Source organism: Lentzea sp. NPDC004789 (genome assembly GCF_053601075.1).
Genome location: NZ_JBSGBE010000034.1, coordinates 1 through 57,671, shown reverse-complemented (window position 1 = coordinate 57,671; position 57,671 = coordinate 1). Strand labels below are relative to the sequence as shown.

The window sequence follows — 57,671 nt, the reverse complement described above, 5'->3', positions numbered from 1 at the left end:
ATGTCGACCGTGTACGCGGCCTTGGTGGCATCGGCGTTCTCGTATGCAGGTGCACCGCCGAGGGTGAGGATCTTGCCGATGTCGTACATCACGGCGTTGCCGTTCATCGCGTCCTCACCGCGGACGCCCGCCTCGGTGACCTTGCCCGCGCCCGCGGTGTCGACCCAGTGCATCCGCGCACTCGGGCCCGCGTGGAACACCCGGCCGCCGCTGCCGGCGAAGAGCCACGCGTGGTTGTCCGCGCGGTAGGCCCCCGCCGGGTCGGCGGTCAGGAACGGCTCCGGCCGCACGCCCGGCAGCTGCCGCCAGCGGTTCTCCCCCGGCGAGTAGACCTCACCGGCCTTGCCGCCCCGGCCGCCCGACCACGAACCGCCTACGGTGAACGCCTCGCCGGTGGACAGCGTGGTCTGGCCCTGGTAGCCGCGGCTGACGTTCATGTCCGCGGCGCTGGTCCACGCGTCGGTGCGCGGGTCGTACAGGCTGGCCTTCTTCGCGTTGCTGCCACCGGTCACCAGGATGCGGCCGTCGGCCAGCATCGACGTGCCGGGGCAGAACATGTCGTGGCCGGTGTCGTCGACCCGGCGGCTGCTGACCTCACCGGTGGCGAGGTCCATCGTGGCGGTCTGCGTGTAGCCGTTGGCGCCACCGAAGTTCGTGAGCCCGTAGGCCGACCACGTGAGCAGCTTGTTGTTCGGCAGCACCGCGGAGGCGGCCGGGACGATCGGGAAGCCCACAGACGGTCCCCACGCGCCCACGACGCTCGGATCGCCCACGACCGGCGGCCGCGGGCCGGGGTCGCCCAGCAGGTCGATCTCCGCCGCGCTCGCCCACGACCCGCGCCCGCCCGCCTCGGTCAACGCCACCAGCCGCACGTACCGGGTGCTGCTGACGGCGAACCCGATCGTCTTGACGGCGGCGTCGTCGGCCAGCGTGCCGGTGACGACCGGGTCGCCCCAGGTCACGCCGTCCGTGCTCAGCCGGATCTCGTACCGGCCGACCCGGCCGTTCGCCCGGTCCGCTCTGGGCGTGTAGACCAGTCCGGACACCCGCTGGGCGCTGCCCAGGTCGATCGTCAACCACTGGGGCAGGGGCGTGGCGGCCCGCCACCTGCTGTGCCAGATCGTCGCCCGGTCGCCGTCCAGCACGCTCGCGGCACCGCTGTCGGCCTCCTCGCTGCTCGCCGACGCGACCCACCCGGTCCTCGGCAGCTTCTCCGCCGCGGGAACGAACGCCGCGGCGGAGAGTTCGAGATGGTGGTGGTCAGGTGCCTCACCGGGCTCGGCTCCGGGGAGCCGCGGCACGACCGCGGCCACCGCGATCACGATCAACGCCAGGTGGACGGGTCTTGCCAGTGGTCTTCGCATTCGATTCCGTTTACCAGGAGAGGGACAGGGTGGAGAGGTAGTCGGTGAGCTTGCTCGCGATCAGCCGGTGGTCGCGCGCCGAGAAGTGCCAGTCGCAGCCGAGCAGGTCGAGCGGCAGGTCGCCGAAGTTCCAGTAGCGGACGCGGCTGTCACCGGAGTTGGTGCGGTCCTGCACGACCTGCCTGGCGGCGTCGGCGAAGGTGCCGGACGCCTGCGGGACGTCCACGACGATGGTCGTGCCCGCGCCGTAACGGGCGCGCAGCTTGTCGAGGAAGCCCTGGTAGGCGGACTTGTACGCGGCGACCAGGCTGTCGGTGGTGGGCCACTGCTCACCGGGCCTGAGCGCGGTCGAGAAGTCGTTGGTGCCGAGGCCCACGAGGACCACCTGCGGGTGCCAGGTGCCGGGGTTCTGCCACACGTCGCCGTCGACGTTCAGCAACGCGCGGTCGTAGTAGGTGCGGTAGCTCGTGCCCGGTTCGCCGCCGTTGTAGTTGCGGACCATGCCGCGCCCGGAGAAGGCGTTGACCTGGTAGTCGGCGTTGAGCGAGCGGGCGGCGAGCGCCCCGAAGCTCACGTCGGTGTTGGTGTTGCGGTTGACCCCACCGTTGGACGAGCAGTCACGGGTGGTCGACAGGTTGCCGTAGCCCGCGGTCAGCGAGTCGCCGATGAACTCGATCTGCCGGGCCCGCGCGGCCGGCTTGGCGAGGATCGCGCCACCGTTCGCGGCCACGAACCCGCCGAACTCCCCCGCCGCCCACGGGCTCTCGGTCCGCTTGACCAGCCGGACGCGGTGCTCGGCGTTGCTCAGGCCGTTCACCCAGTAGGTGGTCTTGCCCGGCGTGACCAGGGACGCGGTGGTGGTGCCGTCGATCTGCACGTCGTAGTCGTTGTTGGCGTCGTTCAGCACGATCCCGACGCCGGTGCCGCGGAACCGGCCCTCGAAGTAGACGCCGGGCCAGCTGTACTGGCCGTTCTTCGTGACGCGGCCGGCGGTGTGCGCCTGGGCCAGGACGTCCCGCGGCGGTGGCGTGGTGCCCGTGCAGGCCGTGCCGTTGAGCGCGAAGCCCGTCGGGGCGGGGCTCGTGGCGCCGTTGACGACGAAGCCGATCCCGGCGCTCGTGCCGGTGCCGAGCGAGGCGTTGTAGTTGACGTTGTCGACCGAGACCTGCGCACCGGACTGGTGCACGGTGCCGTTCCACAGCTGCGCGACGGTCTGGCCGCCACCGAACGACCAGGTCAGCTGCCATCCGCTGATCGGGTCACCGAGGTTGGTGACGTCCACCGAGGCGATGTACCCGCCCTGCCACTCGTTCGTGACCTGGTAGGCGATCCGGCACCCGGCGGCGGCCGAGGCCGGCGCAGCGCCGCTGGTGGTGAGTGCCGCGGTCAGCACGGCGGTGAGGACGGCCGCGGCCGCCGACTTGGTCCGGTACACGGGAGTTCCTCCGTACATCCACTGTGGACGGATGGCGAAGCTGGCGGAGCTTCCAGCCGACCGTAGCGAAAATCACCCACAGTTCACAGATGCTGTTGTGCCGCAACGTGTTCACGCGAATCGACGGAGGGACGTCGAACGCCGTCGAACGCGAGGATCTTTCGCTTCGACAGCGGTGAGCGGAACCCGTTCACCCCCGCCGTCGGCACCGCGGCGTCCTGCCCGTTGCACGGCGGTCCCCACAGGCCCAGCCTCTCCCGCGCCGCGGCCGTTTCGGCGTCGGCGAGCGGTCCGGCCGCGCCCTGCGCCCGCAGCACGCCCTGCCGCACCGCGCGGAACGCGTAGTCGGTGCCGTCGGCGAGCTCCAGGTTGACCTCGCCGGGGTTGATGCTCGAGAACCGGACGGGCTTGTTCAGCAGCGTCGTCCTCGCGAACGCCAGAGCGGCCGCCGACCAGCACGCGGCGGGCGCGGCGAGCAGCGAGATCCGCGCCCGCACGCCGTTCGGGAACTCGACCGTGCGGCTGTCGACGACGCTCTTGAGCAGCACACCGGGCGGCCGCTGGTCGGTGGCCCGCGGGGCCGGCCGCTGCGGTGCGGACGCGGGCGGCTCGGAATCCGGCGTGCAGGCGGTGGCACAGGCGGTGGTGAGCAGGATGATGAGCACCATCAAGTGCTTGCGCGCCACCGGACACTCCCACGTAGTTGAAACTTTTACTACCGTATCCTGATCTTGTCCGCCCTCAATCAGCCGTTCGGAGTTGATCTCGTGGGCGAAGCGGTCCAGCGTGGACGCGGCTGCCAGCCGATCGGATGGCGGGAACCCGTCACCTGACGGGTGCCGCCTGCCAGGTCCCGGATGGCCCCGGCACGCGGTCGTTGGTCAGACTGAACGCCTGCGGGATCCACAAAGGAGCGTGACATGATTCGGGTGGTCGTCGTCGACGACGAGGAGCTGGTGCGGACGGGGTTCCGCCTCATCCTCCAGGCGGCAGGGGACATCGAGGTCGTCGCGACCCCGTCGGGCGCGCAGGCGGTGCGCGAGGTGAGCCTGCACAAGCCGGACGTGGTGCTGCTCGACATCAGGATGCCGGACGTGGACGGCCTCACGATCCTGCGTCAGCTGCAGGGCCTGCAGAACCCGCCCGTCGTCGCCATGCTCACGACGTTCGACTCCGACGAGTACATCGCGATGGCGCTGCGGTCGGGCGCGGCCGGGTTCATCCTCAAGGACACCGGACCGGAACAGCTCGCCCAGATGGTCCGCACGCTCGTCAGCGGCGGTGTCGTGCTCTCCCCCAAGGTCACCCGCACCGTCGTCGACGGCTACCTCGGGTCCGGCGCGGGCTCGGCCGCCGCGGAACAGGTCGACCTGCTCACCGAACGCGAACGCGCGGTGCTCGTGCTGATCGCCGAGGGACTGTCCAACAACGACATCGGCGCCCGCATCCACGTCAGCGTCGGCACGGTGAAGGACCACGTGAGCGCCATCCTCACCAAGCTGCGCGTGGGCAGCAGGGTGCAGGCCGCGCTGGTGGCCCAGCGCGCCGGCCTGCTCGGTGAGGACGGGGCATGAAGCCGGGGACGTCCGCCCGGATCGTCGACGTCGTCGTGCTCGCGGTCGCCGTGCTCGAAGGCGTGCTGACCACGATCACCGAGGAGACGCCGCTCGCGATGATCCCGGTCGTGGTCGCCGTGCTCGCACTGGTCGTGCGCGACCGCTGGCCGCTGGTGTCCTTCCTCGCGGCCCTGCCCGCGGTGCTGTGGCCCGGCGCGATCATCCCGGCGATCGTCGCGCTGTACGCGGTGTCGACCAGGTACCGCGACTGGTGGGTGCTCGCCGGGTGCGGGCTGCTCGCCGCGGGCAGCTTCGTCTTCCCGACCTCGGACCTCGCCACACCGGACCTCGCGCCGACCGACCTCGACTCCTACGTGCTGCTCGGCATCATCTACTTCACGATGACGGCACTCGCCCCGATCCTGCTCGGCCAGTTCCTGCGCACCCAGCGCGAACTCGCGCTGCGCCTGGAGGAGGTCAAGGAGGCGCGCGAGCACGAACGCCGCCTGGACGCCGAGGCGATCCTCGCCAAGGAGCGCAACCAGCTCGCCCGCGAGATGCACGACGTCGTCTCCCACCAGGTGAGCCTGATCGCCGTGCAGGCGGGCGCGCTCATGGTCAGCACCCCCGACCCGAACGCCAAGCAGGCGGCGGAGAACGTGCGGCAGCTGTCGGTGAACACGCTCGACGAGCTGCGGCACATGGTGAACCTGCTGCGCGCCTCCGGCACACCGTCGACCGAGCTCACCCCGCAGCCCACGCTGACCGACCTCCAGCGGCTGATCGACAACAGCGCCATCGACGCACGACTCGTCGGCAGCGCCCCGGTGGACCTCGAACCGCCGGTGCAGCGGGCCATCTACCGCACCATCCAGGAGGCGCTGACCAACGTGCGCAAGCACGCCCCCGGCGCCAGCGCCACGATCGAGATCAGCCGCGACGACACCGACCTGACCGTCACCGTCACCAACACCGCGCCCACGCGGCCGCACCTGGGCCTGCCCAGCGCCCGGCACGGGCTCGTCGGGCTGCAGGAGCGGGCCGCGCTGCTCGACGGGAAGCTCCACACGGGACCGACTCCGGACGGCGGGTTCCAGCTCCAGCTGCGGCTTCCCGCCAACGCCGGCACGACCCGGGGCTGACCGCGGCCCGGAGTGGGGTCAGTGGGTGGCAGCTCCACACCGGACCGACACCCGGCGGCGGCTTCCAGCCACAGCTCCGGCTCCCCGCCAACGCCGACACGACGTGCGGCTGACCGCGGCCCGGACCGAGCCGGACACCGGCCGCACCACACCGGACCTACACCCGGCGGTCTCCAGTTACGGCTGCGGCTGCCGCTCACCGCCGCCGGCACTGCGCGCGACCGGCCGCGGCCCGAACCGGGCCAGGTACACCGCGCGTCCGGCCAGGCTCACCTGCAGGTGTTCCAGCACCGGGTCGAAGAACGTCTTGCGCTGGGCCGCGTCGGTGACGATGGTCGCGATGAAGTAGAGCGTCGAGAACGCCGCGATGAACAGGCACACCTGCACCAGGTCGTTCGACAGCGGCACCTGGACACCGAACAGCACGCCCTGCGCCGGGTCGTGGCCCACCCACGACTTGATCGCGGCGTCCGGCACGGTCAGCGTGCCGAGCACGGCGAAGGCCGCGAAGACGATCACCGCGAACACCAGTGCCTGCAGCAGCTGGGTCAGCAGCAGGATCAGGAACAGGTTCGCGCGCTCCAGCCGGGTGAACGGCGGCGCGCTGCCGTCCACCGAGCCGATGTCGCCGAAGGTGTCGGCGGGCAGTGCGGGGAGGCGGTCGCGCCACCCGGTGATCAGCGCGCGCAGCTCGGAGGCGAACACCGAGCGCAGGAACAGTCCACTCAGGACCGCGAAGAACCCGAGCACCAGCCAGATCTGGTTGCGCGGGATCTGGCCCGCGCTCTGCCAGATCTCCGCGGTGTAGAACCCGAACACCGTCACCAGCAACAGCAACGGCATCGAGCGGCTGGTCATCGTGCCGACGCTGCGCAGCTGGCGCACCGCCGCCCGCAGCGCCCATCCGAAGACCGATCCCATGCCGACCGCGGTCAGGGCGAGCAGCAGCCCCACGACGACCAGGCTGGCGAGCACCGAGGCCGCCGGCCCCGGCCACCGGAACGGGCCTTCGATCAGGCTCGCCCCCAACGGCCACACCACCACGTAGGCGCCGATGATCACCGCCGCCGGCCCGAAACCGCGGTCGTCCAGGGCGCGGTCACGGGCCCAGTTCGCGGCGAACCACGCGCCGACGAGCGGCAGCACCACCGAGCAGATCAGCACCGCGGTGTAGAACAGCAGGAAGAACGCGTTCTCCAGGCGGGACCCGAACTCCGAGTCGCCGTCGACGATCGTCAGCACGTCGTAGAGCACGTCGGAGAGCCCGAGCCACGTCACCGCGGGCACGACGCGCACCACGAGGTTGCGCTCCAGCCCGCGCACCACCGCGGGCAGTCCCCTGCGGCGGAACCACTGCTCGGCCCGGCGTGCGTCCAGCTCGGACGGTGTCATGTGTTCGGTCATCCCGTCTGCCGGACCGCTCGTGCCGACGGGTCATGGTAGGCCGCCGGGTCAGCTCACCCGCCGGGGCGGTTCACCGAACCGCGACCGCTGCCCCGCCAGCATCGGCACGACCGGCCCGGTGCGGCTGAAGAGCTTCGGCGGCAAGAGGGTCAGCGGTGGCGGCTGCTGCCCGTTGAGCTTGGCCATCAGCAGCTCGACCGCGCGCCGCCCCAGCACGTCGGCCGGCAGCTGCACGGACGTGAGCCGCAGCTGTTCGGCGAGCTCGTCGGGGCAGATCGCGACCACGGCGACGTCGTCGGGCACCCGCCTGCCCTCGGCGCGCAGGCAGTCCACCACCCAGCTCAGCACGGCCTCGTTGTGCACCACCAGCGCCGACATCCGCGGCAGCTCGCGCAGCAACGTCGTGACGACGGCGTGCACCGAGTCGTACCGCTGCTCGGCGGGCAGGGCGGTCGAGGCGATGCCGCGGCGCATGGCCGCGGCGCTGAACCCGGCGAGGGTGCGTTGCGCGAAGCCCGTCCTGCGGGCGTAGACCACGCTGGGCGCGCCGAGGAACCCGATGCTGCGGTGCCCCAGTTCGGCGAGGTGGTCGACGCAGCGCGCGCCGGCGGCCTCGAAGTCCAGGTCGACGCAGGTGAGCCCCTTCACCGCGGAGGGGTGGCCGAGCAGGACCGCCGGCCGGCCGAGCTCGCGCAGCACCGGCAGCCGCTCGTCGTCCAGCGCCACGTCCATCACGAGGAACCCGTCCACCCGCGCGCCGCCCGCGACCCGGCGCAGCCCGGCGGCGCCCTGGTCGGCGGTCACCAGCAGCACGTCCATGTCGTGCGCGCGGGCCGCCATGACGACGGAGGTCACGAACCGCATGACGACCGGGAGGTGCACGCCCTCGCGCAACGGCAGCACGAGCGCGAGCACGTTCGTTCTGCTGCTCGCCAGTGCACGGGCGCCCGCGTGCGGCTGGTAGCCGAGCAGCTGGATGCTCTCCCGCACCCGCACGCGAGTACCGGCGGAAACAGGGCGTTTGCCCGTCAACACGTAGGAAACCGTGCTGGGAGCCACACCCGCGTGTTTCGCCACGTCCACAATGGTGACCACGTCGACACCTCCGGCCCGAACGAATCGAAGCGCTTCGAACGTGGTTCCAGAATGTGACACAACCGAAACTCGCACGTCAAGCAAATGGCACATGTTCGACGTCATCGACGATTAACTCGTCGATGTTCACCCGATCGTTCGCACTGCAACTGCTGAACCGATCCCTTCTCGTCGTTCGACGAAATTCGAGTCGAATGCGGTCGAACACACAGCTTTCCGATTTACGTGAAAGATCTTCCGCGTTCGACCGCGGAGTCGTAACCTGCGAGTCGAGATGAGCCGTTCGGGGGAACTCCTTGCCGCAGAGGAATGATGAGACGACTGCTGGGCGCACTGAGAACCCGTCCCCTGAGATGGCTGCTGGTCGCCGCCGTGCTCGCGACGAGCGCGGCCGCCGCGTGCGGGGGCGCCGGCGAGCAGGCCGCACCGGCCACGGAGACCACTCCCCCGGACACCCCGTCGGTCATCGAACCGCCGCAGAAATCGGGTCTGACCGTCGAACGCGTCGTCGACGTGCGGACGGTCCAGCTCTCCGACGGTGAGGAGATCACGGTCAGGGGGCTCGCCGCGCCGGACGCGTGCTGGGCGGACGCGGCCACGACGTTCGCGAAGTCCGTGCTGCTGGACAAGCCGGTCGAGCCCGGCCCGGACGGCACGCTGCGGCTGTCGGACGGCACCGACTACGGGGTCCTCGCCGTCGAGCTGGGCATGGTGCGCAACGAGTCCGCTGACGACCGACTGCTCAAGGACGCGGAGGCGGCGGCCTCGGGCAAGAGGATCGGCCGCTGGGGACCTCCCTGCACGCCGCCGGCGACCACCGCGCCGCCACCGGCGCCCGCGCCAGCCACGACCGCCGCCCCGGCCGCGAAACCCGGCTGCGCGGTCACCTACCAGGTCACCACCAGCTGGCCCGGCGGGTTCCGGACCGACGTGACGATCCGCAACACCGGCACCACCGCGGTCAACGGCTGGACGTTGCAGTGGAAGTTCACCGAAGGCCAGACGATCTCGCAGATGTGGAACGCGACGCAGAAGCAGACCGGCGGTGACGTCTCCGCCACCGCCGTGTCCTACAACCAGACCATCGCGCCCGGCGAGTCGCAGCTGATGGGGTTCCTCGGCACCAGCGGCGGCACCAACACCACCCCGCGCGCCTTCACCCTCAACGGACAGCCCTGCGCCACCGGGTGATCCCGGTCAGCCCGCCACGATCCGCCACTGCTGGTTGGTGCTCGTGCTGCCGCTCCACTGGCCGAGGTTCGCCCCGGCCGCCGTGCGGCCCATGCCGTCCAGGTAGAGCCCGGTGGCCCGGTTCCTGATCCGGACGTCGTTGCCCCTGCTGGTGCCCGTCACGACCGTCCACTGCTGGCTCTGCCCGGCCGTGGCGGGGCGCTGGGCCGTGTCGGCACCGTTGGCCGTCCGGCCCGCGCCGTCCAGCAACAGTCCGGTCTCCGCGTTCCTGATCCGCACGTAGGCGCCGTCGTTCTCGACGACCCACCGCTGACCGGAAGCGGTGCCGCCGGCCTGGCCGACCGCGGAGTCGGAGGTCCTGCCGAGGCCGTCGACGTACTGGCCGGTGGCGACGTTGCGGATGCGGACCGTGGTGGTGCCGCCGTCGCCCAGGCCCCAGGCGTAGCGAAGCCGTTGCAGGCCCGTGGGGTTCGTCAACGACAGCGTGGTGCCGCTGCGGGTGGTCATGCTGTACCAGTCACCGTCGCGCAGACCCGGCCAGTACACGCTGCCCATGCCGAGACTGCGCAGCTTCGAGCTGACGCCGCGGACGTAGTCGGCCATGTACGACCCGCTGGGGACGCTGTAGTCGATGGGGTCGAAGTACACGCCGTTCTTGCTGCCGGGCCCCATCGCGCCGCCCCACTCGGTGGCGATGGTGCGGCTCGCGTAGGAGCCGATGTAGCTCGCGATGTGGTCAGCCCACTGGGTTTCGCTCTCGTAGCCCGCGAAGAACGAGTAGTCGTGCACGGCGAGCAGCGTGCCGTCGAGCCTGCGGTCGTTGCCGACCGCGGGCACGTTCTGGGCGAGGCCCGCGCCGTCGAGGATCACCCGGCCGCGCGGCACGCTCGAGTGCCTGGACAGCCAGCCGTTGTACATGTTGTTGAGGTCGGTGGTGCTGTACCCGTGCGGCTCGTTGATCACCTCGAAGTAGGCGTTCGGGTTGCCGCCGTACTTCGCGACCACCTTGTCCCACATCTGGTCGAACGCGCCGGCGTTCTGCGGCCGGCCGCCGGTGTACGCCCAGTACGCGAGGATCACGTTGCCCTTGCCGAGCGCGGCGTCGATCGCGCCGGTGTAGGTGTTCCAGTACGTCGCGACGGTCGGTTCGTTGATCGGGATCCGCACGGTGTTGGCACCCGTGATCGAGTACAGCCCGCCGACCACCTGGTCCGCGACCGCGGCGGCCGAGGAGTAGGTGTCCGACGCGCCCAGCCCGGACGGGTACAGCACGCCGTTGACGAAGTTGTCCCTCTGGTCGGCCCAGTTGACGCCCCGGAACTGACTCGTCGAGGCCTGCGCCGCGCCGGAGATCGCGGTCATCAGGCTCGCGACGAGCAGCAACAGCGTGGAAAGCGCTTTCCATCTGGTCACGTCCTGCTCCACTTCTGGTTCGTTGCGGCGGTGGGTGTGAGATCGTCAGAAGGCCCGGTCGTCGCCCAGCGGGGTCCGGGATTTGTACGACTCATCGCAGCCGTTCGAGCACGGTGGGTGCGCGGCGCGTCCAATGAGAGCAGTGGCGCGAAGTCGCGTCAAGGCTGGTGAACGTGGCTGCACACCTGATCGTCAGCCGTTCGACGGCGTTGTTGACGTTGTCGATTTTTCGTTCGACGGCTTGTCCTGCTCGTTCGACGCGGTTGTATGCTCTGCGCACCGGAAAAGTCATACACATGACGGGAGGCGTCTTCGGTGGACTCCGATGCAGCGGTCGTGCCGGCCGCCTCCTACCGCCCGGGCTACGAGCTGGTCGCCGAACGGATCCTGCAGCTCATCGCCGAGCTGGAGCTGCGGCCGGGCGACCGCATGCCGACCGAGAACGAGCTGGCCGGCCGGATGGGCACCAGCCGGACCGTGGTGCGCGAGGCGGTGAAGATCCTCTCCGCGCTCGGGCGGGTCCGCGCGCACAAGGGCCGCGGGCTCTACGTCGCCGACGACGAGGGCATGCTCGGCTCGTCGCGCTGGGGCGGGTTCTTCCTGCCCACCGACCTCGACCACGTGTACATGCTCTTCGAGTTCCGCCGGGTGCAGGAGACCGCGGCCGCGAGCCAGGCGGCGACCCGCGCGACCCCGGCCGAGCTGCGCGCCATCGAGCTCGCCGCCGAGATGTGCCGCGAGGGGCACGTGAGCGGGCGGGCGGCGTTGTTCGACCAGGGCGACGACGACTTCCACCTGGCCGTCGCGGCCGCGTCGCACAACCAGTTCCTGCTGGCCGCGGTGCGCGAGGCCCGCCGGTTGCAGCGGCAGTCCAACGTCATCGGCCTGCACGGCGCGGTCGGCAGCCACGCCGCCGAGGCGGTGCAGGAGCACGCCGCGATCTACCAGGCCATCCGCGACGGCGACCCGGAGGCGGCGGCCGCCGCGGCGGCCGTGCACGTGGACCGGACGCTGGAGGACTACCGGCGGGAGATCCAGCGCCGCGTCTTCGGCTGACCTGGACCCGTCTTCCGGATGTGTGCTACAAAACTTCCCGGTGTTTGGTGTGATGTATCGCACTGAACCGATGCACTGACGCATCGAGGGAGGGACGCATGTCCGCCACCGAACGCATCGGACGACCGGACCCGCGCAGGCGAAGACACGTTCTCGTCCAGATCCGCCTTCTGCCGCGATAACCCCTGCCTTCTCCCCCGCGACACCGTGGTGAAAACCGACACCGTGCCCTCCGGCGCGGCGCCGAGGTCTGCGTTCGATCCCCTTCGTTCCACTGTGGACGGATGGGCGATCTCCCTGTGAACAAAGGAGTTCCTCGATGTCAACCCGATCATCACGGCTAACCGGACTGCTCGTCGGCGCGGGCGCGTCGATCGCGCTGGTCGTGGGCGCCACCGCCGGCACGTCCCAAGCCGCCACACAAGGCCCGTGCGACATCTACGCCGCCGGCAGCACCCCTTGCGTGGCCGCGCACAGCACGACCAGAGCGTTGTACGGCTCGTACGCCGGCGCGCTGTACCAGGTACGGCGTTCGTCGGACAACACGACCCGCGACATCGGCCTGCTGGCCGCGGGCGGCGTGGCCGACGCGGCGGCGCAGGATTCCTTCTGCGCCAACACGACCTGCCTCATCACGATCATCTACGACCAGTCCGGCCGCGGCAACCACCTCACCCAGGCACCTCCTGGAGGCTTCCCCGGCCCGGCACCGGGCGGTTACGACAACCTGGCGAACGCGGCCGCGGCCCCGATCTCGGTCGGCGGGCACAAGGCGTACGGCGTCTTCGTCAACCCGGGAACCGGTTACCGCAACAACAACGCCACCGGCACGGCGACCGGTGACCAGCCGGAGGGCATGTACGCGGTCTTCAACGGCACGCACTACAACGGCGGTTGCTGCTTCGACTACGGCAACGCCGAGCGCAACAGCCGCGACAACGGCAACGGCACGATGGAGGCCATCTACTTCGGCAACATCAAGGTCTGGGGCTACGGCACGGGCAACGGTCCCTGGGTGATGGCCGACCTGGAGAACGGCCTGTTCTCCGGCGTGAACGCGGGCTACAACGCCAACGACCCGTCGGTGAGCCACCGGTTCCTGACCGCGATCATCAAGGGCGAGCCCAACCACTGGGCCATCCGGGCGGGCAACGCGCAGAGCGGCGGCCTGTCCACCTACTACGACGGCAAGCGCCCGAACGTCAACGGGTACAACCCGATGCGCAAGGAAGGCGCGATCATCCTCGGCACCGGCGGCGACAACAGCATCGGTTCCGCCGGCACGTTCTACGAGGGCGTGATGACGGCGGGTTACCCGACCAACGCCACCGAGGACGCGGTGCAGGCCAACATCGCCGCCGCCGGTTACGCCCTCGGCAGCAACACCGGCGTCGGCCCGCTGCACGCCACGGGCGCCGGCAAGTGCCTCGACGGCGCGGGCTCCGGCACCCAGCTGCAGATCCGCTCCTGCACCGGCCAGGCCAACCAGTCCTGGACGCGCACCGCGGAGAACCAGCTGACCGTCTCCGTCGGCGGCTCGACGCTGTGCCTCGACGCCAACGGCCAGGGCACCAGCGCGGGCACCAAGGTGATCACCTGGAGCTGCAACAGCCAGTCGAACCAGCAGTGGCAGTTCAACGCCAACGGCACGATCACCGGCGTCCAGTCGGGGCTGTGCCTGGACGTGACCGGCGCGTCCACCGCCGACGGCGCCCTGGTCGAGCTCTGGACGTGCAACGGCGGCAGCAACCAGCAATGGGCGCTCGGCTGACCGGCTCTCCAGTTTGAAAGCCACCTGGCCCGCAGGCGCGGCGGGCCAGGTGGCCGACGGCGATTCGATCAAGACCCCCTTCAACGATGAAACGAGGGTTTCGATGTTCACCAGTCCACCTCCGCGCCGACGGGTCAGAACGGCGCTCGCCGCGCTGACCGCAGGACTCACCGCGGCCACTCTCACCATCTCCCCCACGACCGCCACCGCGGCGGCGAGCACGCTCGGGGCGGCGGCGGCCCAGAGCGGCCGCTACTTCGGTGCCGCGATCTCCGCGAGCCACCTCGGCGACTCGGCGTACGTGAACACCTGGGGCACGGAGTTCAACAGCGTCACGCCCGAGAACGAGATGAAGTGGGACACCGTCGAGCCCAACCGCAACCAGTTCAACTTCGGTCCCGCGGACCAGATCGTGAGCCAGGCGCGCAGCCGAGGCATGTCGATCCGCGGCCACACGTTCGTGTGGTACCAGCAGATCCCGGGCTGGGTGAACGGCCTGAACGGCAACGACCTGCGCTCGGCGATCGCCAACCACATCAACCAGGTGGCCGGTCACTGGAAGGGCCAGATCTACGCCTGGGACGTGGTCAACGAGGCGTTCGAGGAGAACGGCACCCGTCGCCAGTGGTTCGTGCAGCAGCGGCTCGGTGACGGCTACATGGAGGACGCGTTCCGCACCGCCCGCGCGGCCGACCCCAACGCGAAGCTCTGCTACAACGACTACAACACCGACGGCATCAACGCCAAGAGCACCGGCATCTACAACATGGTGCGCGACTTCAAGTCCCGCGGCGTGCCGATCGACTGCGTCGGCTTCCAGACCCACCTCGGCCAGGGCGCGAACCTGAGCAGCTACCAGGCGAACCTGCAGCGGTTCGCCGATCTCGGCGTCGACGTGCAGATCACGGAGCTCGACGTCGGCGGCTCCGGTTCCGCGCAGGCCGAGACCTATCGGACGGTGGTGAAGGCATGCATGGCGGTGAGCCGTTGCACGGGGATCACCCCGTGGGGCATCACGGACAAGTACTCGTGGCGTTCGGGCGACACCCCGTTGCTGTTCGACGGCAACTACAACAAGAAGCAGGCGTACACCGCAGTGCTCGACGCGCTGAACGGCGGCGGCGGTGGTGGCGGCAATGGCACGCTGCGCTCCGTGTCCGCGGGCAAGTGCCTGGACGTGCCGAACTCGTCGACCTCCCCTGGTACCCAGTTGCAGATCTGGGACTGCGGCAACGGCACGAACCAGCAGTGGGTGCGCTCGACGGCCGGTGAGATCACGGTCTACACCGGTGACTCGAAGCGGTGTCTCGACACGTCCGGCTCGGGTTCCGGCGCGTCGGCGACCATCGCGAACTGCGGCGGCGGCAACAACCAGAAGTGGAACGTCAACAGCAACGGCACCATCACCAACGTCCAAACCGGACTGTGCCTCGACGTCAACGGACGTGGCACCGCCAACGGCACCAAGGTCATCGCGTGGACCTGCAACGGCGGCACCAACCAGCAGTGGACCGGCCTGAAGGACCCGGGCCCCGGCCCCGGCCCCGGACCGCTGCCGTCGCAGTTCACCTGGAGCTCCAGCCAGCAGCTGATCGCGCCGAAGTCCGACGCCACGCACAACATCGCGGGCATCAAGGACCCGTCGGTCGTCTACCACGACGGCAAGTGGCACGTCTTCGCCAGCGTGGCGAACGCCGCCGGCTACAACATGGTGTACCTGAGCTTCACCGACTGGGCGCAGGCGAGCGCGGCACCCCACTTCTACCTCGACCGGTCGGGCATCGGCACCGGCTACCGGGCGGCGCCCGAGGTGTTCTTCTTCGCGCCGCAGAACCTCTGGTACCTCGTCTACCAGGACGGCAACGCCGCCTACTCCACCAACCCGGACATCAACAACCCGGCCGGGTGGAGCGCGCCGAAGCACTTCTACACCGACATGCCGAAGATCATCAGGGACAACATCGGCAGCGGCTACTGGGTCGACATGTGGGTCATCTGCGACGCGACCGACTGCCACCTGTTCTCCTCCGACGACAACGGTCACCTCTACCGGTCGCAGACCGCGATCGGGAACTTCCCGAACGGCATGAGCGAGCCGGTCATCGCCGCGCAGGACTCGAACAAGTACGCGTTGTTCGAGGCGTCCAACGTGTACAAGGTGGACGGTGCCAACCAGTACGCGCTGATCGTCGAGGCGATCGGCTCGCAGGGCAGGTACTTCCGGTCGTGGACGTCGAGCAGCATCGCCGGGCCGTGGACGGCGCTGGCCGACACCGAGAGCGCGCCGCTGGCGGGCGCGGCCAACGTCACGTTCCCGGCCGGCGCGTGGACGAAGGACATCAGCCACGGCGAGATGATCCGGTCCGGCCGCGACCAGACGCTGACCATCAGCCCCTGCAACATGCGCTACCTGTACCAGGGGCGTGATCCCAACTCGGGCGGCGACTACAACAGCCTGCCGTGGCGGCTCGGCCTGCTCACCCAGACCAACTCCCCGTGCTGACGGGCTAGGAGAACACGTTGTCCAACGCACCGAAGGAACGTCCCTCGGTCCGCCGCCGCACCGTGCTCGGCGGCGGGCTGGCGGCGCTGGCCGCGCCGGCCCTCGCCAGGGCCGCCGCGGCCGAGCCCGCCCTGCCCGCCGTGCCCGCGACGGCGGCGGGCACGGTCGAGGCCGCGGCGTGGACCGACCCGCCCAACGGTTATCCCGAGTGGAACAACAACATCGGGATCTTCCAGGTCAACGCGCAGCCCCCGCACGCCACGCTCATGCCGTACGCCGATCTCCAGCAGGCGCTCGTGGCGGACCGCACGGACTCGCCGTTCCGGCTCGACCTGACCGGCACCTGGAAGTTCAAGCACGTCACCAAACCGGCGGACCGCGACCTGAACTTCTGGCGCACCGACTACAACGACAGCGCCTGGGCGAGCCTGCCGGTGCCGGCGAACTGGCAGCTGCACGGCTACGACAACCCGATCTACGTCAACGTCACCTACCCGTGGTGGGGCGGCAACGGCCAGAACGAGAACGCGCAGCCACCGTTCGCACCGACGCGGGTCAACCCGGTCGGCCAGTACCGCAGGACGTTCACGCTCCCGCCCGCGTGGCAGGGGCGGCGGGTGCACATCCACTTCGAGGGCGTGAAGTCCGGGTTCTACCTGTGGGTCAACGGCACCAAGGTGGGCTACCGCGAAGGCTCGTACACGCCGGCGGAGTTCGACATCACCGATCAGGTGCGCGCGGGCTCGAACCTGCTCGCGGTCGAGGTCTACCGGTACCCGGACGGGGACTGGCTGGAGGACCAGGACATGATCCGGCTGTCCGGGATCTTCCGTCCGGTCTTCCTGTACTCGCTGCCGCCCGTGCACCTGCGCGACTTCACCATCACCACGCCGTTGCGGGACAACTACACCAACGCCGACCTCGGGGTGGCGGTCGTGCTGCGCAACAGCGGCGGCCAGCAGCCGGGCACGTTCACCGTGGAAACCCAGCTGTACGACCAGAACAGGCAGGCGGTGTGGCCGGAACCGCTGCGCACGGCGGTGAACTCTCCCTCGACCGGGCAGGAGGCCACCGCGCGCGGCTCGAAGGCCGTGCAGGGACCGCTGCTCTGGTCCGCCGAGCACCCGAACCTCTACACCGCGGTGCTGACGGTGAAGGACCCGGCGGGCGCGGTGATCCAGACCGTGTCGGCCAGGGTCGGCTTCCGCGAGTTCGCCATCAAGGACGGGCTCATGCGGATCAACGGCAAGCCGGTGTCGTTGCGCGGCACCAACCGGCATGAGATGCACCCGGACCGCGGTGCCGCGCTGACCCGCGAGGACCTGGTCCGCGACATCACGGTGATGAAGCAGATCAACATCAACACGGTCCGCACGTCGCACTACCCCAACAACCCGGTGTGGTACGACCTGGCCGACGAGTACGGCCTGTACGTGCTGGACGAGACGAACCTGGAGACCCACGGCATCCGGGACAACTACCCGGACTCGAAGTCCGACTGGACCGCGGCGGTGCTCGACCGGGCCGCCCAGATGGTGCACCGGGACAAGAACCACCCCTCGGTGATCATGTGGTCGCTCGGCAACGAGGCGGGCGGCGGCAGCAACTTCGTCGCGATGCGGGACTGGATCCGCGCGGCCGACCCCACCCGGATCATCCAGTACGAGGGCGACAACCGGCCCCAGGTCAGCGACATCCGGTCCGCGATGTACGAAAGCCCGGCCGGGGTGGCGAACCGGGCGAGGGACACCAACGACCGGCGCCCGTACGTGATGATCGAGTACAGCCACAGCATGGGCAACTCGACCGGCAACCTCAAGGAGTACTGGGACGTCATCCGGGCCAACCCGATCCTGCAGGGCGGCTGGATCTGGGACTTCGTCGACCAGGCCCTGACCTGGAAGACGTCGACCGGTGTCACGTACCTGGCCTACGGCGGCGACTGGGGCGACAACCCGAACGACGGCGCGTTCAGCGGCGACGGCATCGTCACCCCGGACCGGCGGATCAGCGGCAAGGCCGTCGAGGTCAAGCAGGTCTACCAGGCGATCAACGCCGCCACCGCGGGTGCCGCGGGGGCCGTCCGGATCACCAACGAGCACCTGTTCACCAACGTCGACGAGTTCGTCGCCGACTGGGCACTGGTGGCCGACGGCACGGTGGTCCAAAGTGGACAGCTCACCGCCGAGCAGGCCGACATCGCGCCGCTGTCGGCCAAGACGGTGCAGCTGCCGGTCCAGCGCCCGGCGAACCCGGCACCGGGGGAAGAGCACTTCCTGCAGCTGTCGTTCAAGCTGCGCACGGCGACGCCGTGGGCGCCCGCCGGTTTCGAGGTGGCCAAGCAGCAGCTGCCGGTGAACTTCGACAGCCCGCCGGTCGTGCCGGTACCGGTGACGTCGGTGCCGGTGCTGACCGCCACCGAGACCAGCGACCGCATCACCGTCACCGGTCAGGACTTCACCGTCACCATCGCGAAGTCCAACGGCGTGATCACCTCCTACGAGGCGATGGGCATGCGGTTGCTGAGCTCCGGGCCGGTGCCGAACTTCTGGCGCGGCCCGACCGACAACGACATCGGCAACGGCCACCCGAACCGCAACGGCACGTGGCGCAACGCCGGCGCGAACCGCACGGTCAGCCGCGTGACGCTGGACCGGCTGTCCGACCGCGCGGTGCGGGTCACCGTCGGCGGCACCCTGCCGACCAGCACCGCCTCGACGTTCACCATGACCTGCACCGTCTACGGCAACGGCGAGATCAAGGTCGACAACACCCTGCACCCCGGGTCGTCGAGCCTGCCCTACATCCCCGAGGTCGGCACGATGCTGTTCCTGCCGGGTGAGCTCTCCCGGCTGCGCTACTACGGCCGCGGCCCGCACGAGAACATGTGGGACCGCAAGACCGGTTCCGACATCGGCGTGTACTCGTCGACCGTCGCCGAGCAGTGGACCGGCTACCTCCGGCCGCAGGAGAACGGCAACAAGACCGACGTCCGCTGGGTCGCCCTGGTCAACGGCAGCGGCCGCGGCCTGCTGGCGTACGGCGACCAGCCGCTGGAGGTGAACGCGTCCTACTTCACCCCCGAGGACCTCTCGAAGGGGGCGCGGCACGACTACCAGCTGACCCGGCGTCAGGACGTGGTGCTGCGGCTGAACCTGCGCCAGACCGGCGTCGGCGGCAACGACAGCTGGGGCGCCCAGCCCCTCGACACCTACAAGCTGTTCCCCAACCGGGACTACACCTACAGCTACCGGTTGAAGCCGCTGCCCGACCTCGCCCAGGCACTGGCGCTGTCCCGCGCACCCGTCGGCACCGCGGGCGGCGGTACGGGCCCGGTGCAGCCGGGCGTGGACTACCGGATCGTCGCCCAGCACAGCAACAAGCTGGTCGACATCAACGGCGCCTCCACGGCCGCCGGTGCCGCCGCGATCCAGTGGACGGCCACGGGCGGGCAGAACCAGGTGTTCGACTTCCTCGACTCCGGCGGCGGCTACTACCGGATCCGGGCGCGGCACAGCGGTCTGGTGCTGCAGGTCGCGAGTTCGAGCACCGGCGCGGACATCACCCAGCAGGCCGACACGGGTGCGCCGAGCCAGCAGTGGCAGGTGGTCGACCAGGGCCTCGGGGTGGTCAGCCTGGTGAACCGGCAGAGCGGTCTCGCCATGGACGTGTGGGAGGCCTCGACCGCGGACGGGGCGCGCGTCTCGCAGTGGACCGCGGGGACCGGGCTCAACCAGCGGTTCGCGCTCCAGCGGGTCTGAACGCGGAATGCCGGTCGGCCGGGTGACGCCCGGCCGGCCGGTGGCTCGCACCTTCCTCAGGACCCGGCCGGTGGCTCGCGAGGCGGACGCCGATCCTCGTCCCGCACGCCGTCGCGGAGAGTCCTGAATGTACTGATCCGGTTGACGGGTATCGCGCCATGGGGTGGCATGGCATGGCGCGGTACCCGTCCACAGCACACATGCCGCCGGCCTGTGTCCGCACCCCGCCGAGTGACTGAAACCGCTCGGCTACCCGGCTGGAACCGCCCGGACGCCAGGGCACGACGTCCGAGTGGACGCACTGGGCGAGCTCCGCGACCGAGGTACCCGCGGGCGATCAGGCGGGCTGGTTCTCGCCGCGCAGCCGGCCGTCCACCCACCAGCCTGCCTCGAGAAGCGCGATTCCCGCCGCGGCGCAGGCGATGGCGACCGCGATCGTGGCGCTGTTGCCGAGGTCGAGCAGGAACAGCGACCGGGTGATCGGCAGCAGGAACATCAGCGACGACAGCGTGACCATGAGACCGATCAGCGCGATCTTCCACCACTGGTAGGGCCGGGCGACGATGCCCAGCACCCACAGCGCGATGGCGATGAGGGTGATCAACGCCGCCGTGCTCGCCTGCAGTTTCTCCGCCGCGGTCGACGCCGCTCCCTGGTAGGTCAGCGCGTAGCAGGTGAAGGAGGCCGCCGCGATCACCACACCCGCGGGTACGGCCGTGCGCATCACTCGGGCGACGAACCCGCTGCGGGCGCGTTCGAGGTTGGGGGCGAGCGACAGCGCGAACGCGGGCAGGCCGATGGTGAACCAGCCGACGATCGTGACGTGCCGGGGCAGGAACGGGTAGGGCAGCGCCTCCAGGCCGATCAGCCCTGGAACGCCGACCAGCAGCGCCAGCAGCACGGAGTAGACGGTCTTGGTGAGGAAGAGGTTGGCCACTTGTTCGATGTTGCCGATGACGCGCCTGCCTTCGGCGACCACGTGCGGCAGGGTGGCGAACCTGTTGTCCAGCAACACGATCTGGGCGACCGACCGGGTGGCCGGGCTGCCGGCGCCCATGGCCACGCCGATGTCGGCGTCCTTGAGCGCCAGCACGTCGTTGACGCCGTCGCCGGTCATCGCGACGGTGTGCCCGGACGACTGCAGAGCGCCGACCATCTCCCGTTTCTGCGCCGGCGTGACCCTGCCGAACACGGTGCCCCGCTCCACCGCGCCGGCGAGGGCACCGGGGTCGTCGGCGAACGTGCGGGCGTCGACGGGGCGGTCCCCGTCCGGCAGTCCCAGTGTGCTCGCCACCGCGCCCACCGACACCGCGTTGTCGCCGGAGATCACCTTCACGGCCACGCCCTGCTCGCCGAAGTACGCCAAGGTCTCCCCCGCGTCCGGACGGACCCGCTGCTCCAGCACGACCAGCGCTACCGGCTTGAGGGCCTGCGGGCGCTCCAGCTGCCGGAGCGGGTGGTCGGTGCGGCCCAGCAGCAGCACGCGCAGTCCTTGCGCGCCCAGCCGTTCGGCCTCGGCACGCACCGGTGTGGCGTCGAGCAGCACGTCGGGTGCTCCGAGAACCCAGTTCCCGTCGGCGCCGAACTCGGCTCCGCTCCACTTGCGCGCAGAGGAGAACGGCACGACGCCCTCGACGCGCCACCGCGGTGCGTGCGGGTAGGCCTCGGCGATGGCCTGCAGGCTGGCGTTGGGACGCGGGTCGGCGGCGGCCAGCGCCGCGAGTGCCGGTACGGCGGTCTCCTCGTCGCCGTCGACGACTCGCAGTTCCGCGACGCGCATGGCGTTCTCGGTCAGAGTGCCGGTCTTGTCGGCGCACACGACGTCGACCCTGGCCAGACCTTCGATCGCGGGCAGCTCGTTGACCAGGCACTGCCGTTTGCCCAGCCGCACCACGCCGACCGCGAACGCGATCGACGTCATCAGGATCAGTCCTTCCGGGACCATCGGCACCAGCGCGGCGACCATGCCGCGCAAAGCGTCCGGCAGCGGCTGGTTGCCGGAGATCTGGTTGTAGATCGACAGTGCGCCCGCGGGGATCAGCAGGTAGGTGATGAACTTGAGGATCTTGTCGATGCCGTTGCGCAGCTCGGAGTCGACCAGGGTGAACTTGCCGGCCTGTTCGGCCAGCTCGGCCGCGTAGGCCTCGCGGCCGACCTTCGTGGCCCGGTAGGCGCCGCTGCCGGAGGCGACGAAGCTGCCCGAGAGCACCGGGTCGCCCGTCTGCTTGACCACCGGGTCGGACTCGCCGGTCAGCAACGACTCGTCCACCTCCAGCGAGGTGTCCGCTACGACGACACCGTCCACGACGATCTGGTCGCCCGGACCGATCTCGATCACGTCGTCGAGCACGACCTGGTGCGGGGCGAGTTCGGCGGTCACACCGTCCCGCCGGACCCGCGGCTTCACCTGCCCGACGATCGCCAGCCGGTCCAGGGTTCGCTTGGCGCGCAGCTCCTGCACGATCCCGACCACGCTGTTGGCGACGATCAGGCCCGCGAACAGGCCGTCGAGCAGGTGTCCGGTCGAGAACACGATCGCCGCGAGCACCGCGAACACCGCGTTGATCCTGGTGAAGACGTTGGACCGCACGATCTCCCAGGTGCTGCGCCCGGCCTTGGCGGGAACGTCGTTGGTCTGGCCGAGCTCGATCCGGTGCGCCACTTCGGCCGCGGTCAGCCCCTGCTGGTCCTGTCTCACAGACCGGACTCCATTCGCTCGTTGGTCCAGGATGTCGTGGCCACCGGTGCCAGCACCGGTAGCCGCAGCCGCAGCCGGAACCCACCGTCGGGTGTGACGCCGGTGTGGAGCTTTCCGCCCAGCAGTGCGGCTCGTTCCCGCAGACCGATGAGTCCGTGGTGGGCGCTGGGCAGGGCGAGGTTCGGTCTGGTCGGCCGCGTGTTGGTGACGGTGACGGTGAGGTCCGTGTCGTCGCGGCTGATCTCGATGGTGGCGCCGGCGCCGGGGGCGTGCTTGCGCACGTTGGTCAGCGCCTCCTGGATCGTGCGGTAGATCGCCCGCTGCACCGGCGGTTCCAGCCCTTCCGGCGCGACGCCGACCAGCCGTGCGTCGATCGCGCTGTTGCCGATGAGGCGTTCGAGATCGGTCAGCGTGGGCTGCGGGGTGAGCTCGGTCGACGGTGTGCCCGAGTCGCGCAGCAGGTTCACCATGTGCCGCAGCTCGTCGAGCGTGTTCACCGACAGCTGCCGCACGTTCTCCGCCGCCTGCTTGGCGTTCGGGTCCGAGGTGCTGACCATGAGCGCACTCGCCTGCACCGCGATCAGGCTCACCTGGTGGGAGACGACGTCGTGCATCTCGCGAGCGAGCTGGTTGCGTTCTCGCGCGAGGATCGCCTCGGCGTCGAACCGCCGTTCGTGCTCCCGTGCCTCCTTGACCTCTTCCAGCCGCAGCGCCAGCTCGTGCCGGGAGCGCAGGAACTGGCCGAGCAGGATCGGGGCGAGCGCCGTCATCGTGGCGTAGATGACGCCGAGCAGCGTGTGGGAATTCCAGATCGACGGAGCGAGCCCCGCCATCGGGAAGACGAAACCGGCCGTGGCGAGGAGCCCGCACCCCGCGAGCAGCCGCCAGTCACGGCAGCGGCTGGACACCACGTGCAGGGCGACGATCGCCGGCACGATCGCGCCGGGGAACAGCACCGCCGGCAGGGTCGCCAGGAAGGCCGGCAGCGGCAGGCGTTCGCGCACGAGGAGGGCGAGTACGGCGATCGCGATCGTGACGACCCCGTACGGGGTGCCCTCGGCGATCGTGGTCAGCACTCCCTCGGCCACCGCGGCCACGAGCACCGCGGCGTCGACCAGCCTGCTGGACGGGCGGTGGCTCACACCGGCTCCCCGCACCCGCTCGGCAGCGCCACGACCGGTGCCGGCCTGAGGCGCTGCGGCCGATGCGGGATGGTGAGGCCGTCCACATCCGGCATCCCGTTGTCCAGCAGCACGAGGCGGAACCCCGTTCGCACGAGTCCCTCGTCGCCGAAGGCAACCGCCCGGGTCATGTCACTCTCCTCTGTGGACGCTTCACACGTGCAGTCTCGTCAGGGCCGACGAGGGCCGCCATCCGAGAACTGGCAGGCCCTGGTCGCCGACCGGCAGGTTTCGGCCAGCCGGTCGGCGGGGGCGTCAGCGGAGGTACTTCGCCGGCTTGGTGGCGAGGTTGAGCAGGTACTCCAGTGGTCCCCTGTTGAAGAAGCGGGACCAGATGAAGGCGAACGCCATGGCGCCGAAGATGAACATGAGCACCGGCGTCCAGGACGCCTGGGACTCCTGTCCGGCGGTCACGCCGGTCACGCCGTCCCCGGATCCACCGGACATCTGGGACGAGAGCACGAAGTGGCCGACGTAGCAGGTCAGGGACATGGTGCCCACCGCGATGACCGGTGCGGCCACGCGGCGCAGCAGCGGCAGCCGGTCGACCGCCATCATCGCGAGCACGATGACGGTGATCGCGACTCCGATGCAGCCGAGGACGTCGAAGGTCATTCCGCTGTGCGGTCCTGACGTCAGCAACGACCACGCCGATCCGTTCCCGCTGGGCGGCATCATGTCGCCCGCGGAGCCGAGTTCCTTCAGCCCCGCACCCTTGTCCCCGCCGCCGGGTTCCCTGGCGGACTGCATGTCCGCGGCTTCCCGGACGCCGTCGATCAGCTGGGCCAGCAGCCAGGAGGTGCCGTAGGCGAACACGGCGAGAGCGGGTCCGAACACGGCCAGCCGCTTCCGCACGGCGCCGGAGGACACGTCCAGCCTGCCCAGTGCCATGCCGGCGACGATGAACGCCATCCAGGGGATCGCGGGGTAGAAGCCGGTGAGCGTGAGGTCCAGCAGGCCGGCGCCGCCTGCCTGGGCGAGTGGGTCGTAGGCCTTCACGGCGGCCTTGACCGGTTCGGTGATCACGGACCTGAGGCCGAAGGCCACCAGCGGCCCGACGACGGCGATCCCTGCCGCGATGATCGCGAGCGTCCTGGCGCTCAGTCGCACCAGTGGCAGAGCCAGCAGGAAGAAGAGCCCGTAGGAGGCGAGAATCACCACGTCGCCGTAGAACGTGATCATCACAGTGCCCAGGACGAGCAGGACCGCGGCCCGGATCGCGATCCGGGCCTTCGCCTGCCGGCCGGCCACACCGGTCTTCGGTTCCAGACGGCCGGCGATCAGCATCAGCGAGAACCCGGCGAGCGTGGCGAACAGGGCCGACGAACGGCCCTCCGTCAGTTGACGCACCCAGGCGCCGACGCCGCTCGCGTTGGTCACCGAAGGGCCGAGGTGCACGACGTACATGCCGAACACGGCCAGGGCGCGGGCCAGGTCGACCCCGACCAAACGCCCCATCGACGGGGCTGGTTCGGTCGAGGCCGGCGTCGGGGGCGGCGATGTCTCCGGCGCAGCTGAGGTGTCCTGCGGTGGTGGCATCTTTGTCATGCGAACACTGTCGCGCTGTGGCCGGGTCGCGGGCCATCCGTCAGGTCGGGGTGCGGACCCCGCCGATCGGCCGGACTTCCCGAGCGGACCAGCACAGTCCACTGTGGATGCTCACGAACGGGCGATCAGCCTGGTGGCGAGGCGAAGGCCCTGGCGCGGCGTGACGTGCGGCAGGTAGGCGCGGCTGACCGCGTTGGCGATGCGGGGCAGGGCGGCGGAGTCCGGATAGGACATGTACATCGGCCGGTAGGCCGGCTGGAACTTGGCCTTGAACGCGAACAGGGAGCGGAACCCGTAGACCGGTTCCATCACCTGGCCGGTGACGTCCAGCACCCGTTGCAGCACACCGGGGCGCTCACCTCGGTCCAGCCGGGCCAGCGGAGCGCCGGACAGGCTCAGGAACCGCACGCCCTCTTCCTTGAGCTGCAAGGCCGCCGAGGCGATCAGGAACTCCATCGTGCCGCGGAAGCCGTTGGCACGGCGGCGCATGAAGTCGAGCGTGTAGCCGACGATCTCGCCGTCGGCGTAGACCGGCAGCCAGCTCGTGATGCCGTGCACGGTGCGGTCGGCGTCGATCGCGAGCAGGCACCGCACACCGTCGCCGGTCAGCTCCTCCAGGCCACCGAGGGTGAAGCCCATCTCGGGCAGGCCCTTGTCCGCCACCCACTCCGCGGAGATCGACCGGATCTGGTCGGTGATCGCCGGCGGGGCGTCGGCGTAGGTGCACCACTCGGCGGTGATGCCTTCCTTGGCGGCCTTGTTCAGCGCGGTGCGCACGTCCTGCCACTTCTTGCCGGTGAACGCCAGGGTGTCCAGCTCGATCACGGTGTCCTCGGCGACCTGCACCGCCGGCCAGCCGAGCGGGGCGATCTCGTCCCTGGTCTCGGCGCTGATGCTGTACAGGCACGGCGTCCAGCCGTTCTCCTGGCAGAACTCGGCGAACCCGCGCACGGCGTCCACTCGGTTCGGCCCGATCGGGTCGCCGACGGTCAGCGCGATGGTGGCCACCACGCGGTACGCGATCATCGTCTCGCCGTCCGGGGTGAACCAGTACTCGTTGCCGCGCCACGTCGTCATGTACGCCAATGACGAACCTCCGTGCCGCCGCATCAGTTCACGGGCGCGGGCGGCTTCTTCCTCCGACGACGACGGCCACGCGCGCCACGACGCCATCAGCAGACCGGCCAGCACGATCAGCCAGAACACCACACCGGTGTACTCGAACAGCACCGTGCCGGCGAACCCGTTCGCCTTGAACTGCAACGGCACCAGCCCGAGGTAGCCCGGCGGCAGGAACCGCGTCGGCAGGTCCGTGAGCAGCTGGAGGAAACCCGGCTCCGGTGAGAACCGGTCCCGCACCAGGTAGCCGCCGAACACGTACAGCGCGGACAGCAGGCCGACGCTGCCCAGCGTGAACCGCCAGAACTTCCGGATCGCGTGCCGAGGCAGCCGCACGGTGAAGTGCTTGCGCGTCAGCAACAGCACGAGGGTGACGACGAGTGGGGCCAGGATCGGCACGCTGTAGGAGAAACCGACTTCCAGCTCACCGTTGTCGGGGAACCGCACCGCCTGCGCGACGTACCACCCGGTGGCCGCCGCGTACAGCGCGGTGGCGCCCAGCGCCGACCACCAGGCGAACCGGCGCCCACGCCGCAGTCCTTCCGCCAGCACCAGCAGCAACAACGCCGGCAACAGCGACATCACCAGCGCCGGGAACCGTCCGTAGGACAGCTGGATCAGCATCGTGCGGCACTGCTCGGCCGCGTCCGAGGCGCACACGGCGTCCACGTCGTCGCGCGCCGGCTGGGCGACGGCCACCACGTCGGAGAACCACGACAGCGGACCGTTGGGGAACGGCGACATCATCGCCACCACCGGCCCGAGCGCCGACGCCGCCACCAGCAGCGCGACGAGAACCCGTGTCTCCGCCCGGGTTCCCGGCGTGCGGGCAACGTCCCGGCGCAGGAAGAGCAGACCGATCACCAGCCCGGCGACGCCACCGGTCAGCCGCAGCAGGTCCTCCAGCCAGCCCGAGTACAAGGCGAGCACCAGCAGCGACAGGGCTGTCATGAGCCGGACGCGGCGGCGCCACAACACCGGCATGCGGAACGTCAGCGCCAGCGCGAGTCCCACCCCGCCGACCGACGGGCCGGCCGCGACCGTGCCGGTGAGCGACGTGAGCCAGGACCAGCCCAGCGCGCCGCCGAGCAGCACCACCCCGCAGCCCAGGAACACGCCGGCCACGTGGGAGGCGAGGAAGATCACCGCGGTGCGCAGGGCGCCGAGCTCGCGTTCCGCCAGGGGGCCGACCACGAGCAACAGCACGGTGGTCACGACGTAACCCGTGAGATCCATGGCCCACAGCGCCGAGGAGAAAGCAGTCCACAACGGACTGTCGGTGCCGAAACCGATCCGCGCGAGCAGCTCGTCGTTCTGACCGCCCAGCGCACCGGTCAGCGCGCCGACGGTCCAGAACACGACGAGGAAGACACACGTCAGCGGAGCGGTCCGGAACACCCGGCCGATCGGCCGGGCGATCTGGTCGGCTCCCCGAGCGAGTGGACCCGCTCCAGTCGTGCCGGCCGCCGTGTCGTCCACTTGTGTGCTCATCGTTCTCGTTTCCTGATGGTGACTGCGGGTCACCTGCTCAAGCCCGTTCGTGCGGCGAGCCAGGGCAGGGAGTCGTAGAGGCCTGAGCGCCACACGTTCCAGTCGTGCGCTCCCGGCAGTTCCTTCCAGAGCACGTCCATGCCGGCCTTGCGGCAGGCCTCGAACACCTCGGCGTCCGCCTGGCGGTAGGGCAGGTCGAACCGGCCCGCGACGACCACGCCCGCGGTCCGCGGGAACTGTTCGCGGGCGAGGATGTCGAGCGGGTTGACGCGCACGTACGCCGCCTCGTCCCCGTCGAACGCGGCCTTGACCGTCTCGGCGCGCGTGCCGAGAGTGGGTTCACGTTGCCCGGTGAGGTTGATGAAGTTGCCGTACACGTCCGGTGCGCGCACGGCGAGCTGCAGGGCGCACGTGCCGCCCTGCGAGAGGCCCGCGATGGTCCAGGCTTCGCGGCGTTCGTCCACGGTGAGCCGATGTTTGATCCACTCGGGGACCTCACGGGCCAGATAGGTCTCGGACCGGCCGAGCTTCGAGTCCAGGCACAGGGGGTTCGCCGCGCGCGAGCCGAGCTGGTCGGCCACCACCACGACCGGTGCCAGCCCGTCGTGCTCGCGCGCGAACGCGTCCAGCCGTTCGGGGAGCCTGCCCGCGTCGAACCAGTCGCGCGGCGACCCCGGCTGCCCGGCGAGCAGCACCACGACCGGCAGGCGCGGGCGCGGCGTCGCGGCGTAGGCGGGCGGCAGGTAGATCCACGCCTTGCGCGCCCGGAACGCGCCCGGGATCTCCGCCTCCGACACCGTGCCCTTGCCGGGCAGGTCCGCGGGCTTGCGCCAGACGTCGGCGAGCTTGCCGCCCGCGGGCACCTCGACCACGCTCGACGCCGGCTTCGCAGCCTCGTCGAGGTCGACGCGGCTGTTCGTGAACACCTCCAGCACCGCCCGCGAGGTCGGGTAGAAGCCGAAGTGCGCGTTCGCGGCCGTCACCGCGCCCGCCGTCACGACCAGCACCAGCACCGCGCTCAGCGCTCGCGAGACCCATCGCCCGGCGCGCAGCCGCGCGATCACCAGGCACACCGCGACCAGCACGGCGCCCGCCCACACCACGAGGGTCGAGGGCAGCGGCTCGGGCCACGGCTTCCACACGTGGTCGACCACGTACTTCAGCCCGACCATCGACACGGCGCACGCCAGCACCACGGCCGGCACGATCCGGGTCCACCACGAACGGTCGCTCCGGACCGCCAGGGCGACCAGTGCGAGCGCGCCGGCGACGGTCGCGGTGATGGGGATCGGCCCGTGGATCAGCGACAGGTCCAGTGGGCTGGGCATGCGTTCCGTTCCTGGGCCGGCAATGTCCTCTGTGGACTCCTACCCGATGGCTCGAAGTCCGGCAACTCGACGGTGCCGGCTCATTCGTCGTCGTCGTCGCCGAAGAACTCGTCGGCCATTCCGCTGAGCGCCATCCCGCCGAGCAGACCTCCGGCGACACCGGCCGCACCGGCGGCGAGCATGCCGCCCCTGCCCGATCCGCGCTGTTGACCCTGCTGGTTGTGGTCGTCGTGGCCGTAGCCGCCGCCATACCCGGGCTGGCCGCCGAACGCGGGGTTCATCTGACCGCCGAACGCGGGGTTCGTCTGACCCCGCTCGGCGACCTGCGCGAGCCAGCCGCTGATCGCCGCCGCCCAGTCGGTGACCTGCGCCTCCTGGTGGGAGAGCCGCAGATGGCCGGCCGCGTCACCACCCGCGGGGAACCCGCCGCGGTGCCGGTCGGCCTGGAGCATCACGTGCAGCTCGTGCGCGTTGGCCACGAAGGTCAGCTCGACCTGGTTCACCCGGCCCGCGAACTGGGCCGGCGGGAAGAACTCCAGCCGCTGGTAGAAGCCGAGCTCGTGCGGCACACCAGGCAGGCGCCCGGCCTCGACACCCGCGCCGCGGAACGAGAACCCGAGTTGCCCGAACGCGTCCAGCACCCTGTTCTGCGACGGCGCCGGACCGACCAGGACCGAGTCGAGGTCACCCTTGTCGGGGGCACCCGCGACGATCAGCTCGGTGCGCACACCCACGCTCATCCCCGGCAGCGCCGCGCCGCCGACCGCGGTGATCGGCGTCTCCCACGGCAGCTCCAGCTGGAACGGGACCGAGACCAGCTGACCCGCGGGCACCCGCAGCCCCTGCTGGACGACCGTCCGGAAGAACTCCGCGACCTCGCCCTGCCCGTCACCACCACCGAAGCCGCCGAAACCGCTGAAACCACCGCGCTGGGCCTCGACCTGGGTCACCAGGGTCAGCACGACCTGGCCGATCTCGGCGTCCGAGCTGCCGCCCTGGATGCGGACCTGTCCGGTGAGGGGCTGACCGGGCACGGCGTGCGGCGAGTCCAGCACGGTGTCGACGGACGGGCCACCGATGCCAAAGGCGCTCAGCATTCGGTTGAACATGAGAAGGTCTCCTTCTGAGACGGTCGGGGGCAAGTCCGGCGCACAGCATCGGCGAGTCCCACGGGAACGTTGGACAGTTCGATCAAGAAATCATTGCGAAAGATGAGGAATTTCCTCAGAAGAACTGTGGAATACCGGTCACGAACCACTTCCGTTTCGCCGACGTGCTCTGCGCGTGTCGTGTCCCAGTGTCGTGGGTTCTTCGCGTTGCTCCCAGCTGCCAGACGTCCGGACCGACCAGCTACCCGGCTGAACCCACCCCCGCCAGGCGGCTGGGCAGCGCATCCGCCCTTTGCCCCTGGCGGCGCGGCCGGCCCGCAGCCATCCGGACCCGTGTCCATTCCCCGGGCGGCCGAAGCCGTTGACGCATTCCCGTTGTGGCAATTCACCGCACTACCGCGCAACTGATCGAGTCAGCAGGATCGACCGGGTGAGCCCTGTTCGTCACCCGAACGAAAGTAGATCTTCATGCTTACGCTGAGATCCTTGCGGCTGGTCAGAGCAAGTGCCGTCGCCATTGCTCTGATCGGCGCCTCCGCGGTGTCGGCGAATGCCGAACCCGCAGCCGTGCGGGCGGTTTCCGAAGCGATTCCGGGAAGCTATGTCGTTGTTCTGAAGGACAATGCGGTCACCACTTCGTCCGCGCTGACCAACAGGTACGGCGGCACGGTCACGACCACCTGGCAGCACGCCCTGCACGGTTTCGCCGCGCGGATGAGCGCGAGCCAGGCCGCCCGGCTCGCGAAGGACCCGGCCGTGTCCTACGTCCAGGAGGACGGCCAGGTCCACCTCACCGACTCGCAGCAGAGTCCGCCGTCGTGGGGCCTCGACCGGGTCGACCAGCGGCAGAACGCGCGGGACGGCCGGTACACGTTCGAGTCGCGTGCGGCGAACGTGCGCGCGTACGTCATCGACACCGGCATCAGGACGAGCCACGCCACGTTCGGCGGCCGGGCCGCTTGGGGCACGAACACCACTGGGGACAACAACAACACCGACTGCAACGGCCACGGAACGCACGTCGCCGGCACCATCGGCGGCGCCGAGTACGGCATCGCGAAGAACGTGAACCTGGTCGCCGTCAAGGTGCTGGGCTGCTCGGGTTCCGGCACGTGGACGGGCGTCATCAGCGGCATCGACTGGGTGACCGCCAACGCCGTGCGGCCCGCGGTCGCCAACATGAGCCTGGGCGGGGGTGCGAACGCGGCGGTCGACCAGGCCGTGCGGAACTCGATCGCGTCGGGCGTCACCTACGCCATCGCCTCCGGCAACAACAACGCGGACGCGTGCGGCTTCTCGCCGGCCAGGGTCGCCGAGGCGTTGACCGTCAACAACTCCGACGTCAACGACCGCCGCGCCTCCTCGTCCGACTTCGGCTCCTGCACCGACCTGTTCGCGCCAGGAACGAGCATCACGTCGGCGTGGAACACCAGCGACACGGCGTCGAACACGATCAGCGGCACGTCGATGGCGACCCCGCACGTGGCGGGCGCGGCGGCGCTGTGGCTCGCGAACCACCCGTACGACACCCCTCCGCTCGTGGCGAACGCGTTGCTCACCAACGCGACCCCGAACGCGATCACCGACCCGGCCGGCTCGCCGAACCTGCTGCTGTACGCGCCCGTCTCCGACGGCGTGACGGACACCAAGGCGGACTACAACGCCGACGGCCGCGGCGACATCGCGTTGAACGGTGTGCCCGGCTGGGGCTCGATCCCGACCGCGTTCTCCGCGGGCAACGGCGCGTTCAGCGTCACCAACGCGGGTGTGCCGGACTTCGCCACCTGGTCGAGCACGCCCGGCGTGAAGCTGCTGACCGGTGACTTCAACGGCGACGGACGCACCGACATCGCACTGACCGGTCCCGCCGGCTGGGGCTCCATCCCGGTCGCGTTCTCCAACGGCAACGGCACGTACGCCATCACCAACGCCGGGGTGGCCGACTTCCCGGTCTGGGCGACCACACCGGGCGTCAAGATCGTCACCGGTGACTTCAACGCGGACGGACGCACCGACATCGCGCTGGCGGGCGGTGCCGGCTGGGGCTCGGTGCCCATCGCGTTCTCCAACGGCAACGGCACGTTCAGCGTCACCAACGCGGGTGTCGGGGACTTCGCGACCTGGGCGAACACGCCGAGCGTGAAGCTGGTGACCGGCGACGTGAACGGCGACGGCCGCACCGACATCGCACTGACCGGTGTGCCGGGCTGGGGCTCGATCCCCGTCGCGTTCGCCAACGGGGACGGCTCGTTCAGCATCACCAACGCGGGCGTGCCGGACTTCCCGGCCTGGGCGGCGACCCCGAACGTCAAGGTGCTCACCGGCGACTTCAACGGCGACCGGCGGATGGACTTCGCGTTGACCGGTGTCGCCGGCTGGGGCTCGATCCCGGTGGCGTTCTCCAACGGCAACGGCACGTTCAGCGTCACCAACGCCGGCGTGCCGGACTTCCCGACGTGGGCGACGACCGCGGACGTCCGGATCGTGGCCAAGGACTTCAACGGCGACGGCCGCACGGACATCCTGCTGACCGGTGGCCTGGGCTGGGGTTCGATCCCCGTCGCGTTCTCCAACGGCAACGGCTCGTTCAGCGTCACCAACGCGGGTGTGGCGGACTTCCCGGGCTGGGCGAACTCGCCGGGCGTCGAACTCGTGGCGCGTGACTTCAACGGCGACGGCCGCACGGACCTGGCGTTGACCGGTGTCGCCGGCTGGGGCTCGATCCCGGTGGCGTTCTCCAACGGCAACGGCACGTTCGGCATCACCAACGCGGGTGTCGCGGACTTCCCGACCTGGGCGGCGACCCCGGCGGCGTCGATCCTCTGACCGGTGTGCGACGAGCCCGGGCCGGTGGTCCGGGCTCGTCGCGATCCGCTCAGGCCGCGTGGTGCTCCGCCGGGTCGTTCGCCAGGAGGAACTCACGCAGTCCCACCAGATCGTCGGTGTTGATCTGGTCGACGCCGGCGGCGAGCAGCTCGCGCCACACCGCCTCCCGCGGTGCTCCGGCCACGTCCGGCGTGGCCCAGAACCGCACCCGGTACCCGCCGGCGTGCGCCTGCGAGACGATGCGGCGCAGCTCTTCCCGTTCCTGCGCCGGAATCGGGCCCACGCCCTGCCACGTGAAGTTGTTCGTCCAGTTGTCGCTGACCAGCGGCATGAACGTGGCGGGTGTGCCGGTGCCGAGATCGCTCAGCCGACCGTCGTACCCGGCGAGGCGGCGACACTGGGCGAGCATGTCCTCACGCGGCCGGTTCCCGCTGATGACCACCTCGACCGCGCCACGCCGTTCGTGACCGTTGGTCCACTGGGTGAGCATGGGACGGAACTCGCGCAGCGCCTCGTCCACCGCGCGGTAGGTGGAGGGCCCGTCGCTCTTCACGTCGACGAGCAGCTGCAGGGAACCGCGCCAGTGCGGGTAGACGCTGCCCCGGTTGGCACGCACCCGCTCGGCGAGCGGCTGGAGGTAGAGGCTGCGCAGGGTGCGGCCCGGTCGCGTGCCGGCCAGGTCGTGCGCCACGCGGAGCTCGCCGTCCACCAGCCACACGTCGGCCTCCACCGACCCGAACCCGTTGTCGAGGGCGTCGGCCAGCGGACGGGCGTGCTCGTAGTCGTTGTGCGCATGGGCGCGTTCGAGCGGCTGCACGGGTGCCGCCGCGGCGACCGCGGGCGCGCCAACGGTCCCGAGCAGCGCCAGGAGAACGGACAGCGCCGATCGCTTCATCTGATTCCCTTTCTCCGCTCACAGGGCACGGGCGATGCTGCCACCACCGGCGCGCTCCGTGATCGACGATCGGGCGAACTGTCGTGGAAATCAGGGCCGCGGACCAACCTGACCGAACCTCAGGGGGAACCTCCATGTCGCGAGGTGGCTTCTCCCCTGTCCGTCCTGCCGCGCCACCAGTCCCACGCGCTCCAGTGCGCCGGCTGGTGCTCGTCCGTCAAGTGCCTGCGCACCATGAACAACGCCACCAGGCCAACGATGTACAGCAGCGCCGCCAGCGCCTGAGACCACTGGAAGTTCTCCGCCTTGCCGAGCTGGAGGACCAACGCCGCGGACAACCCGAGCATCAACGGATCCAGTGCCTCATCGGGCCCGTGCGTGAACAGCGTGTAGGCCAGCTCGATGGCAGCCGCGATGGCCAAGGCCAGGCCGATGGTGTCGAAGACGTCTTCCCGGATGTGCCCGACCGAGTCACCCCAGTGCATGAACACAACTCGGAAGAGCAGGATCGACACGGCGACCAGGGCGACGCCCATCTGCAGAACGGCCTTGAAGTACTGAGCTCTGGGAGCGGCCGCCTTGTACGGCGGCGGCGCTTCAGGCTCATCGGGCGCGGTCATGTGACCTCCTTGCCTGGCCTCGTGTCTTGGTTGGTTTCGTGAACGCCACGGCACCCGTTTCCCGTTTTTCGCAGGATCACTCATTCGGAGGCTCAGGCGCGCTCGCAGGCTGCCACGACCACGGGTTCACTCCCCTGGACAAGGCTCGCCACCGGCCCGTCCGCCGACCGGCTGAGCACCTCCAGCCGGTCGGCGGGCCACAGGGGCCGGTTCACCGATGTCCGCGGACGGTCCCCGCGACGAACATTGGCGCTGACCAAAGGAGATCACCATGGACCAGCACGACCGCGACCTCATCCTCGGCCTCGCCAACCGCCTGCGCCAGGCACCTCCGGTGGCACAGGACCCGCAGGCAGCCGAGCTGATCGCGCAGCAGATCGCGTCCCAGCCGAACGCCCTCTACCTGCTCGTGCAGGCCGTTCTGCTGCAGGAGGAGGCGCTGAAGCAGGCCCAGGCGCGCACCACCGCCGCTCCCCAGCCCGCCTTCGCCCCGCAGCCCGGCTACAACCCGGCCTTCGCACCGCAGCCCGGCTACAACCCCGCGTTCAGCCAGCCGTCCTACAACCCCGCGTTCGGTCAGCAGGCCGGTTACGGGCAGCAGCCGGCGTACGGCCAGCAGCCCCGGCAGGGCGGTGGTTTCCTGAAGACGGCAGCGGCCGCGGCGGCCGGTGTCGCCGGTGGTGCGCTGCTGGTCGCGGGTGTGAACGAGCTGTTCAGCGACGACCAGCCGAGTCACGCCCAGGAGGCCCAGGGTGAGGACGAGGGCTTCGGGTTCACCGACCTGTTCTGAGCTCTGGCAGGCAGCGCAGCACGGCGTCCGCCACGGCGGCGGGGGCGTCGAGCTGCATCATGTGCGACGACTCCGGCACGAGGCGATGCATGCCGTGCGGTGCAAGGTCGGCCATCGCCTCGTGGACGGCCACGACGCGTCGCCGCGCACCCGCGGTGAGCACCCACCACGGCACGTCGGGCAACGGATGCGCGCGGCGCAGCGCATCCACCTCGGCGACCAGATCCGCGTAGCCGGCGAGTTCCGCCACCGCGGCGGCGCGCGCCGGCGGTCTGCCGAGCACGGCGAGCAACGTGCTGGCGCACCGCGCCGCCGCCGAGGCCGCGCCCAGCCGCAGGAGGGCGGTCGCGAGCACTGCGCCGGTGTCGAACGGCCGGCCGATTCCCGGTGGCGCGAGGCTCGGATCGACGAGAACGACGCCCCGCACGCGCGCAGGCCGCAGCCGCGCGAACGCCTCCACGTGCAGTCCGGCGAGCGAATGCCCCACGACGACCGCAGGCCCACATGCATCGAGCACCGCGTCCAGCACCGCCACTTCTCGCCGAGCCGAGGGTGGCTGCGATGACGGGGTGCTCGCGCCGGTTCCGGGCCGGTCGAACCGCAACACCCGCGTCGTGGGCGACAACAGGGCCGTCACCGCGTCCCAGTCGGCGATCGCGCCGGCCAGTCCGCACGTCAGCACGACCGGCGGCGCGTCCGCCGGTCCGTCCGTCACGACGTGCACATTCGAACCCAAGGCGTGGACCACGGGACCCAGCATGGCGTGAGGGCCGTGAGCGGGCGGCGTGGCTGATCGCCGCCGCCGTCCTCTACTCGGCCTGGCTCCTGGAGTTCCTGCTGCCGACCGGACTGTCCTCAACGGACAGCTACGTCAGCGAACTGCTCGCCGGCGACCAGCCCTACCGGTGGTTCTTCCGCACCACCGACGTGCTGGCGGCCGGTTGTCTCCTGCTCGCGGCCCGCACCCTGCGCGGACGACTGGCGGTGGTCATCGTCCTCTTCGCACTCGCCACCCTCGCCGACACCGTGCTGTCGCTGGACTGCGCGGCCAGCGTCGACGCCCTGTGCCGGCAACGCGAAACCCCGTCGGCAGGACACCGGCTGCACAGCGTCACCAGCGTGCTGACCTACGTCGGCGCACTGGCCGTCGCGGTCAGCCGGCACACCCGGTGGGACGCCAGGGCGGCGATCGCCCTGCTCGTCACCACCGGGGTGCTGTCGCTGGTGCTGCAGGACCAGCCGGGCGCGGGTCTGGTGCAGCGGGCCCAGCTGCTGACCGTGGCGGTGCTCCTCACCCGCGTTCGGCGGTGAGCAGCTGGGTGGCGGCGAAGCCCGCGTACAGCGGATCGCTCGCGGCGAGCTCGGCGTGGGTGCCGGACGCGCGCACGATGCCGTTGTCCACCACCACGATCCGGTCTGCCTGCGTGACCGTCGACAGCCGGTGCGCGACCACGAGCACCGTCGTCGTCTTCGCCGCGGCCGTGACGACGTCCCTGATCGCCAGCTCGTTCGCGGCGTCCAGCTGCGAGGTGACCTCGTCGAGCAGCAGCAGGCGCGGCCGGCGGATCAGCGCCCGAGCCAGTGCGACCCGCTGGCGCTCGCCGCCGGAAAGGAACGTGCCGCGGTGTCCGACCGCGGTGTCGAGGCCGTCCGGCAACCGTTCGACGAGCGCGTCCAGGCGCGTGAGGGTCACCGCGTCGCGGATCTCGTCGTCACTGGCCTGCGGCCGGCCGTAGACCAGGTTGTCGCGCAACGTCCCGGACAGCAGCGGCGCGTCCTGTTCGACGTACCCGATGTTCGCGCGCAGCACCGAGAGGTCCCAGTCCGCGAGGTCGCGGCCGTCCAGCAGGATCCGGCCGGCCGACGGTTCGTGGAACCGTTCGATCAACGCGAACAGCGTGGACTTCCCGGCGCCGGAAGGACCGACGAACGCGGTCAGGCCGTTCGCGGGCACCTCGACGCTGACCCCGCGCAGCACCTCCGGCCGGTCCGGACCGTACTGGAACCGGACGTCGGAGAAGACCAGACGGGACCCACCCGGATCACCCTGCGGTTGCGGTACAACGGAACCGACGGGCTCGGCCGGCATCTCGTCCACTTCGGACAGCCGCCGCACCGCCGCCAGGCCCACCTGGATGCGGCTGCCCGCGTGCAGCAGCTGCCCGATCGGTTCGGTCAGGTAGAACAGGAACAGCAGGAACGCCACCAAGGTGGACAGGGAGATCGCGCCCGTCGCGACCCGTGCGCCGCCGATGCCGAGCACGGCGAGGAAGGCCGCCTGGACCGCCACGGTGTTGCAACCGTGCACGATCGCCTCCCACCGCGCGGACCGGATGCCGGCCCGCCACGCGTCCTCGGCACCGCGTTCGATCGCGGCGATCTCCCTGGCCTCCGCCCCCGCGGCCTTGACGGTCCGGAACGCCCCGAGCACGCGTTCCAGCCGCGCGCCCGTGTCCCCGACCGCGGTCTGGGCCGCGCGCGAGGCCTTCTCGATCATCGGCATGCCGGCGCCCGCGAACAGGCCGACCACCAGCAGCACGGCCAGCGTGACGCCGAGCAGTGTCAGGTCCATCACGCCCATCATCACGATCATCACCGCGGTCGTGACGGCACCGGTCACCACCCCGACGAGCGCGCTCGTGCACACCTCGCGCAACAACGTCGTGTCGCTGGTGAACCGCGACAGCAGGTCGCCCGGCTCGGTGCGGGCCACGGCGGGCACGCGCAACGACAGCAACCGGCTGGCGAGCCGTTTGCGGGCCACCAGCACGACCGACTCGGCGGCGCGTTCCAGCAGGAAGTCGCCGGCCATGGCGATCACGGCACCGGCCAGCGCGAGGCCGACCAGCAGCGCGAGCAGGCCGGTGATCGCGCCGCCGGTGCCGAGCCGGTCCACCAGCGCCTTCGCCGCCAGCGGCTGGGCCGCGGCGGCGAGACCGCCGAGCAGGACGAGCGATCCTCCTAAGAGGACGATTCGCCGATGTGGCCGGACGTACCCCAGCAGGGTGCGCAGGGACGAGCGGTCGATCGAGGTGCGCACGGTGACACAGCTCCGTTTTCAGTGGTCGTCGAACGATCACCGAACATCGTGTGCCCCCGCGGGTGGCGGGTGGTATCGCAGAACCGGCCGGAACGACCGGCCGGGTGGCTGCTCTCCGCCCGCCACGAGGAGGTCACTCCCGGCACTTCTTCCCGGAGTTGACGCAGTCGACGAGCCTCTTCATGATCTGCGGCGACATCACGTTGGCGAAGTCGTCGTGGTCGGAGAAGGGGTTGTGCTTCTCCTCCGGGAACGCGTCGACCTTGTACTGCCCCTTCTGCTGGATGTTGCGGGGGATGTTGTAGGTCAGCGAGATCCGCAGCTGCGGCACGGCCTTGAAGCCCTTCGGGCACCGCCCGGTGTTCTTGTCCGGGAAGACGATGTGCTCGCGGTGCTTGGCGGAGTCGGTGTTCTTGCCGTCCCAGCAGCTCGGGAAGTCGTGGATGCGCTTGACCTTCGAGCCCTGCGGGCAGATCGGGTACTTGTTGATCAGCACCTTGTCCTCGAAACCGGTGCAGGTCCACGAGTCGCGGGCGTTCTTGGTGCCGTTCGTGGAGACCTTCGCGTCACCGTAGAGGATGCGCAGGAACTTCGGCATGGCCTCGACCTTGCCGACCGGCGACCCGCGGAAGGTCAGGTCGGCGGACTCGACGCGCTGGATGTCGCCGTCGTTGCCCTCCAGCTCCAGCTTGTCGTCACTGCTGAGCGTGCAGGGCGCGAGCTTCTCCAGTCCCTGTGGCCTGGGCGCGTTGCGGCCGATCGCGATGGCCATCCGGTCGATGGTGGCGACCCGCTTGTCCTTCAACGGTCCCACGATCGCGTTCTGGTTGAAGTTCGGGTCGCGCGGGTTCTCGTTCTTCGCCAAACGCTTGTTGGCCTCGTCGATCTGGGTCTTCAGCAGCGCGAGGTTGCGGTCGACCTCCGCCTTGGCCTGGTCGGGGACCCTGGGCAGCTTGCTCGCGACGTCCGGGCAGTTGACGGTCTTCGCCTCGTCCTTCTCCTCGTCGATGCGCACGACCGGCCAGAAGTAGGCGGACTTGTCGCCGTTCTTGCACGTTGTCCCGGACTGCTCCAGCGACCTGTCGGTCGAGTCGGCGTTGGTGGAGAGGTTGCCGACGTAGTCGTGCAGGTGCTTCGCGCCGTTGCGGACACCGGGCTGCGCGATGAAGTTGTCCGGGTTGAAGTGCCTGTTCTCGTTGCGACCGCAGTCCACGGTGAAGGTGCCGGTCGTCGCTCCCTTCTCCGGTCTGGGTGTCCGCACGTTCGGCTTCACCTTGGTGATGTCGACGAACTGGGACCTGTCCGCACCGTCGGCGAGAGCGTCCACCTCGCCACCGCTCGACACCGCGACGGCGAGCGCGCCGAGCGCGGTCAGGCCGAGCACACCCGCGGTGACCTTGACCGCCAAGGAACGTCCTTTGTAGAGGCTCATGCCACGGAGTACGTGCGGTGCGGCCGATCGGCTCAAGTCGAACCGCGTTCGAGTCGAACGGTCGTCGAATAACGCTCCTGAATGGACCTTGCTCCGAACGGGCATGTTTGCGCGATTCCTTGCGACGTAGGGTGACGCGATCACGCACGAGGGGAATCGTCGAATGAACATCGAAACGGCGTTGAAAGAAGCAATGACCATCAGCGGGGCTCTGGGTGCCGCGCTCGTGGACTACGACAGCGGGATGTCCCTCGGCACGATCGGCGGTGGCGACTGGCTGAACCTGGAGGTCGCGGCGGCCGGCAACACCGACGTGGTGCGGTCCAAGCAGCGGGTGATCTCTGCGCTCAAGCTGAACGACGAGATCGAGGACGTCCTGATCACCCTGCAGCGGCAGTACCACCTGATCCGGCTGCTCTCACCGTCCCAGCGCGGCAGTTCGCGGCTCTTCCTCTACCTGGTGCTGGACCGGGAGCGGTCCAACCTGGCGCTGGCGAGGCACAGCCTCAGGTCCATCGAAGCCGACCTGACGGTGTGACGGGGATGTCCGGCGCGCTGCCCACGCGCAAGCGCGGACTGACCCTGGCACCGCACGAACCCGCCGTGGCCAGGTCCGCGTCCGGTACCGACGCGAAGACGATGACCAGGGCGTTGCTGGAGATCCACGCCGACATCGACGCCGTCGCGATCAACGGCGTGCTCGTCGCGACGCGGGACGGCCTGGTGCTGTGCGGCGTCACGCGCGACGTCGAGACCGACGGTGTCGCGGCGATGGCCGCGGCGGCCGCCGGTCTGGCGAGCCAGTTCACCGCGCAGGCGGGGATCGGCGGCCCACGAGCGGTGTTCTTCGAGGGAGACGACGGCCAGGTCGGCGTGTTCCCAGTGGACTCCGACGCGTTGCTGGTGGTGTTCGGCTCGCGCGACACCACGATGGGCATGTTCAACGTCGTGGCGAAGCAGGCGTTGTCCTTGCTGCAGAACGCTGTCGCGACCGGGCGGAGCTCGTGATCCACTGACGAGCCCCGCACCGGCCGCCCAGCCGGACCGCGCGAACCGGCTGACCTGGAGAGCCGCCACTCCCGGTCAGCCGCGCGGCCACGTCATCCCAGCCGGAAGTCCGCCACCCGGATCGGCGACGGTGTCGTACCGCTGGAGGTCTGCTGGTACTGCACGGAGAGAATCCCTTGCGAGGCAACGCGGGACGTGTCCACGTTGACCTCGCCGAACGCCCGCAGCGACGGGCGGTCGAACACCGTCGTCCAGTCCGTCCACCCGCTCGCCCGGCTCGCCGACACGATCCTCCCGCGCGGCATCACCAGGTAAGCGTTGTCCGCGCGGTCGAAGACGATCTTCGTGCGCTGCGTGTGCTCCGGCGGGATCGGGACCTCCATCTTGGTCCACTTCCCGTCCGCGCCCCGGAAGACGTGGAACGCGCGGCCGTACTGGGCACGTTGCTGGGCGTAGTTCGAGACGCACTGGGTGAACCGGCCCGGCACGTAGCTGATCACCACGTGCGGGCGGCCCTGGGCGTCCACCGCCTGACTCTCCTGGTTCATCAGGCCGTGGTTCGGGTCGAGCGGGTCGGCGACCAGGCCGGGTGAACCGATGCCCACCGGGCTGCCGCCGGTCGTGCCGACCACGGTGCCGGCGCCGTTGCGCCACGTGCGGCCGCGGTCGTCGCTGTAGACGTAACCGGTGTCGTGGTTCGTGAGCCCACCCGCGTTGCACAGAACACCGGAATTGCCCTCACGCCAGGTGAACGCCGCGTGCAACCGTCCACTGTGGTCGTAGGTCAGGCCGTGCAGGTACATGTTGCGCGTGGTCGACACCACCCCGTTCGGCCCGGTGTAGGAGCCGGTCGCGGACGTCCACGCGCCGAGCTTGCGCCACACACCGCCGTCGTACTCGGCCAGTTCGTTGACGCCGTTGCCGGAACCGCCGGTGCGGTAGCTGAACTGCAGCCTGCCCTCCGGCGTGACGACGAACTGCGGGTAGGTCATCCCGCCGAGCTCGACCCCGCCGAGGGTGCGCTGCACCTCGCCGAACGCGGCGGCGTCCCACTCCCCCGCCCCGTGGGCGAGCCCCGCGGTGGAGCGCAGGTAGTACAGCCGCGTGTTGTGCGTGTCCATGGCGACGTGGATCGTGCCGTCCTGCGGCGAGATGCCCAGCGAGATCACGTTGTGCGAGTCGTCGACGCTGAGCCGATGCGGCAGAACCACGGTCTCCCACTGCGCACCGCCCACCGCGCGCCGGGCGATCACCGCGTTGCGATCGGCGGTGTACCAGGTGGCGTACTGACGTCCTTCGTAGGTCAGGATCGCGTCCTGTTGGAACGAGTTGTTGTTGACCACGCCGTCGTAGGACACGAAGTACAACGCCGAGGCGTCGAGCAGCGTGTCGGACACCAGGCTGACACCCGGTTGCGCCTGCGCGACACCCGGCATGCCGAACGCGGCGAGGACGGCGGCAGCCGTCACCAGGCGAGCGGAGGACGTGACCATGGACGGCAGCGTGGTTTCGAACAAAATCGAACGCAAGGGGCATTCGGTTCGATAACACCCGCGAGTCTGTGATCGATACGGACCTCCCGGCCCCTTGTCGGCCCTCATCACCGGCTGTTCACTTGTGTTCAGTTCTGTCTGAACATGGAGGTTCAGCGTGCGGAGCGTGACGGTTCTTGCGGCAGTGCTGTCGATTGTGACCGGCGCGGTGACACCGGTCGCCGCCGCCGCCGCTGCCGATCCCCCTCCGGACGTGCACACCTACCTCGAGAACCCGCGCATGGTCGCCGAGGGGCAGCAGCCGCACCACGCGTTCCTGCGCCCGTACGCCGATGTCCCGTCCGCCGCACGCCGTGACGAACGCACGCCGTTCACGCTGTCGCTGGACGGGAAGTGGCGCATCGCCATGGCGGACCGGCCGGCCGACGTGCCCGCGCGGTTCTACTCCGACGGCTACGACACCTCCGGCTGGCGCACGGTGACGGTGCCGCACACGTGGCAGACCGACGGCCTGGACCACCCGATCTTCCGCAACATCGCCACCGAGGTGCAGCCGGACGACCCGCCCCGCGTGCCGCGCGACATCAACCCGACCGGCGCCTACGCCCGTGACTTCGACCTGCCCGCGAGCTGGACGAAGCGCGAGACGTTCCTGCGCTTCGAGGGCGTGACGTCGGGTTACTTCGTGTGGGTCAACGGCAAGTACGTCGGCTACGACCAGGGCGGCTACAGCCCCGCCGAGTTCGACATCTCGCCGGCGCTGCGGCCGGGCCGCAACCGGATCGCCGTGCAGGTGCACCGCTGGGGCGCCGGTTCCTACCTGGAGGACTACGACCAGTGGCGCTACAGCGGCATCTTCCGCTCGGTGTCGCTGTACTCGACGCCCGCCACGTTCATCCAGGACGTCACGCTCAAGACCGATCTCGACGCCACCTACACCGACGCGACGCTCACCGCGGACGTCGAACTCGGTGGCAGCGCGGACAAGAGCCGCGTCAGCGCCAGCCTGCGCGGTCCGCGCGGCGAAGAAGTCGGTTCCGCGAGCCAGGACGTGTCCGGCAGCACCGCACGGCTGACCATCCCGGTCCGCGCCCCCGCCAAGTGGACGGACGAGACGCCGAACCTCTACACCGTCGTGCTCACCCTCACCGGGCCGGACGGCAGGAAGCACATCACCAGCGAGACCACCGGCTTCCGCAAGATCGAGATCCGCGACCGGACGTTGCTGGTCAACGGCAAGCGCGTGCTGTTCAAGGGCGTCAACCGCGCGGAGACCAACGCCGACCACGGCCGGTACGTGCCGCGCCCGGCGCAGGAGCGCGACGTGGAGCTGATGGAGCAGCTCAACGTCAACGCGGTCCGCACCTCGCACTACCCGAGCGACCCGTACTTCTACGAGCTCGCCGACCGCAACGGCATCTGGATCGACGACGAGGTCGACATCGAGACGCACGACCACGAGAACTGCGCGCGGTGGTGCGAGGCGAACCAGCCGGAGTGGCGCGACGCGTTCATGGACCGGATGATCGCCATGGTCGAGCGCGACAAGAACCACCCGAGCGTCTTCATGTGGGACACCGGCAACGAGGCAGGCCTCGGCGCGCACCACTACGACATGGCGAAGTGGGTCAAGGCCAACGACCCGTCGCGGCCGGTCTACCACCAGTCCAACAACCCGGACGGCGACGCGCCGTTCGCCGACGTGTGGGGCCCGCGCTACCCGTCGCCGGAACGGCTCGCCGAGCAGGCGAAGAGCACGACCAAGCCGTTGATCCTCGGCGAGTACGCGCACGCGATGGGCAACAGCCTCGGCAACTTCCGCGAGTTCTGGGACGTCATCCGCGCCAACCCGCAGACCCAGGGCGGGTTCATCTGGGACTGGGCCGAGCAGAACATCCGGCAGAAGACCCGCACCACGCCCGACACGTCCGGCAACGACATCACCGCGCTGCTGTCGGGTGCGCCGAAGCTCGTCGACGGCCATCGCGGCAAGGCGTTGTCGTTGTCGGGGCTCGACGACTTCGTCGAGGTCTACCGGGACCGCGAGCTCGACATCACCGGCACCGCGCTCACCCTGGACGCGTGGGTGAAGCCGGGCAGGTGGACCGGCCAGTTCCCGATCATCGCCAAGGGCGACCACCAGTGGACGCTCAAGATGAAGAACGAGACCACGTTGGAGTTCTTCATCCACAGCGGCACGTGGCGAGCCGTGCAGGCCAAGGTGCCCGCGGACTTCTACGGCAACTGGCACCGGGTCAGCGGCACCTACGACGGCACCGCCGTGCGCCTGTACATCGACGGCGCGGAGGCCGGCAGCCTGCCGTTCACCGGTGCGATCGACTACTCCGCGGCCGACGTGAACATCGGCCGCGACTTCGAGATGTCGTGGACCGACCCGTCCAACGTCGGCAGGCTCGCCAGCGGTGACGTCGACGACGTGCGCATCTACGACCGCGCGTTGTCCGCCGACGAGCTCAAGGCGGCCACCCCGGCCGGTGGAGCCGTGCTGGCGCTGGACTTCGACCGCGTCCAGGAACGCGGCACGCACCTGGCGTACGGGTCGACGCTGTCCGGTGTGGACGGTCTGATCGGCTCCGACCGCACGCCGCAGCCGGAGACCGCGCAGCTGGCCTGGGTGCACCAGCCGCTGCGATTCGCCTACTCCGGCGGGGTGCTGTCGGTGACGAACGAACGTCAGTTCACCGGCACCGACGACCTCACCCTGCGCTGGCGGGTCACCGAGGGGTCCCGCACGGTCGCGGACGGCTCGCAACCGCTGCGCGTCGCGGCGGCCACGACCGGCACGATCCCGTTGCCCGCCAAGGCCTCCGACCGCGAAAGGTTCCTCACCGTCGAGGCGGTCACGCGGGACCGGCACGTGCTCGCGCACGACCAGTTCGCGCTCGGCGGCACCCGCGTCCCGGGCCTGGACCGCGCCCCGCTCGACTGGGCGGTCGTGTTCACCCACGACGACGCGGACGAGGTCACCGCGACCGCGGCCGGCACCACCTACACCGTCGACAAGAAGTCCGGCGCGCTGACGTCGATCAGGTCGTGGGGCCGCGAGCTGCTCACCAGCGGCCCGAAGCTCGACGCGTGGCGAGCGCCGATCAGCAACGAGACGTACACGTGGGGCCGTGCCGAGGGCGAGGACTGGCGGCGCGTCGGCCTCGACCGGTTGGGCACCACCGTCACCGGTGTCCGCGTGGAGAAGGACGGCAACAAGACCGTGCGGATCGTCGTGGACAGCAAGGTCGCCGCAGCCGGCGTGAGCGGGGCCTGGTTCGACCAGACCATGGTCTACGCGATCGACTCCGCCGGTGTGCTGAACCTCGGGCACAAGGTGACCCCGCAGGGCGCCATGCGCACCCTGCCGTACCTGCCGCGCATCGGCGTCCAGCTGTCCGTGCCCGACCGGTACTCGACGTTCTCGTGGTACGGCCGCAAGGCGGAGAGCTACGTCGACCGCAAGGACGGCACCCCGATCGGCGTGCACTCGTCGAAGGTGGCCGACCAGTACGTCGAGTACCACCGTCCGCAGGACCACGGCAACCACACCGACACGCGGTGGGCGCTGCTCACCGACGGCCGCACCTCCGGCCTGCTGGTGTCGGGCGCCCGCGACGTCAGCGTCACGCAGTACGACGACATCGAGCGCGCCGCGTACCCGTTCATGTTGCAGCGCAACAAGGGCTACTACACCCTGCACGCCGACAACGCCGTGACCGGTGTCGGTGACACGCCGAACCCGGTGCGGCAGCGCAACCAGGTCCGGCCGGACAGCACCTACGAGTACACGCTCACCATGCGGCCGCTCACCTCGCAGGAGGCCTGGGCGGGCCGCCCGGCGGGCGCCTGAGACAGGTGTGCCGGTGCCGAGCGGCGGGCCGGCACCGGCACACCACCCAGCTCCACTGTGGACGGTCGTCCGCCACTTCTCGCAATCCGCTGCGCACTTCTCCGGAAATCGCTGTTCGGCGTGAGTTCTCCTGCATCCTGGCACGCGAGCGGGCCGAAAGGTCCGACGTCGTCGAGCAAGAGGAAACCATGTCGAAGATCAAAACCTCTTCCGCTGCCGCTCTGGCGTTCGCCGCGATGCTGACCGGGTTCGCCGTCCCCGCCTCCGCCACGGCGTCGGGGTCCGTCTGCTCCAGCTGGTACGACCGCCACACCTTCGGCGTCACGTGTGACGGCGCGGCGCGGTGGCAGGCGTCGGGCAGGTGCGCCAACGGCATGTGGCTCGAGGGTCCGTGGGTGAGCAGCGGTGGTTCGTACATCTACTGCTCCACCTACAACTCCCAGTACGTCGAGGGATCCGGCCGGGCGCGCGTCGAGACCTACAGCTAGGAAGACCCGCGAGCGCGACCCCGATCGTCACGCGGCCGGCGCGAGACGGTCGGGGTTCAGCCGCACCTGCCGGGTGGACAGGTGGCGCCGCCGGTCGGTGACCAGGATGCTCGCCAGGACACCGACGAACAGCCAGGCGCACAGTTCGGCCACACCGGTGGCCAGGCCCGGCCCACCGGTCGCCGTGGCCCGCAACGCGATCACGGCTCCGTGCGTCGGCAGGTAGCCGGCCAGGGCGTGCAGCGGTCCCGGCAACGTGGACACGATGCCGGTGGCGGCGGCGAGGACCAGCACGGCGAGCGCGGCCAGCCGCCCGGCCCTGCCGAGGATGGCAGTGGCGGCCTGGTTGAGCGCGACGAACGCACCGGCCGCGAGCAGCGCTACCGCCAGGAAACCCACCGCCTGAAGGAAGTTCAGGCCCAGCACGGGCACGGCGAGCGCGGTGATGGCGAGCGCGGACAGAGCGGCGGCGGTCGCACCGGGCACGGCGGCGCGGACGATGATGCGCCACGTCGGTTCGCGGGCGGTCAGCACGGCGCCGGGCACGGCCTGCGTGACGAGGTAGGTGGCCAACGCCAGCGCCCACAACGCCAACGCGGCGAACAGCGGGATGCCGAGGGTGCCGACCGGGAGGCTGTCGACCGCGGCGGTGGTGGGATCGGCCGCGACGGTCTTGAGGTGGGCGCGTTCGGCGTCGGTGTAGGAGGGCACCTGGTCGCGGCCCTTGCCGAGTTCGGTGGCGAGCTGCCGCGCGCCCTGGTCGACCTCGCCCGCACCGTCGGCGAGCCGGCCGGCCCCGGTAGCGAGCTGGGCGGCCCCCGTTGAGAGCTGCCCGGCTCCGGTGGCGAGCTGCCGTGCTCCGGCGTCGGCCTGCCGGACGCCCGCGTCGAGCCTGCGGGAGCCTCCGGCGGCGGAGGCGATACCGGAGGCGAGCTCCGCGGAACGGCCGGCGAGCGCGGCGTTGCCGTTCGCCACCTGACGGGCGCCGGAGGCCAGTGCCTGCACGGAGTCGCGTGCCCGGACGGCGGCGTCGCGCACGGTCGCCTTGGCGCCGTCGATGCGTCCGGCCTCCGCGGCGAACCGGTCCGCCGCGGAGGTGAGCTCACGGCAGAACTCCGGTGTTCCGGTGCACTGGCCTGCCAGGCGCCGGAACTCGGCGGCGCCGGCCACGGCGGAGGGCAGGGCGTCGATCGCGGCGATGATCCGGTTCGCCAGCGGGACGACGGTGGCGGCGAGCTGTTCGTTGCCCCGCGCGACCTGGTTCGCGCCGTCGGCGAGCTGCCTCGTCAGAGCGGGGAGCTGGGCGGTGTCGCGTTCCGCCTGAGTCAGACCGGCGGCGAGCTGGGACGACCCGGCGGCGAGCTGGGAGGTGCCGGCCGCGAGCTGCGCCGCGCCGTCGGCGAGCTGGACGGCCGCCGTGCTCAGCTGGGCGGACCCGTCGGCCACCTGACGGGCGCCGGGGACGAGCTGTGCGGTGCCGTTCGCGAGCTGCGCCGCGCCGTCGGCCGCCTTGCCGAGCTGGTCGTGGATCGTGCCGAACGCGAGGTAGATGTTGTCCAGGTACGTCTCCACGACCTGCTGGTCGAGGGTCTGCTGGGTGCTGCGGGCGACGTCTTCCGACAGTCGCGGGTCGATGACGCCGGCGGCCGGCGAGGTCCGCACGGTGAGCACGGCCTTGGCCGCGTCGAGCGGTTTCGCGGTGGCGGTGGACGTGGCGCGCGCGGAGAAGTCCTTCGGGATCGTCACCACGGCGGTGTAGCTGCCGTCGGCGAGACCGCTCGCGCCGTCGGCGGAGTCGGTGAGCACCCACTTGTACGGCGAATCGCTGCTGTGGGTGAGCTTTCCGGCGAGTTCGCGCCCCAGCGGGACGATCTGGCCGTTGACGGTGACGGGCTCGTCGTCGTTGACCACGGCGGCGGTGGCCGTGCCGTGGTCGTCGCCGGGTGAGGCGAACGCCCACGCGAGCAGACCCATGATCACGACCGGCACGAGGATCAGCCCGGTCCAGGTCTTCCACGTCAGCGGGCCGGTGGCGAGAGCACGGGCCGAGTTGGCGAACGGCTTGAGCATCAGAGGACCTCGGCGGGCTGCGGGCGCAGTGCGCGCAGATGGGCGGTGGCGGGCACCAGGTCGGCGACGCGGTCCGGGTCCTGGCAGGTGACCACGAACGACGTCGTGCGCCGGGAGAGCAGGTCGCGCAGCGCGGCGCGGGCGTCGGTGCGCAGGACGACGTCGACGTCGTCGAGCAGCACGAGGCGAGCGTCACCGGGGATCTCGCGGGCGGGGTCCGGCGTCTCGCGGCACCGGATCACGGCGACCTCGCGGCGCACCGCGTGGCTGTGTTGCGGCAGCACGCGGCCGAGGACCTTCAGGTCACCCCGGTGCTTGGTGACGCGGCCGGCGAGGGTGAACAGCAGCGCGGTCTTGCCGCTGGAGCCGGCGCCGTGCAGGACGAGCACTTCGCCGTGCGGCAGGTGCACGTCCACGTCGTGGAAGACCGGGTGCCCGCGGTCGTCGTCCAGGCACAGCTCGCGAGCGCTGACGGCCTCGTCGGCGCCCGGCCAGTCCGCCAGTCGCAGTTCGTGGACCAGAGCGTCGCCCTCGGCGTCGAACACCGGCAACGCGCGGTCGAGCTTCGGCGGCAGTCCCCACGCGCGATGGCCCAGCAGTGCCAGCACGGCCGGAACCAGGGTCATGCGCACGATGAACGCGTCCACGAACACGCCGACGGCGAGGCTGAACGCGATCGGTTTGATGGTGGCGCTGCCTTCTGGCACGAACGCGGCGAACACCGCGAACATGATCACGGCCGCGGCGACGACGACGCGCGCCGCCGACACGAAGCCGGTCTCGATGGCGTGGTGCGGATCGCCGTGGTGCACGTAGTCCTCGCGGATGCGGGACACGAGGAACACCTCGTAGTCCATCGCGAGTCCGAAAAGGACACCCATCAGGATGATGGGCAGGAAGCTGATGACGCTGCCGGTGTGGGTGACGTTCAGCAGCCCGGCGAAGTGGCCCTGCTGGAACACGAACGACGTGGCGCCGAACGCGGCCCCGACCGACAGCAGGTATCCGGCGGTCGCCTTGATCGGCACCCAGACAGACCGGAACACCATGGCCAGCAGCACGAGCGACAGCCCCACGACCAGGATGCCGAACGGCAGCAACGCACTGCCGAGCTGGGCGGACACGTCGATGCCGACGGCCGTGATGCCGGTGACCGCGGTCCTGGTGCCGTACGCGTCGAGGAAGTGCTGTTCGCGGTCGCGCAGCAGGGTGACGAGCTCGTCGGTCTGGGGCGAGTCCGGCGCGGTGGCGGGGACGACCTGGATGATTCCGGTGTCCCCCTTGGGGTTCGGGGTCGCCAGCGGCACGGAGGCCACCCCGGGAAGGCCGCGGATGTCGTCGGCGAGCCTGTTGACCAGTCCGACGGGATCGGTGCTGGTGATGATGTCGGCGGTGACGATGAGCGGCCCGTTGTAGCCCGGCCCGAAGTGCTCGGCCACGACGTCGTAGGTGTCGCGCGCCGGACTGCCCTCCTCTTCGGTTCCGTTGTCCGGCAGCGCAAGCCGCAGCTCCAGCGCGGGCAGCGCGCACAACGCGAGCCCGACGACCACCACGACCACCGTCACCAGCGGGGCCTTGGTCGCCGTGCGCACCCACCACCGGGCCACCTGCGGTCGGGCGCGCTTGCGGCGCCGGGGTGCGCGCGGGCGCAACCGCGGGCCGGCGAACGACATCAGCGCCGGCACGAGCGTGACGGCGATCGCGACGGCCAGCGCGACCGCGACGGCGGCGGCCACGCCCATCGTGGTGAGGAACGGGATTCCCGCCACGGACAGCCCCAGCAGGGCGATGACGACGGTGAGACCGGCGAAGATCACGGCGGAGCCCGCGGTGGCGGTGGCACGGGCGATGGACTCCTCGACCTCCAGCCCGTCGGCGAGCTGGTCGCGGTGCCGGGACAACAGGAACAGGGCGTAGTCGATGCCGACCGCGAGGCCGAGCATCACCGCGAGCATCGGCGCCGTGGACGAGATCGGGGTGACGAGCGTGACCAGGTAGATCAGGCCCATCGACAGGCCCACCCCGAGAATCGCGGTCACCAGCGGCATGACGGCCGCGACCAGCGACCGGAACATCAGCACCAGCACCAGCAACGCGATGACGAGCCCGATGCCCTCGGTCGGACTGAGCTTCGGCACGCGGTCGGAGAACGCGTCGCCACCGGTGTGCACCTCGGCGCCGGCCGACTTCGCCAGGTCCGCGGCGATGGCGGACAGGTCCTTCCTCGTGGCCGGTGCGACGTCGGCCAGCTGCACCTTGAGCGGCACCGCGATCAGCGCCGCCCGTCCGTCACCCGAGACCGCACCGGTCACGTTCTGCCCGAACGGATCCACCACCGCCGCCACCTGCCCGACCGAGCCGATGCGCTGCACGGCCGCGGCGACCGCGGCCCGGCGCTGCGGCGTGTCGACCCGCTGTCCGGCCGGCACCTCCAGCACGAGCTGCGCGGACGTGCCGCTGACCTCCGGGAAGACCCGGCCGAGGTGGTCGAGCGCGTCCTGCGACTCCGAACCGGGGATGGCGAAGGTGTCGTCGGTGCCCTGGTTGACCAGCAGCGCCACTCCCCCGGACGTCGCGAGCACCACCACCCACAACGCCACGACCAGCAGCCGGGCCCGTGCCGCTGCCCGGCCCAGCCGGTAGAGGAACGACGACATGACGACTCCCATCAGCCTTGATACATGGTGTATCGTAATACACGATGTATCCGATGCACCGTGCATCGCGTCACTCTTAGGGCTGGTGTGATGGCGACAGGGATTACGCGACGTAGAGCAGAGACCCGGCAGCGGCTGATCGACGCCGCCCACGCGGTGTTCACCGAACTGGGCATCCGCGACGCCCCCGTCGAGCTGATCTGCGACCGCGCCGGGTTCACCCGCGGCGCGTTCTACTCGAACTTCGCCAGCAAGGAAGAACTGTTCCTCGCGGTCTACGAGACGCAGATGAGCCACCGGACCGACCGGTTGCGCGCCGCGGTGGAAAGCGCTCTCACCGCAGTGGATCCAACTGATCCGAGCGCCACGGCCGCGGTGTTGCAGAAGGCGGCGGACCTGTTCATGGAGGCGCTCACGGCGGACAAGGCGTGGTACCTGCTCAACGCCGAGTTCCGCGCCCAGGCCCTGCGGCAGCCCGAGCTGCGCGCGTCGACCGCCGCCGCCGAACGGGTCTTCCACGACGCACTGGCGGCCATTCTGCTGACCATGCTCGAACGGCTGAACCTGCGGTTGACCGTCGACCCGCGCAACGCCGTCGTCACGATCATCGCGCTCTACGAGACCATGCTGGAGCGAGCTCTTCTCGACGAGCTGCCCAGCACGGCCGACAGCCGCTACCTGACCGAGGTGCTGCCTCGCCTCTTTGCCGCGCTGGTCACGGTTTCACCGTCGGAATGACGCATCGAATTCCTTCGAAAGTTCATCTCCGTGAACGTCGAGGCTCGTGATTGCCGTTGTCAACGGCAATGCACCACCTTCCGCGGAAGCACTCTTGTGGCTGGTGAGAGGTTTCCATGAGCCTGACATGAAACGTTTCCGCGTGCCCGCGCCGCGGTGACGGTCGACTGGTCGAAGGCCCCCGCCGGCACCATCCGCGTTCCGATCACCGTGACCGGCGCCGGTCGCACGGTCACCGTCATCGCGCCGGTGACCAAGCCGGCCGTGGTGCTGTCAAAGGGTTTCGTCGAGGCGGACGGCTACGTGTCCATTGAGGCCGACCACTACTCCCAGGCCGTCAACGCAACGGGATCACGTGGCAGCGCCTGCCCGGCATCGGCCGCACCGGCTCCGGCGTGCAGCCGGGGCCGGTCACCGCGCCGACGCAGTCGCCCGGCGGCAACGGACCTCGGCTCGAGTACCCGGTCAACTTCACCAGCACCGGAACCTTCACGGTCTGGGCTCACCTGTCACCGCGCAACAACGTGCGTCCCGGTGACGGCGTCAAGTACGCGATGTCGATCGACGACCAGGCGCCGCGGACCGTCAGCATCACCACCGCCACGGTTGAAGTACAGCTACCTCGGCCCGCCGGGGAGCTGGCGGGTGCGCTGACCCGGCGAGGCCGGTCCACCCGGCAGCCGCGAACCCGATACCGGACCGCAACGCGAACCGGCTCCGTTGTGGACACCTCGTCGGGTCCGCCACTTCGGCGGAACAGCCGGGTCAGTCCGCCCAGGGCAGCAGGACCATCTTCCCCGTGCTCTGCCGCCCCTCCAGCAGCCGGTGCGCCTCGGCCGCCGCCGACAACGGCAGTTGCGGACCGAGGACGAGCCGCAGCCGGCCCTCGCGAACGAAACCGACCAGCTCTTCCACTGCCAACGCCAGCTCGGAACGGGCGTGGACGAAGTAGAACTGCAGAGCGAACAAGGTGAACGACAGGTTCATCAGGACCTGGTCGGGCAGTCCGTTCACGAAGTCGATGACGGGCATCTCCCCGTTCGCCGTCCCGTACGCCGCGAGCCGGCCGAAGGGCGCCAGGCTGGCCGCCGCTTCGCTGAGCAGCTCGCCGCCACCGGAGAGCAGCACCGCGTCCACGCCCCGGTCGCCGGTCGTGCGCAGAACTTCGGTGTGCCAGCGAGGTTGCGTGTAGTCGATCACCGAGTCCGCGCCCAGGCCGAGCACGAGCCGCCGTTTCTCCGGCGTGCTCGCCGCGCCGACGACCTGGCCCGCTCCCATGATCCTGGCCAGCTGCACGACGAGCGAACCGACGCCGCCCGCGGCGGCGAGCACGAGGACCGAGTCGTTCTTCATGAGTCGCACGCCGTCGCGCAGCACGAGATACGCGGTCAGGCCCTGCACCAGCAACGCCGTCGCCTCCGCGAACCCGATGCCGGGCGGCAGCGGGAAGACCTCCCCGGCCGGCGCGGCGACGTACTGGGCGTAACAGCCGGACCGGGCGGGGTGGGTGATGCCGAAGACCGCGTCCCCGACGCGCAGCCCGATGACCTCGTCGCCGACGGCGGCCACCACTCCCGAGAACTCGCCGCCGAGAACGTAGGGCAACGGCGTGGCCACCGGGTAGTAGCCGCCGCGCCGGCGTTCGGTGTCGGCGAAGTTGATGCCCGCCGCTTCGTTGCGGATCAGGACCTCGTTCGCGCGTATCGAAGGTATGGGCAGGTCTTCGCACCTGAGCACGTCCGGTGGACCCTGTCGGGAGATGCGGACCGCTTTCATCGTCTCGATCGACATGAACGCCCCTTCGGCCGGCCTGCCTCGATCATGCTGATCGGCCCGACCGGCGACCAACATCAATCCGTGCAGGCAACGATCGAAGATTTCGATGCCAGGGGTCAGCGGGTGCCCAGGCGAGCGAGGGCGAGGCGCAGGAACGCCTGGGCCGCAGGAGAAGCAGGCGCCGGTGCCCGGTGGCTCAGTGCCAGCGGGATCAGTGCCTGGGGATCGTCGATGCGCAGCACGCAGTCGGCGAGGTCGGCCGGGACGACGGCGTGGGCCACCGGCCGCGGCACCACGGTGACGCCGATCCCCTCCACGGCCAGCGACGTGAGATCGGCGGCGCTCTGCAACGCGCACGCGGCACGACGACGCGTGCGGGCCCGGTCGAACGCGGCGTCCACCTGGAGGCGCAACGAGGTGCCCTGGTTGCATTCGAGGAAACGCTCGTCCGCCAGCTGTGCCAGGTGCGCGACACCGGTTCCCCGCAGCGGATGCCGCCGGCCGACGACGATCACGAGTGGCTGCACCCGGAGCAGGTGGTGCGAAAGCTCGGCGGGCAACTGGTGTTCGTGCAGGCACAGCACCGCGATGTCGAGCTCACCGGTCAGAAGGCGACTCACGGCCGTCGTACCGCCCACATCGGACATGAGGAGCTCGACGTCGGGACAGGACTCCTGGAACTCCCTCAGCAGCCCGAGCATGTCGAGGTCGGAGGCCGTGATCATCGGTGAAGCGACGCGCAGGCGCCCCTGAACGCGTCCGCCGAGCGAAGCGATCTCCGCGAACGTCTCCTGCACGGAGCGCAGCACACCCCGTGCGCAGGCGACGAACACCTCACCCGCCGCGGTCAGCTCGACCCGGCGGCTGGTGCGGTCGAACAGCCGCGTTCCCACCTCGCGCTCCAGCTGGTTGATCTGGTGGCTGAGACCGGACTGGGCGATGTGGTAGCGCTCGGCGACCCTGGTGAAGCTGAGCTCGTCGGCGATCGCGACCGCGTACTCCATCTGCCGCAGATCCACACCGAACTCCGATCACCAGGCGCGGTCGAGGAGAGATCGACAGCACTCTAGTGAACCGCCGGGAAGCCGCCAGATGGGCTCGCGACATGGGAGCGCTCCCAGATTTCACCCTTTCATCCGTGTTGCCAAAACATGGTTGATGATGCTTCACGCGACCCGCGCCGCGTCGGGTCCGAGCACCAGGATTCGCCTATAACAGCACGTAGATGCCGTCATGGTCACCTCAACGAGCACAACAGGCCATGAACCTTGGTTACGGGCGGATCAAGATTCCTTGACACCTTGAAGCGTGCTCGATCACACTTCCCGGGTCTGGGAGCGCTCCCAGAATTTGCCGCCGAGACCAGAGGAGTTCTCCAGTGCGTCCCCGCCGTTTGATCAGCGTGCTGGCATGTGCCGCCATGTCCGCTGCCACCGTCACCGCCTGCGGTGCGGGCAGTGCGACGAACCAGACAGCCGACGGCAAGACCGAGCTGACCGTCGCCACGTTCAACGAGTTCGGGTACGAGGACCTGTTCAAGGAGTACGAGACAGCCCACCCGGACATCAAGATCACACCGCGCAAGGCCGGCCAGGCCGCGCCCCACCACGAGAACCTCTTCACCAAGCTCGGCGCCGGTTCCGGTCTCGCCGACATCGAGGCGATCGAGGAGGGCTACCTCTCCCAGGTCATGTCGAAGTCCGGTCAGTTCAACGACCTCAACGAGATCGGCCCGAAGGACGCCACGAGCGACCGCTGGCTGAAGTGGAAGTCCGACGCCGCCACCTCCAAGGACGGCAAGCTGATCGGGTACGGCACGGACATCGGCCCGCTGGCGATGTGCTACCGCAAGGACCTGTTCGAGAAGGCCGGTCTGCCGTCAGACCCCGAGGCCGTGAAGGCGTTGTTCGCCACGTGGGACAGCTACTTCGCCGCCGGTGACCAGTTCATCGCGAAGTCCGGTGGCGTGGCCTGGTTCGACAGCTCCGCCCAGATCTTCAACGCCATGCACAACCAGCACGAGGTCGGCTACTTCGACAAGAGCGACAAGCTGGTCGTCGAGTCCAACCCCGCGATCAAGGGTGACTGGGACGCGGTGACGAAGGCGGCGGCGAAGGGCCAGTCGGCGAAGCTCGCGGCCTGGAGCCCGGAGTGGAACACCGGCTTCAAGATGGGCTCGTTCGCCACCAAGACGTGCCCCTCGTGGATGCTCGGTGTGATCGAGACCCAGGCCGGGGCGGAGAACAAGGGGAAGTGGGCCGTCACGGACGCGTTCCCGAACGGCGGCGGCAACTGGGGCGGTTCGTACCTGACCGTGCCGAAGCAGAGCAAGAACGCGAAGAAGGCCGCCGAGCTCGCCGCCTGGCTGACCGCGCCGGAGCAGCAGATCAAGGCGTTCCAGGCCAAGGGCACCTTCCCGAGCCAGGTCAAGGCGCTCGAAGCCCCCGCGCTGCTGGAGAAGACGAACGCCTACTTCGGTGACGTCAAGGCCGGCGCGCTGTTCGCCGCACAGGCGAAGAAGGTCGCGGCGGCGCAGTACAAGGGGCCGAAGGACGGACAGCTGCAGGACAACGTGTTCAGCCCGGCGTTGCAGTCCGTCGAGCAGGGCAAGAGCACCGACGAGGCCTGGAAGACCGCTGTCGCCGAGGCGCAGAAGGCGGCCAAGTGACCGTCCTCCTCGTGAAAGAGGTGGAGCGCGAGCGGGCCGACACGGCTCGCTCGCAGCCTCCACGCCGTCATCGCTGGTCCAAACTGGACAACAAGGTGTCGCCGTACCTGTTCGTCGCGCCGTTCTTCGTGCTGTTCGGCGCGGTCGGGCTCTTCCCGTTGCTGTACACGGCCTACGTGTCGTTGTTCGACTGGGAGCTGGGTGCGGACGACCCGAAGTTCATCGGTGTCGAGAACTACCGGACGCTGCTCGCCGACGGCCAGTTCTGGAACGCCCTCTTCAACACCGTCAGCATCTTCCTGCTGTCCAGCGTGCCGCAGGTGATCGTCGCCGTGGTGCTCGCCGCGCTGCTCAGCAGCAACCTCCGCGCCAGGACGGTGTGGCGGATGGGCGTGCTGCTGCCCTACGTCGCGTCGCTGGTCGCGTTGACGATCATCTTCGGCAACCTGTTCGGGGCCCGCTACGGGCTGGTGAACAGCGTCCTCACCACGTTCGGCCTGAGCCCGATCGACTGGCAGGCCAACACCTTCGGCAGCCACGTCGCCATCGCGTCGATGGTGAACTGGCGGTGGACCGGCTACAACGCGCTCATCGTGCTCGCCGCGATGCTCGCGATCCCCCGCGACCTGTACGAGGCCGCGCGGGTCGACGGCGCCGGCCCCGTGCGGCAGTTCTTCAGCATCACGCTGCCGAACCTCAAGCCCACGCTGATCTTCGTCATCGTGACGACGTCGATCGGCGGTCTGCAGATCTTCACCGAGCCCAAGATGTTCGACCCCGCGGGCGGCAACGGCGGCGGCTCGCAGCACCAGTTCCAGACCGTCGTGCTCTACCTGTACCAGACGGCGTTCCAGCAGTTCGACCTCGGCTACGCCTCCGCCCTCGCGTGGACGCTGTTCCTGATCATCATCGGGGTCGCCGGGTTCAACTTCTGGCTCACGAGGAAGGCCGTGCGATGAAACGTCCGTCCTTCGTGGTCTACGGCCTGCTGGCCGCGTTCGTGCTCGGGTCGGCCTTCCCGTTCTACTGGTCGTTCCTCGTCGCGAGCCGCGACGGGGCCTCGGTGACCGGTGACTTCTCCCTGATCCCCAGCGGCCACTTCTTCGCCAACGCCGCACGGGTGATCAACACGATCCCGTTCTGGAA

At 70.0% G+C, this 57,671-nt stretch carries 40 protein-coding genes and 2 pseudogenes (1 of these 42 running past the window's edge); 19 read left to right on the top strand and 23 right to left on the bottom strand.

The window, feature by feature from the left end:
* From ACWEIJ_RS43510 to ACWEIJ_RS43500, 3 genes are all read right to left on the bottom strand, one after another.
* Positions 1 to 1,364, bottom strand: partial view of a discoidin domain-containing protein gene (locus ACWEIJ_RS43510; protein WP_449843161.1) — the 5' portion only. It extends 649 nt beyond the left edge of the window; only the first 1,364 of its 2,013 coding nucleotides appear in the window; the start codon lies at positions 1,362 to 1,364; the stop codon falls past the left edge of the window.
* A gap of 10 nt (positions 1,365 to 1,374) precedes the next feature.
* Positions 1,375 to 2,799, bottom strand: coding sequence for a cellulose binding domain-containing protein (locus tag ACWEIJ_RS43505; RefSeq protein WP_449843160.1), 1,425 nt, complete (start codon positions 2,797 to 2,799; stop codon positions 1,375 to 1,377).
* Positions 2,800 to 2,882: 83 nt separating this feature from the next.
* Entirely contained in the window at positions 2,883 to 3,485 is a 603-nt protein-coding gene (locus ACWEIJ_RS43500) for a hypothetical protein (protein WP_449843159.1), read from the bottom strand.
* Positions 3,486 to 3,719: 234 nt separating this feature from the next.
* Here ACWEIJ_RS43500 and ACWEIJ_RS43495 point away from each other — a divergent pair, with 234 nt between their 5' ends.
* Positions 3,720 to 4,373: a response regulator gene (locus tag ACWEIJ_RS43495; RefSeq protein WP_449843158.1), complete on the top strand. Its 654-nt coding sequence runs from the start codon at positions 3,720 to 3,722 to the stop codon at positions 4,371 to 4,373.
* The gene (locus tag ACWEIJ_RS43490) at positions 4,370 to 5,497 is read left to right on the top strand and encodes a sensor histidine kinase (RefSeq protein WP_449843157.1); all 1,128 of its coding nucleotides are present in this window, start codon (positions 4,370 to 4,372) and stop codon (positions 5,495 to 5,497) included. Before ACWEIJ_RS43495 ends, ACWEIJ_RS43490 begins: the two co-directional genes overlap by 4 nt.
* A gap of 177 nt (positions 5,498 to 5,674) precedes the next feature.
* Here the strand turns inward: ACWEIJ_RS43490 and ACWEIJ_RS43485 are convergent, their stop codons facing one another.
* Together ACWEIJ_RS43485 and ACWEIJ_RS43480 are read right to left on the bottom strand one after the other, a co-directional pair.
* Positions 5,675 to 6,901, bottom strand: a complete 1,227-nt coding sequence (locus ACWEIJ_RS43485) for a hypothetical protein (RefSeq protein WP_449843156.1) — start codon at positions 6,899 to 6,901, stop codon at positions 5,675 to 5,677.
* Positions 6,902 to 6,949: 48 nt separating this feature from the next.
* Positions 6,950 to 7,996 (bottom strand): LacI family DNA-binding transcriptional regulator, encoded by a 1,047-nt coding sequence (locus ACWEIJ_RS43480; RefSeq protein WP_449843155.1) that lies wholly within the window; start codon positions 7,994 to 7,996, stop codon positions 6,950 to 6,952.
* Positions 7,997 to 8,308: 312 nt separating this feature from the next.
* Here ACWEIJ_RS43480 and ACWEIJ_RS43475 point away from each other — a divergent pair, with 312 nt between their 5' ends.
* Positions 8,309 to 9,187, top strand: a complete 879-nt coding sequence (locus ACWEIJ_RS43475; RefSeq protein WP_449843154.1) for a cellulose binding domain-containing protein — start codon at positions 8,309 to 8,311, stop codon at positions 9,185 to 9,187.
* 6 nt (positions 9,188 to 9,193) lie between these two features.
* Here the strand turns inward: ACWEIJ_RS43475 and ACWEIJ_RS43470 are convergent, their stop codons facing one another.
* On the bottom strand, positions 9,194 to 10,600 hold the full coding sequence (locus tag ACWEIJ_RS43470) for an RICIN domain-containing protein (protein ID WP_449843153.1): 1,407 nt from the start codon (positions 10,598 to 10,600) through the stop codon (positions 9,194 to 9,196).
* Between the two features lie 315 nt (positions 10,601 to 10,915).
* Here ACWEIJ_RS43470 and ACWEIJ_RS43465 point away from each other — a divergent pair, with 315 nt between their 5' ends.
* The 4 genes from ACWEIJ_RS43465 (at position 10,916) to ACWEIJ_RS43450 (ending at position 19,691) form a co-directional block, all read left to right on the top strand.
* On the top strand, positions 10,916 to 11,656 hold the full coding sequence (locus tag ACWEIJ_RS43465) for a FadR/GntR family transcriptional regulator (RefSeq protein ID WP_449843152.1): 741 nt from the start codon (positions 10,916 to 10,918) through the stop codon (positions 11,654 to 11,656).
* A 319-nt stretch (positions 11,657 to 11,975) separates the two neighbouring features.
* Entirely contained in the window at positions 11,976 to 13,427 is a 1,452-nt protein-coding gene (locus ACWEIJ_RS43460; RefSeq protein ID WP_449843151.1) for an arabinofuranosidase catalytic domain-containing protein, read from the top strand.
* 103 nt (positions 13,428 to 13,530) lie between these two features.
* Positions 13,531 to 15,930, top strand: coding sequence for a non-reducing end alpha-L-arabinofuranosidase family hydrolase (locus ACWEIJ_RS43455; protein WP_449843150.1), 2,400 nt, complete (start codon positions 13,531 to 13,533; stop codon positions 15,928 to 15,930).
* Positions 15,931 to 15,947: 17 nt separating this feature from the next.
* Positions 15,948 to 19,691: a glycoside hydrolase family 2 TIM barrel-domain containing protein gene (locus ACWEIJ_RS43450; RefSeq protein WP_449843149.1), complete on the top strand. Its 3,744-nt coding sequence runs from the start codon at positions 15,948 to 15,950 to the stop codon at positions 19,689 to 19,691.
* A gap of 337 nt (positions 19,692 to 20,028) precedes the next feature.
* Here the strand turns inward: ACWEIJ_RS43450 and ACWEIJ_RS43445 are convergent, their stop codons facing one another.
* From ACWEIJ_RS43445 to ACWEIJ_RS43415, 7 genes are all read right to left on the bottom strand, one after another.
* Complete coding sequence (locus tag ACWEIJ_RS43445) at positions 20,029 to 22,389, bottom strand: HAD-IC family P-type ATPase (RefSeq protein ID WP_449843148.1); 2,361 nt, start codon at positions 22,387 to 22,389, stop codon at positions 20,029 to 20,031.
* Positions 22,386 to 23,531, bottom strand: coding sequence for a sensor histidine kinase (locus tag ACWEIJ_RS43440; RefSeq protein WP_449843147.1), 1,146 nt, complete (start codon positions 23,529 to 23,531; stop codon positions 22,386 to 22,388). Before ACWEIJ_RS43440 ends, ACWEIJ_RS43445 begins: the two co-directional genes overlap by 4 nt.
* Positions 23,528 to 23,701 (bottom strand): hypothetical protein, encoded by a 174-nt coding sequence (locus tag ACWEIJ_RS43435; RefSeq protein WP_449843146.1) that lies wholly within the window; start codon positions 23,699 to 23,701, stop codon positions 23,528 to 23,530. Before ACWEIJ_RS43435 ends, ACWEIJ_RS43440 begins: the two co-directional genes overlap by 4 nt.
* 124 nt (positions 23,702 to 23,825) lie before the next feature.
* A complete protein-coding gene (locus ACWEIJ_RS43430) occupies positions 23,826 to 25,028 on the bottom strand; it encodes a DUF418 domain-containing protein (RefSeq protein WP_449843145.1) in 1,203 nt (400 codons plus the stop codon).
* Positions 25,029 to 25,229: 201 nt separating this feature from the next.
* Positions 25,230 to 27,728, bottom strand: coding sequence for a bifunctional lysylphosphatidylglycerol flippase/synthetase MprF (locus ACWEIJ_RS43425; RefSeq protein ID WP_449843144.1), 2,499 nt, complete (start codon positions 27,726 to 27,728; stop codon positions 25,230 to 25,232).
* A 29-nt stretch (positions 27,729 to 27,757) separates the two neighbouring features.
* Positions 27,758 to 29,056 (bottom strand): alpha/beta hydrolase, encoded by a 1,299-nt coding sequence (locus ACWEIJ_RS43420; protein ID WP_449843143.1) that lies wholly within the window; start codon positions 29,054 to 29,056, stop codon positions 27,758 to 27,760.
* A gap of 80 nt (positions 29,057 to 29,136) precedes the next feature.
* Positions 29,137 to 30,165, bottom strand: coding sequence for a sporulation protein (locus tag ACWEIJ_RS43415; protein ID WP_449843142.1), 1,029 nt, complete (start codon positions 30,163 to 30,165; stop codon positions 29,137 to 29,139).
* Between the two features lie 468 nt (positions 30,166 to 30,633).
* Between ACWEIJ_RS43415 and ACWEIJ_RS43410 the strand changes: the two genes are divergently transcribed.
* Positions 30,634 to 32,991: an FG-GAP-like repeat-containing protein gene (locus ACWEIJ_RS43410; protein ID WP_449843141.1), complete on the top strand. Its 2,358-nt coding sequence runs from the start codon at positions 30,634 to 30,636 to the stop codon at positions 32,989 to 32,991.
* Between the two features lie 49 nt (positions 32,992 to 33,040).
* On the opposite strand, the gene ACWEIJ_RS43405 is transcribed toward ACWEIJ_RS43410, so the two are convergent.
* Together ACWEIJ_RS43405 and ACWEIJ_RS43400 are read right to left on the bottom strand one after the other, a co-directional pair.
* The gene (locus ACWEIJ_RS43405; protein ID WP_449843140.1) at positions 33,041 to 33,886 is read right to left on the bottom strand and encodes a phosphatidylinositol-specific phospholipase C/glycerophosphodiester phosphodiesterase family protein; all 846 of its coding nucleotides are present in this window, start codon (positions 33,884 to 33,886) and stop codon (positions 33,041 to 33,043) included.
* 119 nt (positions 33,887 to 34,005) lie between these two features.
* The gene (locus tag ACWEIJ_RS43400; RefSeq protein WP_449843139.1) at positions 34,006 to 34,506 is read right to left on the bottom strand and encodes a hypothetical protein; all 501 of its coding nucleotides are present in this window, start codon (positions 34,504 to 34,506) and stop codon (positions 34,006 to 34,008) included.
* Positions 34,507 to 34,777: 271 nt separating this feature from the next.
* On the opposite strand from ACWEIJ_RS43400, the gene ACWEIJ_RS43395 reads away from it, so the two are divergent.
* Complete coding sequence (locus ACWEIJ_RS43395) at positions 34,778 to 35,296, top strand: DUF2076 domain-containing protein (protein ID WP_449843138.1); 519 nt, start codon at positions 34,778 to 34,780, stop codon at positions 35,294 to 35,296.
* Here ACWEIJ_RS43395 and ACWEIJ_RS43390 read toward each other — a convergent pair.
* Positions 35,280 to 36,011, bottom strand: coding sequence for an alpha/beta fold hydrolase (locus ACWEIJ_RS43390; RefSeq protein WP_449843137.1), 732 nt, complete (start codon positions 36,009 to 36,011; stop codon positions 35,280 to 35,282). The genes ACWEIJ_RS43395 and ACWEIJ_RS43390 overlap by 17 nt on opposite strands.
* 74 nt (positions 36,012 to 36,085) lie before the next feature.
* Between ACWEIJ_RS43390 and ACWEIJ_RS43385 the strand changes: the two genes are divergently transcribed.
* Positions 36,086 to 36,607, top strand: a complete 522-nt coding sequence (locus ACWEIJ_RS43385; protein WP_449843172.1) for a DUF998 domain-containing protein — start codon at positions 36,086 to 36,088, stop codon at positions 36,605 to 36,607.
* Here the strand turns inward: ACWEIJ_RS43385 and ACWEIJ_RS43380 are convergent.
* Entirely contained in the window at positions 36,588 to 38,336 is a 1,749-nt protein-coding gene (locus ACWEIJ_RS43380) for an ABC transporter ATP-binding protein (protein WP_449843136.1), read from the bottom strand. The genes ACWEIJ_RS43385 and ACWEIJ_RS43380 overlap by 20 nt on opposite strands.
* A 133-nt stretch (positions 38,337 to 38,469) precedes the next feature.
* A complete protein-coding gene (locus ACWEIJ_RS43375; protein ID WP_449843135.1) occupies positions 38,470 to 39,768 on the bottom strand; it encodes a DUF1996 domain-containing protein in 1,299 nt (432 codons plus the stop codon).
* 163 nt (positions 39,769 to 39,931) lie between these two features.
* Between ACWEIJ_RS43375 and ACWEIJ_RS43370 the strand changes: the two genes are divergently transcribed.
* Both ACWEIJ_RS43370 and ACWEIJ_RS43365 read left to right on the top strand, forming a co-directional pair.
* Positions 39,932 to 40,306: a hypothetical protein gene (locus ACWEIJ_RS43370; RefSeq protein WP_449843134.1), complete on the top strand. Its 375-nt coding sequence runs from the start codon at positions 39,932 to 39,934 to the stop codon at positions 40,304 to 40,306.
* 5 nt (positions 40,307 to 40,311) lie between these two features.
* Complete coding sequence (locus ACWEIJ_RS43365) at positions 40,312 to 40,776, top strand: roadblock/LC7 domain-containing protein (RefSeq protein WP_449843133.1); 465 nt, start codon at positions 40,312 to 40,314, stop codon at positions 40,774 to 40,776.
* 92 nt (positions 40,777 to 40,868) lie between these two features.
* Here the strand turns inward: ACWEIJ_RS43365 and ACWEIJ_RS43360 are convergent, their stop codons facing one another.
* Positions 40,869 to 42,269 carry a BNR repeat-containing protein gene (locus tag ACWEIJ_RS43360; RefSeq protein ID WP_449843132.1) on the bottom strand — a complete coding sequence of 467 codons (1,401 nt, stop codon included), beginning with the start codon at positions 42,267 to 42,269 and terminating at the stop codon, positions 40,869 to 40,871.
* Positions 42,270 to 42,435: 166 nt separating this feature from the next.
* Between ACWEIJ_RS43360 and ACWEIJ_RS43355 the strand changes: the two genes are divergently transcribed.
* Positions 42,436 to 46,128: a glycoside hydrolase family 2 TIM barrel-domain containing protein gene (locus ACWEIJ_RS43355; protein WP_449843131.1), complete on the top strand. Its 3,693-nt coding sequence runs from the start codon at positions 42,436 to 42,438 to the stop codon at positions 46,126 to 46,128.
* 188 nt (positions 46,129 to 46,316) lie between these two features.
* Positions 46,317 to 46,616, top strand: coding sequence for a hypothetical protein (locus ACWEIJ_RS43350; protein WP_449843130.1), 300 nt, complete (start codon positions 46,317 to 46,319; stop codon positions 46,614 to 46,616).
* Between the two features lie 27 nt (positions 46,617 to 46,643).
* On the opposite strand, the gene ACWEIJ_RS43345 is transcribed toward ACWEIJ_RS43350, so the two are convergent.
* Together ACWEIJ_RS43345 and ACWEIJ_RS43340 are read right to left on the bottom strand one after the other, a co-directional pair.
* Positions 46,644 to 48,686, bottom strand: a complete 2,043-nt coding sequence (locus ACWEIJ_RS43345; protein WP_449843129.1) for a YhgE/Pip family protein — start codon at positions 48,684 to 48,686, stop codon at positions 46,644 to 46,646.
* Positions 48,686 to 51,343, bottom strand: coding sequence for an MMPL family transporter (locus ACWEIJ_RS43340; RefSeq protein ID WP_449843171.1), 2,658 nt, complete (start codon positions 51,341 to 51,343; stop codon positions 48,686 to 48,688). Before ACWEIJ_RS43340 ends, ACWEIJ_RS43345 begins: the two co-directional genes overlap by 1 nt.
* Positions 51,344 to 51,433: 90 nt before the next feature.
* Between ACWEIJ_RS43340 and ACWEIJ_RS43335 the strand changes: the two genes are divergently transcribed.
* Positions 51,434 to 52,081, top strand: a complete 648-nt coding sequence (locus tag ACWEIJ_RS43335; protein WP_449843128.1) for a TetR/AcrR family transcriptional regulator — start codon at positions 51,434 to 51,436, stop codon at positions 52,079 to 52,081.
* Between the two features lie 395 nt (positions 52,082 to 52,476).
* A pseudogene (locus tag ACWEIJ_RS43330) lies at positions 52,477 to 52,626 on the top strand (hypothetical protein); the annotation flags it as partial.
* 220 nt (positions 52,627 to 52,846) lie between these two features.
* Here the strand turns inward: ACWEIJ_RS43330 and ACWEIJ_RS43325 are convergent.
* Positions 52,847 to 53,872 carry a quinone oxidoreductase family protein gene (locus tag ACWEIJ_RS43325; protein ID WP_449843127.1) on the bottom strand — a complete coding sequence of 342 codons (1,026 nt, stop codon included), beginning with the start codon at positions 53,870 to 53,872 and terminating at the stop codon, positions 52,847 to 52,849.
* Between the two features lie 101 nt (positions 53,873 to 53,973).
* Entirely contained in the window at positions 53,974 to 54,876 is a 903-nt protein-coding gene (locus tag ACWEIJ_RS43320) for a LysR family transcriptional regulator (RefSeq protein WP_449843126.1), read from the bottom strand.
* 359 nt (positions 54,877 to 55,235) lie between these two features.
* Here ACWEIJ_RS43320 and ACWEIJ_RS43315 point away from each other — a divergent pair, with 359 nt between their 5' ends.
* From ACWEIJ_RS43315 to ACWEIJ_RS43305, 3 genes and pseudogenes are all read left to right on the top strand, one after another.
* Complete coding sequence (locus tag ACWEIJ_RS43315) at positions 55,236 to 56,525, top strand: ABC transporter substrate-binding protein (RefSeq protein ID WP_449843125.1); 1,290 nt, start codon at positions 55,236 to 55,238, stop codon at positions 56,523 to 56,525.
* Positions 56,526 to 56,536: 11 nt separating this feature from the next.
* Positions 56,537 to 57,484, top strand: a complete 948-nt coding sequence (locus tag ACWEIJ_RS43310) for a carbohydrate ABC transporter permease (RefSeq protein ID WP_449843124.1) — start codon at positions 56,537 to 56,539, stop codon at positions 57,482 to 57,484.
* Positions 57,481 to 57,671: pseudogene (locus ACWEIJ_RS43305) on the top strand (carbohydrate ABC transporter permease); the annotation flags it as partial. The gene ACWEIJ_RS43310 and the pseudogene ACWEIJ_RS43305, both read left to right, overlap by 4 nt.

Bases quoted from the DNA above. Each gene is read 5' to 3' on its own strand.
- ACWEIJ_RS43485 (WP_449843156.1), bottom strand. From the start codon at position 6,901: ATGACCGAACACATGACACCGTCCGAGCTGGACGCACGCCGGGCCGAG.
- ACWEIJ_RS43435 (WP_449843146.1), bottom strand. From the start codon at position 23,701: ATGACCCGGGCGGTTGCCTTCGGCGACGAGGGACTCGTGCGAACGGGG.
- ACWEIJ_RS43365 (WP_449843133.1), top strand. From the start codon at position 40,312: ATGTCCGGCGCGCTGCCCACGCGCAAGCGCGGACTGACCCTGGCACCG.
- ACWEIJ_RS43495 (WP_449843158.1), top strand. From the start codon at position 3,720: ATGATTCGGGTGGTCGTCGTCGACGACGAGGAGCTGGTGCGGACGGGG.
- ACWEIJ_RS43370 (WP_449843134.1), top strand. From the start codon at position 39,932: ATGAACATCGAAACGGCGTTGAAAGAAGCAATGACCATCAGCGGGGCT.
- ACWEIJ_RS43425 (WP_449843144.1), bottom strand. From the start codon at position 27,728: ATGAGCACACAAGTGGACGACACGGCGGCCGGCACGACTGGAGCGGGT.
- ACWEIJ_RS43420 (WP_449843143.1), bottom strand. From the start codon at position 29,056: ATGCCCAGCCCACTGGACCTGTCGCTGATCCACGGGCCGATCCCCATC.
- ACWEIJ_RS43325 (WP_449843127.1), bottom strand. From the start codon at position 53,872: ATGTCGATCGAGACGATGAAAGCGGTCCGCATCTCCCGACAGGGTCCA.
- ACWEIJ_RS43360 (WP_449843132.1), bottom strand. From the start codon at position 42,269: ATGGTCACGTCCTCCGCTCGCCTGGTGACGGCTGCCGCCGTCCTCGCC.
- ACWEIJ_RS43395 (WP_449843138.1), top strand. From the start codon at position 34,778: ATGGACCAGCACGACCGCGACCTCATCCTCGGCCTCGCCAACCGCCTG.
- ACWEIJ_RS43340 (WP_449843171.1), bottom strand. From the start codon at position 51,343: ATGTCGTCGTTCCTCTACCGGCTGGGCCGGGCAGCGGCACGGGCCCGG.
- ACWEIJ_RS43460 (WP_449843151.1), top strand. From the start codon at position 11,976: ATGTCAACCCGATCATCACGGCTAACCGGACTGCTCGTCGGCGCGGGC.
- ACWEIJ_RS43415 (WP_449843142.1), bottom strand. From the start codon at position 30,165: ATGTTCAACCGAATGCTGAGCGCCTTTGGCATCGGTGGCCCGTCCGTC.
- ACWEIJ_RS43455 (WP_449843150.1), top strand. From the start codon at position 13,531: ATGTTCACCAGTCCACCTCCGCGCCGACGGGTCAGAACGGCGCTCGCC.
- ACWEIJ_RS43350 (WP_449843130.1), top strand. From the start codon at position 46,317: ATGTCGAAGATCAAAACCTCTTCCGCTGCCGCTCTGGCGTTCGCCGCG.
- ACWEIJ_RS43375 (WP_449843135.1), bottom strand. From the start codon at position 39,768: ATGAGCCTCTACAAAGGACGTTCCTTGGCGGTCAAGGTCACCGCGGGT.
- ACWEIJ_RS43345 (WP_449843129.1), bottom strand. From the start codon at position 48,686: ATGCTCAAGCCGTTCGCCAACTCGGCCCGTGCTCTCGCCACCGGCCCG.
- ACWEIJ_RS43405 (WP_449843140.1), bottom strand. From the start codon at position 33,886: ATGAAGCGATCGGCGCTGTCCGTTCTCCTGGCGCTGCTCGGGACCGTT.
- ACWEIJ_RS43400 (WP_449843139.1), bottom strand. From the start codon at position 34,506: ATGACCGCGCCCGATGAGCCTGAAGCGCCGCCGCCGTACAAGGCGGCC.
- ACWEIJ_RS43475 (WP_449843154.1), top strand. From the start codon at position 8,309: ATGAGACGACTGCTGGGCGCACTGAGAACCCGTCCCCTGAGATGGCTG.
- ACWEIJ_RS43430 (WP_449843145.1), bottom strand. From the start codon at position 25,028: ATGGGGCGTTTGGTCGGGGTCGACCTGGCCCGCGCCCTGGCCGTGTTC.
- ACWEIJ_RS43410 (WP_449843141.1), top strand. From the start codon at position 30,634: ATGCTTACGCTGAGATCCTTGCGGCTGGTCAGAGCAAGTGCCGTCGCC.
- ACWEIJ_RS43490 (WP_449843157.1), top strand. From the start codon at position 4,370: ATGAAGCCGGGGACGTCCGCCCGGATCGTCGACGTCGTCGTGCTCGCG.
- ACWEIJ_RS43335 (WP_449843128.1), top strand. From the start codon at position 51,434: ATGGCGACAGGGATTACGCGACGTAGAGCAGAGACCCGGCAGCGGCTG.